Genomic DNA, 57,671 nt, shown 5'->3' on the forward strand with positions numbered 1-57,671 from the left:
TGATCGTCCCGCAGAACCTCGCCTTCCACACCAGCCTCCAAAAGCCAGTGTTGAATCAGAAATCTGCTAACATGGGAATCCCTAAAATGTCACTACAGCCTAGAGCATCGTGCGAAAAAGTGGGAACCGGTTTTTCGCTTAAAACGATGCGAAAACAAAAAACCAGAGCGCGCGACCTGCGTCGGATTGAACGCAGCGCGCTCCAGACAGGCATAAAAACTCAGACGCGAGGTCGCAAAACCGCACGACGTCATCCTGAACGTGTTTCAGGATCCATCGCGCCTCCATGCCCCGTCTGCCTTTGGCGAGACATGGATGCGGAAACACGTTCAGCATGACGATCTTAACCGATCAGGACGATTCCCGCACCACCAGTTCGGGCGCGATCTGGACCGATCCGGCGTCTTCCCCGCCGATCCGGCGGAACAGCAGGTCGACCAGATGATGCGCGCCGACCTCTATATCCTGCCGGATGGTGGTGAGCGGCGGGCGGGCGAGCCGGGCCAGCGGGATATCGTCGAAACCGATGATCGACAGGTCGCGCGGCACACGCAGCCCCTGCTGCTCGGCCGCAGCGATCAGGCTCATCGCGACCACGTCGGACGCAGCGAAAATGCCGTCGGGCCGGTTGCCCGCCCCAAACCAGTCGCGCGCGGTGGCCTCGCTCGCTTCGGGCGTCACCGGGCTGGACACCAGCGTCACCGCGTCGTGCAGCTCCGGCGGCAGGCCGGCGAGGAAGCCGGCATGACGCGCGGCAAATTCAGGCACGCCGACATCGCCGAAAAAGGCGAGCCTGCGCCGGCCGCGATCGGCCAGATGCTGCGCCGCCAACCGTCCGCCGGCGATATTGTCGGCGCCGACCGTGGCCGGGCCGTCGCCGGGCGCCTGCTCGCCCCACACCACCAGCGGCCGGTAACGGGCGGCGGCGCGCGCCAGCACCGCGCCCTGATCCGACTGGCCGATGACGATCACGCCATCGGTGCGACCGGTGCGGATGAAGGTATCGAGCCAGTCGTCCCTGTCCGGCAGCACCCGCGAAAGCAGCATGTCATAACCGCGATCCGTCAGCGCATCGGCCAGATAGCCGAGCATGGTGAGGAAGAAGGGATCGGACAATTGCTGGCCGCGCGCATGGCCCAGCGGCATCAATATGGCGACCGCACCGGTGCGCCCCAGCCGCAGATTTTGCGCCGCGACATTCAGGCGAAAGCCATGGCGATCGGCCAGCGCCTGGATGCGTTCGCGCGTCCCCCTGTTCAGCGCGCCCTTGCCGGTCAGCGCCCGCGACACGGTGGATACGGACACGCCGGCCAGACGCGCCAGATCGGCGATGCTCTTGAGCGGACCGGAACCCTGATCGTCCATCGCCGCAGACTAGGCCAAATCCGGGCTTATCACAATCTGCCGTATCAGTGGCTTCCAACCGGCTCATCCTGTCGGTCCTTGCGCCAGCCATCTTGACGCGCGCGGTCAGGTCTGTAGCTTCCTTGCACCCTATTCTCAGCCGGTTGGAGCGCACCTATGCGCATGGTCCAGTTGCTGATTGACGCGGTGCCCGATGCCGGACCGTCCTCGTCCGGCCGCCCGCCCCCACGCCTGTCGCCTGCCCGTCATTCCCTGCGGAGTGGTCGATGACAGTCATAACAGGGGGAGAGGAACATCCATGCAGATTGTCTATATCGCCATAGGGTGCGGCCTGCTGGCCTTGCTCTACGGGCTTTTCACCAGTCGCCAGGTTCTGAGCCAGCCAGCCGGCAATGACGTCATGCAGGCGATCGCGGGGGCGATTCAGGAGGGGGCGAACGCCTATCTCCGCCGCCAATATACCGCCATCGCCATCGTCGGCGTGGTCGTGGCGGTGCTGGTCGCGCTGTTTCTGGGCCTTACCTCCGCAACCGGTTTCCTGATCGGCGCGATCCTGTCGGGGGCGGCAGGGTTCATCGGCATGAACATTTCGGTGCGCGCGAACGTCCGCACCGCCGAAGCGTCGCGCGGTACCCTGCAAAGCGGCCTGACCGTCGCCTTCCGGGCGGGCGCGATCACCGGCATGCTGGTGGCGGGCCTCGCCTTGCTCGCGATCAGCCTGTTCTTCTGGTATCTGACCGGCCCCGCCGGCCATGCGCCCGACGACCGGCTGGTGATCGACAGCCTCGTCGCGCTGGCCTTCGGCGCGTCGCTCATCTCCATCTTCGCGCGATTGGGCGGCGGCATCTTTACCAAGGCGGCCGATGTCGGCGCGGATCTGGTGGGGAAGGTCGAGGCCGGCATCCCGGAGGATGACCCGCGCAACCCGGCCGTGATCGCAGACAATGTCGGCGACAATGTCGGCGATTGCGCCGGCATGGCGGCCGACCTGTTCGAAACCTATGTCGTCACCGTCGGCGCGACCATGGTGCTGACCGCCCTGCTGGTCACCGGCGTCGACAATGCGTTTCTGCTGAAACTCATGGCGCTGCCGCTGATCGTCGGCGGCGTGTGCATCATCACCTCCATCATCGGCACCTACATGGTCCGTCTGGGCGCCAGCCAGTCGATCATGGGGGCGCTCTACAAGGGATTCTGGACCACGGCGATCCTGTCCATCCCCGCCATCTATTTCGCCACCCAATATACGCTGGGCGACCTTGATGCCGTGTTCGGCGCGGACCTCGACGGGGTCGGCGGCTATACCGGCATGAACCTGTTCTGGGCGATGCTCGTGGGCCTCGCCGTCACCGGGCTGCTGGTTGTCATCACCGAATATTACACCAGCACCAATTATCGCCCGGTCCGCTCCATCGCCAAGGCGTCCGAAACCGGCCATGGCACCAACGTCATCCAAGGGCTGGCCATCAGCCTGGAATCGACCGCGCTGCCGACTTTGGTGATCGTGGTCGGCATCATCGTCGCCTACCAACTGGCGGGCCTGATGGGCATTGCCTTCGCCGCGACCGCGATGCTGGCGCTGGCCGGCATGGTGGTGGCGCTGGACGCTTACGGTCCCGTCACCGACAATGCCGGTGGCATCGCCGAAATGGCGCATCTCGACGACAGCGTCCGGGTGAAGACCGACGCGCTGGACGCGGTGGGCAACACCACCAAGGCGGTGACGAAAGGCTATGCCATCGGATCGGCGGGCCTCGCCGCGCTGGTGCTGTTCGGCACCTATACCGAGGATCTCGACTATTACGGGTCCGCGCTGGGCCTGACCCAACCGGTCGATTTCAGCCTGAAGAACCCCTATGTCATCGTCGGCCTGCTGCTGGGGGCGCTGTTGCCCTACCTGTTCGGCGCGATGGGCATGACCGCCGTGGGCCGCGCAGCGGGCGACGTGGTCAAGGATGTGCGCGACCAGTTCGCCACCAACAAGGGCATCATGGAAGGGACGTCGCGCCCCAACTATGCCCGCACGGTGGACCTCGTCACCCGCGCCGCGATCAAGGAGATGATCGTCCCCAGCCTGCTGCCGGTGCTGGCGCCGATCATCGTCTATTTCGCTATCGCGGCGGTGGCGGGCCGCGACAATGGCTTCGCCGCGCTGGGCGCGCTGCTGCTGGGCGTCATCGTGTCCGGCCTGTTCGTTGCTTTGTCGATGACGTCGGGCGGCGGCGCGTGGGACAATGCCAAGAAATATATCGAAGACGGCCATCATGGCGGCAAGGGCAGCGAAGCCCATAAGGCGGCCGTGACCGGCGACACCGTCGGCGATCCGTACAAGGACACCGCCGGCCCGGCGGTCAACCCGATGATCAAGATCACCAACATCGTCGCGCTGCTGCTGCTGGCCGCGCTGGCGCATGGCGGCTGATCCACATCAAGACGGAGGAGAGGCCCGCCTCTCCTCCTCTCATGACAGGCGCGGCCTGCCGCAAGACAGGCAGCCCGCGCCTGTTTTTAACGCTTTCTTCAGGGCAGCAGCGCAGTCTGCCACGGTGGTCGGCCGATAAGGGGGCGGGCCGCACCGCAGCTTATGTCCCGCCATGCCCCTATCGGCATGGCCCATTCGAGCAGCGGATGTCCTGATGATGCACGCGATTGTGAACGACGAACCCGGCCGTATCGCCGCCCTGCGCCGCTACCAGATTCTCGACACCCCGTCCGAAGGCGCGTTCGACAAGGTCACCGACCTCATCCGCACCCTGTTCGGCGTGCCCATGTCCGCCGTGTCGCTGATCGACACCGATCGCCAGTGGTTCAAGTCGCTCGCCGGCCTCGATGCGACGCAGACGCCCCGCAGCGAAGCCTTTTGCGACCATGCCATCCGCCAGGACGAGCCGCTGATCATCACCGATGCGCGGGACGATCCGCGCTTTGCCGACAATCCGCTGGTCACTGGCGATCCCGGCATCCGCAGCTATGCCGGCGTGCCGCTGCGCACGCCCGACGGCTATAATATCGGGTCGCTCTGCGCCATCGACACCCGCGCCCGCGACTTCGCGCCCGAACAGATCGAGATATTGAAGAGCCTGGCCCCGATCGTGGTCGAACAGATGGAATTGCGCCTGCTGGCCGAGCGCGACCATCTGAGCGGAGCGATGACCCGCCGCGCCTTCGTCGCCGCACTGGACAAGGCGATCGCGCTCCATATCCGGCACCGGCGTCCCGCCGCGCTGCTGATGCTGGACATCGACCATTTCAAGCGGATCAACGACACTTATGGCCATCCGGTCGGCGACCGGGTGATCGAGGCGGTGGCGAAACGCTGCGTCGAACTGTCCCGCCCCAGCGATTCGCTCGGCCGGATCGGCGGAGAGGAATTTGCGCTGTTGCTGCCCGAAACCAGTGAAGCGGACGCACTGGCCGCCGCGCGCCGTTTCTGCACGGCGATCGGGGAGATGCGGATCCCCAACGACCCGCCGCTGCGCGTCACCGCCAGTTTCGGCGTAGCCGCGATCGGCGCCGGCCGTCTGTCCAGCCAGGACTGGCTGTCGGCCGCCGATGCCGCCCTGTACGAAGCCAAGCGCGGTGGCCGCAACCGGGCGGTGCTGGCGCTGCTGACGGCCGAGTGCGCCGCCTGACCAGACATCGCGGCGCAGTTCCGGAAACACGGTGCGCGGGCGTCCGGCAAAGGCGCCACTGCGCGCATCGAAGGTTGCCAGCGCATGGCTTTGGTCGAAGATATTCTCGATCCGCAGTATCGCTGCGACGCAACCCGGATTTCGGCTGAACCTTTCGGCGAAGACTGGAATGGTTCCGTCATGTTCGACGGCTATGCCGAGACAGACCGAGTCCAGCCATGATGAAACGCCGACAGGGCAATGATTGTCATCAAATAGAAATATAAGTGACGCTTGCATGTCATATGTTGGTCATATTGGCGCGGCGACCCGTTGTTGGGAGAGGAAGTGTCGTGCGCTCCATTTGCCTGTGCCTGTCGTCCGTTGCCGCCCTGCCCCTGCTATGGGCCGTGCCCCCCGCCCATGCCAGCGAGGATGAACAACTGTGGACCACGGCCAGCGCCACGGTGAAGCTGGACGATCACTGGCGCCTGTCGCAAGAGATCGTCGCGCGCTTCAGCGACGATCGCAAGGGCCTGTATGAAGTCGAATCCAACACGCTGGTCGGCTACAAGCTGTCCAAGGCGGTGACGGTCTGGGCTGGCTACACCCATGACCCGCAATATGCCGGCGGCGACTTCACCGTTATGGAGCATCGCGCCCGCCAGCAGGTGACGTTCGACAATATCGCGAAGATCGGCCGCATATCGATCAGCGCCCGCGTGCGCATGGAAGAGCGCTGGCGTGAGGGCGTGGACGGCACCGCCTGGCGTCTGCGCCCCTATGTGAAGCTGGTCATGCCCTTCCGTGAGGGCGGAAAGACCGCGCTGGTGCTGAGCCATGAGAGCTTCTTCGACCTCAACAAGACCAATTTCCAGCGGGTGCAGGGTGAGGAGCGTATGCGCAACCTGATCGCCATCACCACGCCGGTGGCGAAGAATGTGAATGCGGAAATCGGCTATCTCCACCAGCATGGATTCCGCCCGGATGCCGACGACAGCAACGACAATGTCGCCTCCTTCTCGCTGAGCTTCAGTTTCTGATCCATAGAATCTCCAATGCCAACGAGTCTCCGCTTTGAGATAGCCCTTTGATCCCCCAGCCTTTTCCTGTCTCGTCGGGGGAGGGAAGGGATGCGTCTGAGCTGGCCGGAAATTCGTGCGAACGCCGCTCATTTTTCGGAGGAGTGGCGCGACCAGGGCTATGAAAAGGGGCAGACCCAAAGCTTCTACGACGAATTCTTCGCCATTTTCGGCGTCCCCCGCAAACAGGTGGCGTCTTACGAACATCGGGTGAAGGCGCTCGATCCGCGCCGGACCGGCGGCTTCATCGACCTGTTCTGGCCCGGCATGCTGATCGTCGAGCAAAAGAGCATCGGCCGCAATCTCGACCGCGCCATGATGCAGGCGCTGGACTATCATGACTGGCTGCCCGAACCGCAGCGGCCCCGCCACATGATGGTGTGCGATTTCCAGCGGTTCGAATTGCTCGATCTGGAAACGCGGCAGCATTGGCACTTTCCGCTGCCCGACCTCAAACGCCATGTCGAAGCGTTCGATTTCATCCTGGGCGCAAAACCGCGCCTGCTGCGCAACCAGTCGCCGGTCAATCGCAAGGCCAGCGAACGGATGGGCCGGCTGCACAATGCGCTCGCCGCGCACGGCTATGTCGGCGCGGATCTGGAACGGCTGCTGGTCCGCCTGCTCTTCATCCTGTTCGCCGACGACACCGGCATTTTCGAGCGACGCGAACAATTTCTCCTCTTCTTGGAAACCCGGACCAGCGCCGATGGCCGCGACCTTGGCCGATGGCTGATCGAATTGTTCGAAACACTCGATACCCCGCCTGATCGCCGGCAGAGCGGGCTGGACGCCGACCTCGCCGAATTTCCCTATATCAACGGCGCGCTCTTTTCCGGCCGCATCGCCACGCCCGTGTTCGACCGGGACATGCGCCAGATGCTGATCGACGCCAGCATCTTCGACTGGGGCGAGGTATCGCCGGCCATTTTCGGATCGCTGTTCGAAAGCGTGATCGACAAGGTGACACGCCGCAAGCAAGGCGCGCATTACACGCCCGAAGAGGCGATATTGAAGGTGATCGGCCCGCTGTTCCTGGATAATCTGCGCGCCGAGTTCGATCACGCCTGCGCGTTGCGATCCGGCCGGGATGCGGCGCTGCGGCGCTTGCAGGAGAAAATGGCCGGCCTCACCTTCCTCGATCCCGCCTGCGGCGCGGGCAATTTCCTGGTCGTCGCCTATCGCGAGTTGCGCGAGCTGGAGCGGGAGATCATCCGCGAACGGCTGATCGCGGACGGCCCCGTGCAACAGGTGTTGGACGTCGCCGACCTGACCCGGCTGAATGTCGATCGCTTCCACGGCATCGAGATCGACGAATTTCCCAGCCAGATCGCGCAGGTCGCGCTGTGGATGACCGACCATATCGCCAACACCCGGCTGGGCGAGGATTTCGGCCGCCCCTATGCCCGCATCCCGCTCGTCACCGCGCCCAATATTCGCCATGGCGACGCGCTGGAGATGGACTGGGCGGACCTGCTGCCGCCGGGCGCATGCAGCTATGTCTTCGGCAATCCGCCCTTCATCGGCGCCAAATATCAGACGGACGTGCAGCGTACGCAGTTGCGCCGCATCGCCGCCCTGCCCGGATCGGGCGGGACGCTCGACTATGTCACTGGCTGGTTCGTGAAGGCCGCCCGCTTCGCCGCAACCGGCAGCGCCCATATCGCCTTCGTCGCGACCAACAGCATCGTACAGGGCGAACAGGTGGCGCAACTGTGGCCGCTGCTGTTCCGCGAAGGCGTGGAGATCGCCTTCGCCCACCGCCCCTTCGTCTGGCCCGGCCGGGCGGCGGTACATTGCGTGATCGTCGGCCTTGCCCCGCAGGCCAGCGCGCCGAGGGAAAGGCGCCTGTTCAGCTATGCCGATGCGAAGGGCGAGCCGGTAGAAACCCGCCACGGCGCCCTGACCGCCTATCTGTTCGACGCCGGCGCGGCCGACCGCCATCTGGTGGTGCGGGAAGAAGGGCGGCCGATCAACGGCGCGCGGCGGATCGTCATCGGATCGAAGCCGATCGATGGCGGCTATCTGATCTTCAACGATGCGGAACGCGCAACCTTGACAGCAGCGGAACCGGACGCCGGCCGATTCCTGCATCCCTATATTGGCGCGCAGGAATATCTAAATGGTGGCGATCGCTGGATATTGGCTCTGCACGACGCATCACCGGCCGATATCCGCAAGCTGCCCCAGGTCCGTCAACGGTTGAGAGATGTCGCCGCCTATCGCCGTGGCGAAATCGCCCCGCGCGGAAAGGCGGCCGACAGGATCAAAACGCCCGGCCTGTCATCGTTGGCGCTGGCCGCAACGCCTGCCGCTTTCCATGTCACCGTCATTCCCAATGCCCCCTTCCTTGCCATTCCAGAGGTGAGTTCGGAACGGCGCGATTATATTCCCATCGGCTGGCTGGAGCCGCCGGTCATTCCTTCCAACAAGCTGCGCCTGCTTCCCAACGCCACGCTTTGGGACTTCGCTCTGCTCACCAGCCGGATGCACATGGCATGGACCATCCATGTCGGCGGGCGAATGAAGAGCGATTATCAATATGGCATCGGCCTCAACTATAATTGCTTCCCTTGGCCTGACGCCTCCCCGGCCCAGCGCGATCAAATGGAAGCCCTTGCACAAGCCATCCTCGACGCCCGCGCGCTTCCGAAAAATGCCGGCTCCACTCTCGCCGACCTCTATGATCCCGACACCATGCCGATCGAACTGCGCCGCGCGCATCGCGATCTCGATCAGGCGGTGGACCGGCTCTATCGCCGCGCGTCCTTCCCGTCCGATCGGGCGCGGGTGGAGCATCTCTTCACCCTCTACCAGCAACTGGCCGGGCGTTGATGCCGCGCTGTCCTACAGAGCGCGGTATATGCCAATATCCCCGGAACAGCGCCCGACAATGGCACGCAAGCCTATGTCCGAAATAGGAATTTATATGACAGGATATGCGGGAAATGTGCGAAGTTAAGCCCCTGCTTGCCGCCTCCTCCGGCCGGGCCTATAGCCCGCGCCATGACCGCCGAACCCTATGCCAAGCAGCTCGCCGCGCTGGAGTCGCGCGGGCGGTTGCGCCGCCTGATCCCCCGCGCCGGCCGCGATTTCGCTTCCAACGACTATCTCGGTCTGGCCGGTGATCCGATCATCGCGCAGGCCGTCGCCGACGCGATCGGACGTGGCGTGCCGGTGGGGTCGGGGGGATCGCGCCTGCTGCGCGGCAATGCGCCGGAACATGAAGGGCTGGAGGCGAAAGCCGCCGATTTCTTCCGCACCCAGTCCGCCCTGTTCGTCGCCAATGGCTTCGTCGGCAATCTGGCGCTGTTTTCCACCCTGCCCCAGCGCGGCGACCTGATCGTCGCGGACGAACTGATCCATGCCAGCGCCCATGACGGCATCCGCATGGGCAAGGCGCAGGCCGTCTTCGCCCGCCATAATGACGTGCAGAGCTTCGCCGACCTGATCGCCGCCTGGCGCAAGGAGGGCGGCACCGGGCGCATATGGATCGCGGTCGAGACGCTCTATTCGATGGATGGCGACATGGCGCCACTGTCCGACCTTGCCAAGCTGGCGGCTACCCATGGCGGCATGCTGCTGCTGGACGAAGCGCATGGCACCGGCGTCTTCGGGCCGGGCGGGCGCGGCCTGTCCGCCGGGCTGGATGGCCTGCACAATGTCATCACGCTGCACACCTGTGGCAAGGCGATGGGGACGGAAGGCGCGCTGATCTGTGGCCCGCGCATCCATGTCGACTATCTCATCAACCGTGCCCGCGCCTTCATCTTCTCGACCGCGCCCTCGCCGTTGATGGCGGTGGCGGCATCGGCCGCGCTGGACCGGATCGAACAGGCGAGCGACCTGCGCGATCGGCTGAAAACCTTGCGGCAGGATGCCGCCGAAGCCATCTGCGCGCCGCTCGGCCTGCCTGCGCCGCGCAGCCAGATCGTGCCGGTGATATTGGGCGACGATGTGCGCACCATGGCCGTGGCGGTGGCCTTGCAGGAAGCCGGCTTCGACGTGCGCGGCATCCGCCCGCCCACCGTGCCCGCCGGGACCAGCCGGCTGCGCATATCGCTGACCCTGAATGTCGGGCGCAATGATGTCGCCGCGCTGGGCGACGTGCTGCGCAAGGCCATGAAATGAGCGTGTTGATCGTCACCGGCACCGACACCGGTATCGGCAAGACCGTCTTCGCCGCTGGCCTGGCCGGTGCGCTCGGCGCTCATTATTGGAAGCCGATCCAGGCCGGTGTCGATCCCGAAGGCGACAAGGAAACGGTCGCCGCCCTGTCTGGCCTGCCCGCCGCCCGCATCCTGCCCGAAGCCTTTCGCCTGACCACCCCCGCCTCCCCCCATCTCGCCGCGCGGATCGACGGTGTCGCCATTACCCTTGACCAGCTAAGCCTGCCGCAGGTGGACGGGCCGCTGGTGGTGGAGGGGGCAGGCGGCGTGCTGGTGCCGATTTCCGAAACGCTGCTGATGGCAGACCTGTTCGCCCATTGGGGCCAGCCGGTGATCCTGTGCGCCCGCACGGGCCTTGGCACCATCAACCACAGCCTGCTCAGCATAGAGGCGCTGCGGTCGCGCGGCGCGCAGGTGGCGGGCATCGCCTTCATCGGCGATCCGCATGAAGAGAATGAGCGGATCATTCCCCAACTGGCGGGCGTGCCATCGCTCGGCCGGTTGCCATATCTGGACCGGCTCGATCCGGCATCGCTGGCAGCGGCGTTTGCAGCGACCATCCGACTACCCTAATATTTCAACGGTCGACAATTTTCGACCAACGACATGGACAAGCTTGTTGCACGGGCGTTCAAGTCCCGGTCATGCCGGGCCTGCAAACGCGCGCCCATCTGTCACAAGCAAGGGATGCTTTGATGAAAACCCTCCTTCTGGGCGCTGCCGCCACCGCGCTGGCGCTGGCCGCCACCATGGCGCAAGCCGATCAGCCCGCCACCCCCGCCCCGGTATCCGCCGATCCAGCGACCGCGACCGCCGCCAAGCCGACCTATGGCAGCTATGGCTTCGACGCGACCGGCATGGACAATTCGGTCAAGCCCGGCGACGATTTCTACGACTATGCCAACGGCACCTGGGCGAAGAACACGCCGATCCCGGCCGACAAGTCCAATTATGGCGCGTTCAACACGCTGGACGACCTGTCGCGGGAACGCACCAAGGGCATATTGGAAGCCGCCAAAACCGACCCCAACAGCAAGATCGGCATGGCTTATGCCAGCTATCTGGACGGCGCCACCGTCGAGAAGCAGGGCCTGACCCCGATCAAGCCCTGGCTGGACGAGATCAAGGCGATCAAGGATGCGAACGGCTATGCGCTGGTCGCCGCCAAGGCCGCCCGCGCCGGCGTCGAAGGGCCGTTCCGCTTCTATGTCGGACAGGACGACAAAGACCCCGAAACCTATATCCTTTCGATGAGCCAGAGCGGTCTGGGCCTGCCCGACCGTGACTATTATCTGGACCAGGACGCCAAGATGGCGGCGATCCGCACCGCCTATGTCGCGCATCTGGAACAGATGCTGACCCTGGCCGGGCAAAGCGATGCCAAGGCGCGCGCCGCCGCGCTGATGGCGTTCGAAACGGCCATCGCCAAGGTCCACTGGACCCAGGTCGACAGCCGCGACGCCGACAAGACCTATAACAAGATGACGCTGGCCGATTTGCAGAAGGCCGCGCCGGGCTTCGACTTCGCCGCCTTCTACAAGGCGAACGGCCTGACCCCGGCCAGCCTGCTGGTCGCCCAGCCCAGCGCCATCACCGGCGAGGCCGCGCTGATCGCCAAGGCGCCTGTTCAGGTGCTGAAGGACGCGCTGCTGCTGCGCAGCCTGCATGGCTTTGCCGACAAGCTGCCGGAGAATATCGCGAACGCCGATTTCGCTTTCTACGGCACCACTTTGTCGGGCACGCCGGAACGTGAGGCGCGTTGGAAGCGGGGGGTGGATTTCCTGAAGGAATCGCTCGGCGAAGAAGTGGGCAAGGCCTATGTCGCGCAATATTTCCCGCCCGAAACCAAGGCGGCGATGGACGTGCTGGTCAAGAATGTGCTCGCCGCGATGGGCCGCCGCATCGACGCGCTGCCGTGGATGAGCGACACCGCCAAGGCCCGCGCGCACAAGAAGCTGGCCGCCTTCACCCCCAAGATCGGCTATCCCGACAAGTGGCGCGACTATGCCGGGCTGACGATCAAGGGCGGCGACCTGTTCGGCAATGCGCTGCGGTCCAACCAGTTCGAGTTCGACTATAATATCGGGAAGCTGGGCAAACCCATCTATCGCTGGGAATGGGGCATGACCCCTATGGAGATCAACGCCTACGCCAATTTCGGCATGGTGGAGATCGTCTTCCCCGCCGCGATCCTGCAACCGCCCTTCTTCGATCCCAAGGCGGACCCGGCGGTCAATTATGGCGGCATCGGCGCGGTGATCGGCCATGAACTCAGCCATCATTTCGACGATCAGGGCGCGAAATATGATGAGACGGGCAAGCTCAACCAGTGGTGGACCGATCAGGACGTCGCCAATTTCAAGGCGCTGACCGGCAAGCTCGGCGCACAGTACGACGCCTACGAACCCTTCCCCGGCGCGCATGTGAAGGGCGCCTTCACCATGGGTGAGAATATCGGCGACCTTGGTGGCCTGGCCGTGGCGCTCGACGCCTATCATGCCTCGCTGGGTGGCAAGCCCGCGCCGGTGATCGACGGCATGACCGGCGACCAGCGCTTCTTCCTGGGCTGGGCACAGGTGTGGCGGCGTAATTATCGCGAGGCCAATTTGCGCCAGCGCCTTGTCACCGATCCGCATGCGCCGTCGCAATATCGCACCGACATCGTGCGCAATTTCGACGCCTGGTATGACGCCTTCAAGCCCGCACCGGGCGGGAAGATCTACCTCGCGCCCAAGGATCGCGTGAAAATCTGGTAAGCGATGGACGGCAGCCCAACCTCCCTTACGAGATCGGGCTGCCGTTATGCCGCAACCGCGAACAGGCGGTGCGATCAGTTGATCCGCAGGCGGGACAAGCCGTTTTAGCGAGTCTCGCCATCGCTCGAATCGCACGATTCGGCGTTCGCCGCTTTCTCACCCGGAACGATTTTCGCAGTTTGGCCGTCTGTTCATCAGAATATCGGTCAAGAGGAGAAGAAAATTGACGGGTCTGAAAACCACCGCCCTGCTGAAAACGGGTCTTGCGTCGATCGCCTTGTTCGCCGCTTATCCCGCGCTCGCACAGGATGCCGCTGCACCGGCGACGCCGGCCCCAGCGACGTCCGAGGCGCCCGCTGCCCCTGCAGCCGGTGCCAGCAACTTCAGCGATACCGACATCAAGGCTTTCGCCGCCGCTGCGGTCGAAGTGACCAAGATCCAGTCGGATGCGTCGATCGCGGCCGCCGACAAGCAGCCCAAGATGCTCGCCGCGCTGCAGGCATCGGGTATGCCGCCTGAAAAGTTCAACCAGATCGGACAGGCAGCAGCCGCCGATCCGGCGCTCCAGCAGCGCATTCAGGCCGCCGCGCCGCCGGCCCCTGCTGCGCCGGCCGCCCCTGCGGCGCCCGCTGACCCGGCCCAGCCGAGCCAGCCGCCGCAGTAAGGCCGCGGTAAGACAGAATATGGGGAGGGCCGGTTGCAAACCGGCCCTTTTCCATGGGGTGCACAGCGTGCCCCCACACATGATCGGGTTGATTGTTCCCGACACCAGCAAAAATATCGGGCGTGACGGACGCATTTCGCTCCGTTTATCCTGCCGCGATGCAGCAACAAGCTCTTTCCATTGCGCTGATCGGCATATTGGGCATCGGTGCCCAGTGGATCGCCTGGCGGACCGGCTGGCCCGCCATCGCGCTGATGCTGGCGGCGGGCGTCATCGGTGGCCCCGTGCTGGGCCTGATCCATCCCCATGCCGTGTTCGGCGACCTGTTGGAACCGATGGTGTCGGTCGCGGTCGCCCTGATCCTGTTCGAAGGCGGCCTCAGCCTCAATTTCCGGGAATTGCGCAAGACCGACGGGGCCGTCACCCGCCTCGTTCTGGTCGGCCCGCCTATTGGCTGGGCGCTGGGATCGCTGGCCCTTTACTATATCGCCGGTCTGGTCTGGCCGGTCGCCATCCTGTTCGCCGGCATATTGATCGTCACAGGTCCGACCGTCGTGCTGCCGCTGCTACGCCAGTCCAACGTCGCCGCCCGTCCCCGCGCCATCCTGAAATGGGAAGCGATCGTCAACGATCCGACCGGGGCGTTGTTGGGCGTCGTCACCTATGAATATCTGCGGCGATCCGGCGAGGGCGGCACTTTGGCGTCGGTCATCCTGTCGCTGCTGGCCGCCGCCGCCGTCGCCGGGCTGATCGGCTGGATCGCGGCGCGCATCATCGGCTGGCTGTTCCCGCGCGGACACATACCCGAATATCTGAAAGCCCCGGTGCTGCTGGTCGCGGTCATCAGCGTGTTCGTGGGGTCGAACATGATCCAGCAGGAAACCGGCCTGCTGGCGGTTACGGTGATGGGCATCGCGCTGGCCAATATGCGGCTCGATTCCCTGCGCGACATCCAGCCATTCAAGGAGAATGTGACCGTTCTCCTCATTTCCGGCATATTCGTGATCCTGTCCGCGTCGCTCGACCTCAATGTCCTGCGGCAGTTCGAATGGCGGTTCCTGGGCTTCCTGCTGGCGCTGCTGTTCGTGGTGCGCCCGGCGACCGTGCTGCTCAGCCTCGCTTTCTCAAAAGTGCCCTGGAACGAGCGATTGCTGGTCGCCTGGATAGCCCCGCGCGGCATCGTGGCGGTCGCCATTTCCGGCCTGTTCGCGCTGCGGCTCGATCGCCTCGGCTATAGCGACGGGTCGATCCTCGTCACGCTGTCCTTTGCCGTGGTGGTGGCGACCATCCTTTTCCACGGCTTTTCGATCAAGCCGGTGGCGCGGCTGCTGAAAGTGACCGGCGCGTCGGAGCGCGGTCTGCTGATCGTGGGGGCCACGCCGTTCAGCCTCAACATGGCCGCGCAGTTGCGCCAGTTGGCGGTGCCGGTGACCATCGCCGACAACAGCTGGCAGCGGCTGGCCCCTGCCCGGCATCAGGGCATCCCCACCTATCATGGCGAGATCCTGTCCGAAGCGACCGAGGAACGGCTGGACCTGACCCAGTTTCAGGTACTGGCCGCGACCACCGACAACGAAGCCTATAATGCGCTGGTCTGCAACGAGTTCGCGCCGGAGATCGGCCGCGACAATGTGCATCAGTTGGGCGATGCCAGCGATGATGACGATCCGCGCACCCTGCCCGAATCCCTGCGCGGCCGCGCCCTCTTCGCGTCGGGCCATGGCGTCGAGGACATCATGCAGCGCGAGGAACAGGGCTGGGCTTTCCGCAAGACGCGGATCAGCGAGCAGTTCGATTATGACGCCGCGCGCGCAGCGCTGCCGGAAGATGGCGACATGCTGCTGCTGTTGCGCAAGAATGGCGCGCTGCGTTTCTTCACCCATGCGTCGCGGCCGATGCCCCAGCCCGGCGACACGATATTATCCTATGTCCCGCCAACCCTGAAAAGGCCGAAAGGAGAGGAAGAATGACAAGATTTGCCCCGGCCGCCATCATCCTGAGCGCCGCGCTCGCCGCCTGCCAGCCGCCGACGGACGGCAGCTCCGCCGATGCGGCCAACGCAGCGGACAATGGCGCCAATATCATGGCCGCCAACGCCGCCGATAATGGAGCGGAACCGCAACGCTCCATCCTGCGCCCCGAAGTGGTGCCCGAAGCGGAAACGCCGACGATCGAAGCGGCCGATGCGGTGATCGGTTTCGGCGCATCGCCCATGGCGCTCGACGATGATGCCAGGGCCGCGCTCGACACGCTGCTCGCTACCCCGGCGATGCAGGCGAACGGGCCGATCGCCCTGCGGGGCCACAGCGATTCGCGCGGCAATGACGGCGACAATATCGTCGCGTCGCGTATCCGGGCGGAAAAGATACGCGACTATCTGGTCGCCAAGGGCGTGGACAAGGCGCGGATCAGCATCGTCGCGCTGGGCGAAGCGCGACCCGTAGCGCCCAATGCGACGGAGGACGGAAAGGACGATCCCGAAGGCCGGGCGAAGAACCGCCGGGTCGAGGTGCATGTGGCGCTACCCACCGTGATGGTGCCGCCGCCCGTCGTCGCCAATCAGGCCGAACCGGCCAGGGCAGAAGGCGGGTCAAAGCCGTAGAAATTGCGCGCGGCTGGCCCTAAAGCCCCGTCATGACCTCTCCCGTCTGGCACCCCTTCACCCAGCATGGCCTCAACGAGCCGATCCCGCATGTCGTGCGGGCGCAGGGCGCGATGCTGCATCTGGCCGACGGCAGCACGCTGATCGACGCGATTTCAAGCTGGTGGGTGACGACGCACGGCCATTGCCATCCCCGCATCGCTGCCGCCATCGCGCATCAGGCGGGCCAGCTCGACCAACTGATCTTCGCCGCCTACACCCACGAACCGGCCGAGGCGGTCGCGCGCGGCCTGATCGCCATCGCCCCCCGCGCCGAAGGTCAGCCCGAACTCGCCCATGTCTTCTATTCCGACAGCGGATCGACCGCGGTGGAAGTCGCGCTGAAAATGGCGCTGGGCTACTGGCATAATCTGGCGCTGGATGGCCTCACCGACGCCCGCAGCCGCATACTCGTCCTCGAACATAGCTATCATGGCGACACGATCGGCGCGATGTCGATCGGGGAGCGCGGCGTCTATAATGCCGCCTGGCAGCCCTTGCTGTTCGACGTCGGCACCATTCCCTTCCCCGCATCGGGGCAGGAACGGGCCAGTCTCGACGCGCTGGAGACCGCCTGCGCCGCCAAGCCCGCCGCCTTCATCGTCGAGCCGCTGCTGCTGGGTGCCGGGGGCATGCTGCTCTATTCGCCGGATGTGCTCCGCGAGATGGCCGCGATCTGCCGCCGGCACGGCGTGCTGTTCATCGCGGACGAGGTGATGACCGGATGGGGCCGCACCGGCACGCTCTTCGCCTGCGAACAGGCCAGCATCGTGCCGGACATCCTGGCCGTGGCGAAGGGGATCACCGGCGGCGCGATCCCGCTGGCGGCGACGCTGGCGATTGCGCCGATCTTCGACGCGCATCTCTCCACCGATCGCGCGCGGCTTTTCTACCATTCGTCCAGCTATACCGCGAACGCCATCGCCTGCGCCGCCGCCGCCGCTAACCTCGCCATCTGGCGGGAAGAGGATGTGCTGGGCCGCATCGCGCGACTCGCCGACGGCATAGCGACCCGGCTCGCCCGGCTCGCCACCCACCCCGCCTTCGCCAATGCGCGACAACTGGGCACGATCGCCGCGATCGACCTTGTCATCGCCGACGCCGGCTACCTGTCGGACCTTGCCCCCCGGCTGCGCGCCTTCTTCCTGGAACGCGGCCTCTTGCTAAGGCCGCTGGGCAACACCATCTACCTCATGCCGCCTTATTGCCTGGACGCCGATCAGCTCGATCGGCTCTTCGCGGCCCTCGCCGAAGCCGGCGATATATTTGGCGTGCAACCCTGACTTTCATTTTCTGCATTTTGGCGCTATGGCGGCGCGATTTTGCGAATTCGGGATAATAATGGCTAAAGAAGAACTGCTTGAAATGCGCGGACAGGTTGTGGAGCTTCTCCCCAACGCCATGTTCCGTGTCCGGCTTGAAAATGACCACGAAATTCTCGGCCACACCGCCGGCAAGATGCGCAAGAACCGCATCCGCGTGCTGGTGGGTGACGAAGTGCTTGTCGAGCTGACCCCCTACGACCTGACCAAGGGTCGGATCACCTACCGCTTCAAATAAGTCGCAAGACTGATGCGGCTTATTCTAGCTTCCGCTTCCCCCAGACGGCGCGACCTTCTGGGCCAGATCGGTGTCGTCCCCGATGCGGTGGACCCTGCGGATATCGACGAAACGCCCCGGAAGGGCGAACTGCCCGCCGTCTATGCCGCGCGCGTGTCGGCCGAAAAGGGCGTAGCGGTGGCCGTGCGCCACCCCGGCGCGCTGATCCTGTCCGGCGACACGGTGGTCGCAGTCGGCCGGCGCATTCTGCCCAAGACGGAAAGCGAGGGAGAGGCGCGTACCTGCCTCACTTTGTTGTCCGGGCGTCGGCATCAGGTGCTGAGCGCCATCACGCTGATCAACGGCGAGGGGCGGGCGTGGCATCGCCTGTCGACCAATATCGTCATCTTCAAACGGCTGGAGCCGGCAGAGATCGACGCCTATATCGCCAGTGACGAATGGCGCGGCAAGGCAGGCGGCTATGCGATACAGGGGCGCGCCGCCGGCCTCATCCGCACGATACAGGGCAGCCATAGCGCGATCATGGGCCTGCCGCTTTACGAAACCCGCACGCTGCTCAAGGCGGCGGGCTATCCGATCGATTAGGAACGAACATGGCCGAATGGCTCTATGAAGAAGGCATTGGCGAGGCCCGCGCCGCGCTGATCGAAAAGGGCAAGCTGGTCGAGGCGCTGATCGAGCGCGACGGCGATGCGGTTCGTCCGGGCGCCGTCGCGCAGGGGCGGCTGGTCGCCACCCTCATTCCCAAGAAGCGCGGCGTCGTGCGGCTGATTTCGGGCGAGGAAGTGCTGCTGGAGCCGATCCCGCCTCGGCTGTCCGAAGGGGCCAATGTGCTGGTCGAGATCATCCGCGAGGCGATCGCCGAGGAAGGCCGTCCCAAGCGCGCCAAGGGCCGCATGCCCCAGCCCGGATCGAAGCCCCATGCCGGCCCCAGCCTGTTGCAGCGCATCCGTGCCACCGGCACGCCCGTCATCCCCTGCCCCGCGCATGAGGAAGACCGGCTGGAAGCGCATGGCTGGAGCGAGTTGATGGACGAGGCGGTCAGTGGCGAAGTCGGCGCCGAAGACGCTGCGCTGCGCCTGTTCCTGACGCCGGCCATGGTGCTGATCGACGTCGACGGCTCGCTGCCACCTGCCCAGCTCGGCCCCAAGGGCGCGAAGCTGGCGGCGCAGGCAGTGCGGCGCATGGGCCTGTCCGGTTCGATCGGTATCGACCTGCCGACGATGAACAACAAGGACGAGCGGATGATCGCCGCCGCCCAGGTCGACAAATTCCTCCCGCTGCCGTTCGAGCGTACGGCCGTGAACGGCTTCGGCTTCCTTCAGATCATTCGCCGTCGCGAGCGGGCGAACCTGATGGAATTGCTGCGTGAAGACCCGGTGCTGACCGCTGCGTTGGCGATGCTGCGCCGGGCGGAACGCCATGGCCAGGGCGGCGGCGCGACCATCACCGCCGCGCCCGCGATCATCGACCTGTTGCACAAGCGGGCCGACTGGATCGAAATGCTGGCCAAGCGGCGTGGAGGCGCAATCACCCTGAAGGCGGACGCTATGCTCGACCTGCCGGGCGGCCATGTCGCCTAAGCCTGCCGCCTGCCCCGTCTGCGGCCAGCCGGCACAGGCCGCGACGCGCCCCTTTTGCAGCCCCGCCTGCCGCGATCGCGACCTGCTGCAATGGCTGGGCGAAGGCTATCGCGTGCCTGGCCCAGCCGCCGATAGCGACCTGCAAAAAAACGGCAATTATGGGCTGGACAGCGAGCCGGATTGACGCTTATAGGCACGCCTCCATCCGGCGGACGCCTCCGCCGTCGACCCGATGCCCGGGTAGCTCAGTTGGTAGAGCATGCGATTGAAAATCGCAGTGTCGGCGGTTCGAATCCGTCCCCGGGCACCACGTCTCCCATTATTGACCCTCATCCGCACCACGCGGTTCACGGCTTGCTTACCATTATCTGCTAATGGCAGCGGTCATGAACATGGTCGAACCACGCGCGCCTTCCCCCTGCCCCAAATCCGCCGTCAGCCACGGTGTCGGCATCGCCGGGCTTGTCGGCCTTGGTCTGTGGACGCTGGTTGCGCGCCATTATGGCATGAACGGTCCCAATGCGGGGCTGGCCGCCGTCGTCGCCTGCGGGCTGCCGATGGTGCTGTGGTCGCTGATCGTCGACAAGGTGCATCGCAACGCATCCACCGGGATCGACTGGCGCAGCCCTGCCCGCACGGTGCGCGACGTGCTGGATATCAGCATCGTCAAGATTGCCGGCCTGTGGGCGACATGGCTCGCCATCGCCATCTTCTACTGCATCGCCCGCTGGTACTGGTCGGGCAATTATCGCTTCTCCATGGACCTGTTCATGGCGGCCGCGCCCTGGCTGCTGGCATTGTCCATCCCCTATGTGATCTGGATCGACCGGCGGCTGGTGGAGCCGAAGGATGCCTCCTACAGCTTTGGCCAGTGGGTCATCGGCGGCGTCGCGGGGCAGGCGGATATGGTGCAGGTCGCCCATCACGCCCGCGCCTGGGCGGTGAAGGGCTTCTTCCTCGCCTTCATGGTGTCGATCGTGCCGGGCAATTTCGCCAGCGTGGTGGAATGGCGGATCGAGGACGCCTTCGCCCATCCGGTTGCGCTGGCCGGTTTCCTGATCGCCGTCATGTTCATGATCGACGTCTGCCTGGCGACGGTCGGCTATATCCTGACCTTCAAGCCGCTGGATTCCCATATCCGCACCGCCAACCCCTATCTCGGCGGCTGGCTCGCGGCGCTGATCTGCTACCCGCCCTTCGTCCTGATGGGTGGCGGCGGGCCGCTCGACTATCACGCCGGCGGCGCGGAATGGGATTATTGGACGCAAAACATGCCGGCGCTGCAATGGCTGATGGGCGGCTGGCTGGTTTTGCTCACTGGCGTCTACGCCTGGGCGACGGTGGCGTTCGGCCTGCGCTTTTCCAACCTGACCCATCGCGGCATATTGACCCACGGCCCCTATCGCTGGACCCGCCACCCGGCCTATCTGGCCAAGAATCTGTTCTGGTGGTTTTCGGCGCTGCCGTTCCTGGCGGTGTCGGGCAGCCTGACCGACATGGTCCGCAACTGCGCGATGCTGGCACTGACCAACGCGGTCTATTACTGGCGCGCCAAGACGGAGGAGCAGCATCTGTCGGCCGATCCCGACTATCGCGCCTATAGCGACTGGATGGAGCGCAACGCCCCCGTGCCGCGCTTCTTCGCCTGGGTGACGGGGAAGAAGCGCGAAACGATGACCGCCATGGCGCAGCCGGCGGAGTAAAATACCCCCTCCCCCTCTTCGCCTTGCGCCTTTCGACATTTGAAGGAGACATGTGGCTCTTTCAAACAGGACGAATGGAGGTTGCCGGTCAGAAACTCTCTTCCTCGTAGACCTTGCTCAGGTCGCCCTGCCATTCGCCATGATAGCGTTCGAGCAGGCGTTCGGCATTGGTCTTGCCGCTGGCGACCACTTCGTCGAGGAAGGACAGATAGCCCGTCTCATTGTCGCCCGCGCCATTCAGGCGCCCCCGCGCGGCCAGACCCGAACGGGCGATATCGACCACCTGCCCCGCAATGTCGCGCAGCTTGCGCCCGCCACCGATCGGCGCATCCAGACCCAGCTTCGGCACGGAATCGCGCAGCGTCTGCCGTTCCTCCATGCTCCAGTCCTTGACCACATCCCACGCCGCGTCCAGCGCGCCCTGATCGTAGAGCAGACCGACCCACAAGGCCGGCAGCGCACAGATGCGGTTCCACGGGCCACCATCGGCCCCGCGCATTTCCAGAAAACTCTTCATCCGCACTTCGGGGAAGGCAGTGGAGAGGTGATCCTCCCAATCCTTCTCGGTCGGCTTCTCGCCCGGCAGCACCGCCAGCTTCCCGTCGAGGAAATCGCGGAAGCTATGGCCCGCCGCGTCGATATATTTGCCGTCGCGGTAGACGAAATACATCGACACATCGAGCGCATAGTCGGCATAGCGTTCGTAGCCGAAGCCATCCTCGAACACGAAGGGCAGCATGCCGGTGCGGCCCGGATCGGTATCCGACCAGATATGGCTGCGATAGGAGAGAAAGCCGTTTGGCTTGCCTTCGGTAAAGGGTGAATTGGCGAACAGCGCGGTCGCGAGCGGTTGCAGCGCAAGGCTCACGCGGAACTTCTGCGCCATGTCCGCCTCGCTGCCATAGTCGAGGTTGGTCTGGATCGTGCAGGTGCGTAGCATCATGTCGAGGCCCATCGACCCCACGCGCGGCATGTGGCGCAGCATGATCTCGTACCGGCCCTTGGGCATGATCGGCAATTGCGCGCGAGTCTTGTCCGGCCACATGCCAAGTCCCAGAAAGCCCAGGCCCAGCATGTCGCCGACATATTTCACCTGCTCCAGATGGCGGCCGGTTTCGGCGCAGGTCTGGTGGAGGTTGTCGAGCGGCGCACCACTGAGTTCCAACTGGCCGGCAGGCTCCAGACTGATCGTGCCGTCGGTGCCGGACAGGGCGATGATATTCTCGCCCTCGAACACCGGGTTCCAGCCATAGCGGGTCAGGCCGATCAGCAAGGTATGGATGCCGCCCATCTCCTCATAGGAAGGGGCGTGATGATCCTTGCGGTTATAGACGAATTTCTCGTGCTCGGTCCCGATCCGCCAGCGCTCCTTGGGCTTTTCGCCGTTGGAAAAGGCCGCGATCAGCTGGTCGCGATTCTCGATGACGGGATCATGATTCCCTGAGTCTGTTCTGGTGCTCATGCCCCGCCCTTACTGCTTCCCCTAAGCGCGTCAAACAAGAGCGCGCGGCTGACAGATAAGTCGCGCCTATGCTTCGCGCAATAACATAGCGAAACGAAACTATTTCCAGTCGCCATTGATCGTCATCCAGGCCGATGTCGCGGCGATGGCCGCCGTCTCCGCGCGCAGGATGCGCGGGCCGAGCGATACCGGCACCGCGCCGGGCGTTGCGCGAATCGCTTCCCGCTCGACAGGATCGAATCCCCCCTCCGGCCCGACCAGAAAGGCGGCGGGGCCGGGATGCGTCCGCAACGTTTCTTCCAATGGCGCGCCCCCCGTCTCGTCCGCGAAGAACAGATGCCGGCCGGGCGTCCAGCCTTTCAGCAGCGCGTCCAGCTTCACCATCTCGCCCAGTTCCGGCAGCGCGGTCCGCCCGCACTGCTCCGCTGCCTCGACCAGATGGGCATGCAACCGATCCAGGTTCAACTTGTCCACCACCGCGCGCCGGGTCAGCACCGGCTGAAGCCGCGCCACGCCCAGTTCGCATGCCTTTTCCGCGATCAGGTCGATCCGCCCCTTCTTGATCGGCGCGCAGCACAGCCAGAAATCGGGCACATGCTCCGGCGGCCTGGTCTGCTGAACGCATTCCAGCACCAGGTCGCGCTTGCGGATATCCCGCGCGCGCGCTGCCCATTCGCCCGACCGGCCATCGAACAGCAGCACGATATCGTCGGGCTTCACCCGCATGACGCTGATGAGGTAATGGGCCGGATTGCCGTCGACCGGCACCACCACGCCTTCGCCCAACTGGGTTTCGACATGCAGGCGCGGCGCGCTTTGCGGGGGCCAGGCGGGGGTAGCGGTCACATGCGTCTCTTGTCTTGCCGGATAGATGTTCTTCCCTAAAGAGAAGCATGGCCCTTCGACAAGCGTTAGGGCGGACGGAGTCGCAGTTGAATCAGACCATCGTTCCCGACAGCGAAGCGCGCGGCCTGCTCGCCCGCCTGCCGGATATGCCCCGCACGCTGGCGCAACTGGCGCGATTCGACCGGCCGATCGGCTGGTGGCTGCTGTTCTGGCCCGGCGCATGGTCCGTGGCGCTGGCCGGTGGCGGCTTTGCCCGCTGGCCGCTGATCGGCTGGCTGTTGCTGGGCAGCATCGCCATGCGGGGCGCGGGCTGCGTGTTCAACGATATCGTCGATCGCGATCTCGACCGGAAGGTCGCCCGTACCGCCGCCCGGCCGCTGGCCAGCGGGGCGATGTCGGTCAAGGTCGCCTGGGCCTGGCTCCTCGCATTGTGCCTGATCGGCCTGATCGTCCTGCTGCAACTCACTTTTTATGCGCAGGTCGTGGCGCTCGGCAGTCTGGTGCTGGTCGCCGCCTATCCCTTCATGAAGCGGATCACCGGCTGGCCGCAGGTCTGGCTCGGCCTCGTCTTTTCCTGGGCCGCGCTGGTCGGCTGGAGCGAGGTGGCGGGCGCGCTGACCCTGCCCGGCCTGCTGCTTTATGCCGGCAGCATCTTCTGGGTGGTGGGCTATGACACCATCTATGCGTTGCAGGACCGGGAAGATGACGCGCTGATCGGCATCGGGTCCAGCGCGCTGTCGATGGGCCGCCATGTGCGGGGCGGCGTGACATTATGTTACGCGCTGGCTCTGGCCTTGTGGGGCGGCGCGATCTGGCAGATACGGCCGCAGGGGCTGGCGCTGGCCGCCCTGCTGCCCATGGCCGTCCACCTGATGTGGCAGACGGGCACGTTGAAGGAAGATGGAGTCGATCCCCTGCGTAAATTCCGGTCCAACCGCTTTTCCGGTTTGCTGATGTTCCTGGGCTGCCTGGTCGTGGGGAGTGCATCGCTATGACCCCGCAACCGGGTACGGATTGCTGGCGCATCGCCCGCGCCGAAAAGGCCAGCGTCATCATCGACGCCGACAATTATTTCCGCATCGCCCGCGACGCGATGATGAAGGCCAGGCGTCGAATCATGCTGATCGGCTGGGATTTCGATCCCGCCATCAGCCTGATTCGCGAGGATGAGGCGAAGGACGGCGCGCCCGTCGTCATCGGCGATTTCATCACCTGGCTGGTGGAGCGGAACCCGGAACTGGAAATCTTCCTGCTGCGCTGGGACGTCGGCGCGATCAAGTCGATGGCCAAACCCTCCCACCTCGTCACCACATTGCGCTGGATGGCGCATTCCCGCATCACCGTGAAGCTGGATGGCCATCATCCGCCTGCCGCGTCCCATCATCAGAAAATCGTGGTGATCGACGATTGCTTCGCCTTTTGCGGCGGCATCGACATGACCGGCGACCGCTGGGACACGCGCCATCATCGCGATGAGGAACCGGGCCGGCTGCATCCCGACGGATCGCCCTATGGCCCCTGGCATGACGCCACCACCGCGCTGGCCGGCCCCATCGCTGCGGCGCTGGGCGAACATGCGCGTAACCGTTGGGCCGGCGCTGGCGGCGATCCGCTGGAACCGGTCGAAGGTGTCTCGGATTGCTGGCCCGAAAAGCTGCCGGTGCAGTTTGAGGGCGTGGACATCGCTATCGCCCGGTCCGCGCCGAAAATGGACGATCAGGAAGAACTGATCGAGATCGAGCAGCTCTACCTGAATCAGATCGCGGCGGCGAAACGGCATATCTATGCCGAAAGCCAATATTTCGCCTCCCGCCGCATTGCCGAAGCGATCGCCAAGCGCCTCAGCGAAGCGGACGGGCCGGAGATCGTCATCGTCAATCCGGAACAGGCCGATGGCTGGCTGGAACAGCAGGCGATGGATACGGCGCGCGCGCGCCTCTACGAAACGCTGAAAAGCCGCGATCCTCATGGCCGTTTCCGCATCTACCACCCCTTCACCAGTCGCGGCGTGCCCATCTACGTCCACGCCAAGATCCTGATCGTGGACGACCGGCTGATCCGCGTCGGCTCTTCCAACATGAACAACCGCTCGATGCGGCTGGACACCGAATGTGACGTGTCGATCGACACCGCGCTGCCGGGCAATGACGGGCGGCAGGCGACGATCCTGAAGATCCGCGACGACCTGATCGCCGAACATCTCGACCTGCCGGCCGAGCGGGTGTCGGCGGTCATCGCCGAGCGTGGCCTGATGGCCGGACTTGAGGAACTGCGCCAGAAACCCGGCCGGACGCTGCGCCCCTATGTGACGCCGGACCTGAACGACGTGCAGCAATGGATCGCCGACCATGAAATACTGGACCCCGAAGGCCCGGAGGAAATGTTCGAGCCGGTCAGCGAACGCGGCCTGTTCCGCCGGATGAAGGGTTGGTTCGGGCGGGGATGATAAAGCTGTCCTATCGGATAGGCCCTGCCTCATAATGGCCCACGGCACTTTCCGATAGGATCACCGCAGCGTAATTTAATGTCGAAATCTGCGGGAAAAGTGCGAAGTTAAGCGAATATCCGTCTTCGCTTCTGCAAACATGATGAGGACTAATCCAGCTTCCTCACCCGGCTGATATGGGCGCCGTTGACCAGCCACAGCCATTTGTCAGTCGTGGCGACGGCGACAGGCTTGCGCATCCATAATGACATATAGGCATGAATTTCAGTGGGGCGGGGATCGAGCAAATGGGTGATGAACATCATCTTTGCCTGCTCCTGTCTGGGGGCCTGAAAGCAGGTTTTCATGAAAGCCCGGCTGGACAGGATCTTGCCGTCCTTGTCCACTTCCAGCCTGTAATGGCCGCCGAACGGATAGCGATCGGTCGTGACCTGAGGTGTCAAAAGATAGACGCTGATCGGGCCATTTTCCTGATCGGGTGGCAGGACGACCGGATTGAACGGCCTGTCGGAGCAAGGCGCAAGAACGGAGGCCTGCGCCAGAGCGGCCTCCTTTGCCGCGACCAGACGCAAGGCGAGGGGTGACAGCGGTTCGCGTTGCTGCGGCGTGTACCAGGATTGGCCGGTGACTGTCGCGCCCTGCGCATCCATTCTCGCCAGCGCAAAGAAGGCGTCATCGGCTTTGCCATAATAGATGACGGACAGGCCGTCACCCTTCGGCTCGATCACCCATCCCTGAGCACCGTTGCGGGCCAGTTCGTCCAGTCGCGCACCGATCGCGTCCGTCGAGTGCCATGCGGCCTGATCATAATCGAAAATACGCGATCCCAGCGCGCCAATGCGGGCTAGATCGTCCTCCTCCTCCCCCACCACGGGCAACGAAGGCGTCGTGGCAGATCCACCAGCGGAACTCAGAAACGCGCCGGTCAGGCCGATCATCATGCGCACCAGAAGAGCATGCCTTGTCAAACTGTCCCCCGTTTCTATTCCGCCGCCAGCAGCGCCTCGGCGCTTTGCAGGTTCACTGATACCAGCCGGCTGACGCCGCGCTCCACCATGGTCACGCCGAACAGCCGGTGCATGCGCGCCATGCTGACGGCATTATGGGTGACGATCAGGTAGCGGGTGTTGGTCTGCGCCACCATCGCGTCCAGCAAGTCGCAGAAACGCTCGACATTGGCGTCGTCCAGCGGCGCGTCGACCTCGTCCAGCACGCAGATCGGCGCGGGATTGGTCAGGAACAGACCAAAGATCAGCGCGACGGCGGTCAACGCCTGCTCGCCGCCCGACAACAGGGTCAGGGCCGCCAGCTTCTTGCCAGGCGGCTGCGCCATGATCTCCAGCCCCGCCTCCAGCGGATCGTCGCTGTCGATCAGTTCCAGATGCGCCTGACCGCCATTGAACAGCGTCGTGAAGAGCCGCCGGAAATGCCCGTCCACCGCCTCGAACGCAGCCAGCAGCCTTTGCCGCCCCTCGCGATTGAGGCTGCCGATCGACCCGCGCAACTGGTTGATCGCCTGGGTCAGTTCCGCGCTTTCACCCCGGCTGGTGGCCTGCGTCGCCTCCAGTTCCTCCAGTTCCTGCGCCGCGACCAGATTGACCGGGCCGATCCGCTCACGCTCGGCATGGAAACGGTCATGATCGGCCAGTTCGGTCTGGGCCAGCCGCACATCGGCGCTGGCAAAGCCCAGTTTCTCCGGCAGCACCGGCGGCGGGCATTCGAACCGCTCGCCCGACAGGCGGTTGGTTTCGATCCGCCGCTCGTCTGCCGCCTCGGCGCGGGCCACGGCGGTCGCGCGGGCTTCGCGCGCGGCGGCCAGCGCCTCGCCGGCCTGCGCGGCGCGTCCTTCGGCGCTGCGCACAATCGCTTCCGCTTCCAGTTCGGCCCGACGCGCCTGATCCGCCGCGTCGGCAAGGGCTGTGCCCCTGTCGCCCAGGTCGGTGATGGCCTGCGCCAACGTCTCCGGCCGGGTGGCGATCTGGTCCCGTTCGCCGACAATCTCCTCGGCCCGCGCGACCATCGCGGCGATGCGCTTGGCCGCCTCGCCAGCGCGGGCACGCCAGCCCTTCACCTCTGCGTCAGCCGCCGCCTGGCGCTCCCGGTCGCTCGACAGCGCACGATCGGCCAGCGCCTGTTCGGCTTGCAACTGGCTGACGGCCCCCCGCGCCTTCTCGCTCGCCTGCGACAGTGTCGCGACCAGATTGCGGGTTTCCGCGCCATCGGGCACGGTGGCACGGTTCGCCTCCGCCTTCTCATGCTCGCCCTGCGCGCCATCGCGATCGCGCCGCGCCTCGGCCAGCCGTTCCTCGATACCCTCGCGCCGCCCCGCCAGCCGTTCCAGCGCCGTCGTCGCCTCGTCGGCAGCGCGCAGCGCGCAGCGCAACCTCTGGTCCGCCTGCGACAGGGCGGTGCGCCCCGCCGCCAGCGCCTGCGCGGCGGCCTGTTCGCGCGCCTTCGCCTCATCCTGCGTAGTCGCAGCCTGCTCGACCTCGGCCTGCATGGCCGGACGGGCCGCGGCAATGGCGTCCAGCCGGTTGAGCCGGATCAGTCGCTCGGCCGCCGCAGCCCCGCCTTCTGCCGCGACATAGCCGTCCCAGCGGCGCAACTGCCCGTCCCGCGTGACCAGCCGTTGCCCGACGTCCAGCGCCTGCCCTTCGTCCCTGTCCACCACGGCGATCTGCGCCAGACGGCGAGCCAGTTCGGCCGGCGCGGTGACATGCGCCGCCAGCGGCGTCGCGCCAACGGGCAAGGCCGGATCGCCGGGCAGCGGATCGGCCCCGGCCCAGCGCCGCTTGCCCTCCGGCCCGACCGGCGCCTCCAGATCGTCGCCCAATGCTGCCGCCAGCGCTCGCTCATAGCCCGGCGCCGCCTTCAGCCGGTCGAGCGCCCGCGCCTTGCCGGCGCTACCGCTGTCGACCGCCCGCCGCAGCGCAGCGCCCTCGCTGTCCAATGCAGCCAGCCCTGCCCGCGCCGATGCCAGCGCAGCCTCCGCTCCGGCTCGCGCATCGGCCGCAGACTGGCGATCTGCGTCGGCCGACTGGATGGCGTTTTCGGCAGCATCACGTTCGGCCTTCGCCTTGTCCTGATCGGCCAGCGCAGCCGCCCGCTGCGCCTCCAGCGGCACGGCATCAGGCAGCGCCTCGACCTCGGCGGACAGCCGCACCACTTCTCGCTCGGCCCGATCGAACCGTGCGCGCGCGGCCACCAGCGCCGCCTCCGCCACGCGCAATTCCGCCTGCTCGGCCGCCTGCTTTGCCATCGCCTTCGCCAGATCCAGTTCGGTGTCGCGCGCCGAATCCTCGGCAGCCGCGATCCGCGTGGCGAAAGCCGGGCGCAATGTCTCCGTCTCCGCCACCCGCCCCTTCAGCGTCGCAATCTCCGCTGTCAGCCGGGCGATCGCGTCCGCCGCATCATTGGCCAGCGTCCCTTCGCGCGCGCGATCCTCCTCCAGCCTGGACGCCTGCTGCGTCAGGTCGGCCAGACGACGGACGACCGACTCCCGCTCGGTGCGCAGCGCGGCCAGCCGGTGCCCCGCCTCATTGGCGGCATCCCGTGCGCGCTGCGCCTCGGCGCGCCGCTCGGCCAGTGTCGCGACGGCGGCCTGCGCATGGGCGGCGGCCGCCATCTGCCCCCCCTGCGCGGCCGACACGGCCGCGTCCGCCTGCTTCGCCTCGGCCCGCGCCGCCTCCGCACTGGCATTGGCCTCGCGCCAGCGGGCGAACAGCACGCGCCCTTCGGCAACCCTAATCTGGTCCGACAGGCGGATATAGCGTTCCGCCGCCTTCGCCTGTCGCCGCAGCGCGTTGGCGCGCGCATCCATATCCAGCAATATCTCGTCCAGCCGCGCCAGATTGGCCTCGGCCGCGCGCAATTTCTGCTCGGCATCCTTGCGCCGGACATGGAGGCCGGCAATCCCCGCCGCTTCCTCCAGCATGGCGCGGCGCTCCTGCGGTCGCGCGGCGATGACGGCGGCGATGCGCCCCTGGCTGACCAGCGCCGGGCTATGCGGGCCAGTCGCCGCATCGGCGAAGACCAGCGACACGTCCTTGGCCCGGACATCCTTGCCATTGGCGCGGTAGGCGCTGCCCGCCCCGCGCTCGATCCGGCGCGTGACCTCCAGTTCGCCGTCCGCGCCGACATCGACGGCGGTAAACAGTTCGCCCTGTTCCTGGATGGTGAGCAGCGACACTTCGGCAAAGTCGCGCTGCGGCCGCGTGGCGGTGCCCGCGAAGATGACATCCTCCATGCCGCCGCCGCGCATGGATTTGGCGCTGGATTCGCCCATGACCCACCGGATCGCTTCCAGCAGGTTGGACTTGCCGCAGCCATTGGGGCCGACGATGCCGGTCAGCCCCGGCTCGATCCGCAACTCCGTCGCATCGACGAAGCTCTTGAAGCCGGAAAGCTTGAGCCGCTTTATCTGCATGACGAAAAGCCGGGGCAGCCTGCCACCCCGGTTCCGCTATGCGTATGCGCGCCTGTCAGCCCCCTCTGACGCAATCAGAGTCCCGCTTCCTTGAGCTTGGGCGAAAGCGCGGACCAGCTGGCGACATTGTCCAGCAATACGCCGTTGATCAGGAAGCTGGGCGTGCCCTGAATCTGATATTCGGTGTTGGCCTTCTCGACATTCTTGGCCAGCTTCTCGGCAACGGCGGTGTCGGCCAGGCAGATTTTCGCCTGATCGGCGGAAATGCCGCGCTGCTGCGCATATTCGACCAGACCCGCAATCTGCGCGATCGCGCCGGGGCGCTGCGCCGCGGGCAGCTTGTCGACGCCCTGGAAGGCGGCCTCATTGCCCTGCACCTTCTCGAACATCGCCGACTGGTTGGCGAAGAACTGCTCCGACAGCGGGTAGAAGATGTCCTTGCCGCCACAACGGGCGAGCAGCGCGGTGGTCAGGTCGATCGGATCGCGCAGATAGGTGCGGAACTCGAAGCTCATCTTGCCGGTGTCGACGATCTTCTTGATCTCCTCCGACGCTTCGGCTGAGAAATCCTTGCAATGGCTGCATGTGTAGGAGCCATATTCGATCAGCTTCACCTTCGCCGACGGGTTGCCCATCACGAAATAGCCGTCCGGCGTTTCCGCAATCGTCTCCGACCAGCTAGTCCCGGCGGGCGCTGCGACGGCGGCGACCGGATCGCCGCTGGGCTTGGCGGCTTCCTCATTCTTGCCACAGGCGGCAAGGGTGAGGCTAAGGGCGACAAGGGCTATACCGGAAAAGGCTTTCACGACGGGCAAGGCTCCGAATTCAGACAGGATGGAAGCGGTTTAGATCAGCGCGCGGCGGGGGGCAATGCGGCCTGAAGGATCGCCCAGGTCGATCCCTCCACCTTCGTGCCGTTGACGACGAAACCGGGCGTGCCACCGATCTTCGCCTTGTTCCACGCATCGTCGGTCATGGCCAATATCTGCTTCATCGACGCCGGATTGGCGACACAGGCGTCCAGTTGCGCATTGGTGAAGCCCCGCTTGTTCATCAGCGCATAAAGGCCGGTCTTCTGCCCGATGTCCCGCATGGCGGCGGTCTGGTCGGCCGGCTTGTCGGTGCCGCCATCATAGGCCTCGATCTGCGGCATCCATGCACTCTGGTTGGCGAACAGCGCCTCATGATTGCCCATGAAGCGGGCCGGGCCGCCACAACGGGCCAGCAGTGCGGCGGTCAGGTCATATTTGTCGCGCACCGCATTGCGTATCTCGACGCTGACCTTGCCGCCCTTCACATAGCCGGTCTTGAGCGGCGCGCTCGCCTCGCCCACGAAATGGGCGCAATGCGAACAGGTATAGCTCACATATTCGACCAGCTTGGTCGGAGCGGCAGGATTGCCCATCAGATGGCCGCCGATCGGCGACAGCACGACCCGGCTCACCCAATTGGCGGCAGGTGCGGCGACCAAGGCGGCGGGAACGGCAAGCAGGGCAAGCGGCAGGAGCAGTTTCTTCATGAGGCGCGTCCGTAGCGAGACTCCGCTGAACCGGAGCCGAATAGGGGTCATGTGCGGCGATTGGACGGATGTGCCATCCGATCCGCCAGCGCTCTAGTTAATTTTCGGCAATCCGTTGCTGTTGGCAAGACCCTGCGCCAGCGATTCGAGCACCGCCCGCAATTCCGGGTCGCCAATGTCGCGCAGCGAATCGCCCAGCTCGACCGGAATGGGTTTGAGGTTCCGGGGCGGCGGGCGGCGCTCGGCCCGCATCGGCGTGACCTCACCCTGCCGCATCGCCACCTTGGCGACGGCGGCATAGCCAAAGAAGCGGTTCACCCGCTCGACGATGTCGGGCAGCATATGCTGGATCATCGGCGCGTGGCCGCTCATCACCGTCAGTTGCAACGTGCCGCCCGCCTTCTGCCCCACCGGGAAGCGGATCGATTCGGGCATGGAAATCTCGGCATAATGGCTGCCGACAATCTCTGCCCAGCGCGTGACGATGCTGGACTGGACGAAACCGAACTTGCGGAAAGCGGCGCGGCCGATATCCGGCATCAGGTCGGCGATCGCGCGCGGCGCGCCAGTACGCGGACGTTCCGCCGGCGCCTTGGCACGACTCTTATATTTAGGGGGGGCCGGGCGTTCCGTCATGGCGCACTTAATGGCATAGGGCCGGCATGCGCGTCGAGGGTAGAGACAGAAAAATCGCGGGCGACCTGCTCGCCCATTATGATGTGCATGCCCGGCGCCTGCCCTGGCGCGCGCCGCCCGGCAGCAACGCCGCCGATCCCTATCGCGTCTGGCTGTCGGAAGTCATGCTGCAACAGACGACGGTGGCCGCCGTCGGCCCCTATTTCGCGAAATTCACTGACCGCTGGCCCACGGTGCAGGATCTGGCCGCCGCGCAGGACGCCGACCTGATGGCCGCCTGGGCCGGCCTTGGCTATTATGCCCGCGCCCGCAACCTGCTCGCCTGCGCGCGGGCGGTGGCGCACGATCATGGCGGGCTCTTCCCCGATACGGAGGAGGGACTGCGCGCGCTGCCCGGCGTGGGCGCCTATACGGCTGCCGCCGTCGCCGCCATCGCCTTTGGCCGGCGCGCGGTGGTGGTGGACGCCAATGTCGAGCGGGTGGTCGCCCGTCTCTTCGCCATCGCCACGCCCCTGCCCGCCGCCCGGCCGGCGATTCGCGAAGCCTGCGATCATATCACCCCGGATGCCCGTGCCGGCGACTTTGCGCAGGCGATGATGGATCTGGGCGCGACCATCTGCACCGCCCGCAATCCCGCCTGCGGCCTCTGCCCGATCCGCGACGATTGCGACGCGGTGCTGACCGCCGATCCCGCCGCTTATCCCGTCAAGCCGCCCAGGAAGGCGCGCCCGCATCGCACCGGCCATGGCTGGTGGATCGAGAGGGACGGCCATGTCTGGCTGATCCGTCGCCCGGACAAGGGGTTGCTGGGCGGCATGCGCGCGCTGCCCAGTTCCGACTGGAGCGACGCGCCGGAGTTCACCCCGCCGCTCCCGGCGCACTGGACCAGCATTGATGCGCCGGTAGCGCATGTCTTCACCCATTTCTCACTGGCGCTGTGCGTCCACCATACCCATGTGGGGGCGGATGTGACGCCGCCGGGAGCGGGCGAATGGTGGCCGGTCGACCGGATCGGGGAGGCAGGATTGCCGACATTGTTCGCCCGCGCGGCCGAAGCGGTGAGGAAGGAAAGGCAGACGCATGCACGGAACTGACCCGACAGCAAAGACCATGCCGGGCTTTGTCGGCAGCCGGCTGGACCGCGTGGACCCTATCCGCACCAACCCCGCCCGGCTTGCCGAAACATTCGCCGATCCCGCCGCTCGCCTGCTGGTGCTGGACGGGCTGGACCCGGTGGAGGTGGATGGCCATCTGTTGCTGGAACCGCTCGCCTCCGATGCGCGAGTGGAGGATCATGTCCTGCTCGGCGTCGATCCCGCCGCCCGGCCGATCTTCACCCGGCTGGTCGCCGATCTTGGCCCGGCCCTCACCCCCACGCCGCGCAGCCGCGCCATCGTCGGCCTCGTCCCGGCCGATGAGGTCGCGCTCTACGGCGCGGCGCGCAGCCTCGTCCACTGGCATGCCCGGCATCGCCATTGCTCGGTCTGCGGCGCAACCACTCGCCCGGCGAAGGCCGGTTGGTCGCGCCAATGCGAAGCCGACGCCTGTGCCGCCGAACATTTCCCCCGCACCGATCCGGTCGTCATCATGCTGGCTGAACATCGCGGGCGCATCCTGCTCGGCCGCCAGCATGCCTGGCCGCCCGGTCGCTATTCGGCGCTGGCCGGCTTTGTCGAGCCGGGCGAAACCATCGAGGAAGCGGTCGCCCGCGAATTGTTCGAGGAATCGGGGATACGCGTCCATGATGTCCGCTATGTGATGAGCCAGCCCTGGCCCTTCCCTTCCTCGCTGATGATCGCCTGCATCGGCCAGGCGCAGGATGATGCGCTGACTCTCGATGAAACCGAGATCGAGGACGCCTTCTGGTGCGATGCCGATCAGGTCCGCGCCGCGCTGGCGGGCGATCCCGACGCGCCCTTCATTGCCCCGCCGCAGATGGCCGTCGCCTGGCACCTGCTCGATCACTGGCTGGCCGCCGTTGCCCCTTTGTCGGCAAGCGCGTAAGGCCGACCGCAACCATCCCTATATTCGAGGACGATTTCCCCTCCATGCTCAGCCTAGACGAAGCCCAGTCGCGCGCGCAGGATCTGGTCAGCGCCGCGCGCAAGGCCGGGGCGGACGCCGCCGACGCCATCTATGCCTGCAACGCATCGACCAACGTGTCGGTGCGGCTCGGCGCGCTGGAGGATGTCGAACGGTCGGAGGGCGAGGAGATCGGCCTGCGCGTCTTCATCGGCCAGCGCTCCGCCAGCATTTCTGCCTCGGACATGAACCCCTCGACGCTCGCCACCCTGGTCGATCGCTGCATCGCCATGGCCCGCGAAGCGCCCGAAGATCCCTATGCCGGCCTCGCGCCGGAAGACCGGTTGCTCAAGAAGCGCCTGCCCGCGCTCGACCTGACCGACGATGCCGAGCCTGAACCCGCCGCCCTGCGCGAACGCGCACTGATCGCGGAGGAAGCCGCGCGCAGCGTACCGGGCATCACCAACAGCGAAGGCGGCGGCGCATCCAATGGCCGCAGCCAGGTGGCGCTCGCCACCAGCCATGGCTTTGCCGGCGCCTATGCCGGGACCAGCCATGCGACCTGGGCCAGTGTGCTGGCCGGCGCCGGCGCCGACATGCAGCGCGACTATGCCAGCCACAGCGTCCGCCATCTGGAGGATCTGGACGATGCCGAAGCTGTCGGCATCCGCGCGGGCCAGCGGGCGGTCGCGCGGCTCAATCCGGTGAAAGTCGAAAGCGGTGTCATGCCGGTCATCTTCGATCCGCGCATTGGCTCCAGCCTGCTCGGCCATCTGATCGGCGGCATGGTCGGCCCGGCGATCGCGCGCCGGTCCAGCTTCCTGCTGGATTCGCTTGGGCAGGCGCTGTTCGATTCGGCCATCACCATCATCGACGATCCGCTCCTGCCGCGCGGCATGCGCTCGCGCCCGTTCGACGGCGAAGGGCTGCCGGTGGACCGGCGCGCGCTGATCGACCGGGGCGTGCTGACCGGCTGGCTGATGGACAGCGCCTCGGCCCGCCAGCTCGGCCTTGAACCCACCGGCCATGCCAGCCGGGGCGGCAGCGGCGCGCCCGGCGCCAGCATCACCAACGTCCATATGGAGGCCGGCACCATTTCGCCCGGCGACCTGATGGCGGACGTGAAGCGGGGCCTTTATGTCACCGAACTGATCGGCATGGGCGTGAACGGCGTCACCGGCGATTACAGCCGAGGCGCGGCGGGCTTCCTGATCGAAAATGGTGCGGTCGCCCATGCCGTGTCGGAAATCACCATCGCCAGCAATCTGAAGGACATGTTCCGCGCCCTGACGCCGGCCAGCGACCTCAGTTTCCGCTATGCCATGAACGTGCCGACGCTGCGCGTGGACGGGATGACCGTTGCCGGGGGCTGACGCCTCCCTGCGCGCGATCGTGTCCGCCGTGGCGGATGCGGCCGATCATGCGCTGACCCTCTGGGCCAATGGCGAGACGCGCGTGCGCCAGTGGGAGAAGGTGCCCGGCCATCCGGTGTGCGAAGCCGACCTGTCGGTCGACGCCATGCTGCGCGAACGGCTGTCGGCGATCGACCCGCAGGCCGGCTGGCTGTCGGAGGAGACAGCCGACACCGTGCATCGCCTGGGCGTGCCGCGCGTCTGGGTGGTCGATCCGATCGACGGCACCCGCGACTATCTGCGCGGGCGGCGTGGCTGGGCCGTGTCGGTGGCGCTGGTCGATCAGGGCGCGGTGACGCTCGGCATATTGGCCGCGCCCGCCCGCAACGAACTCTGGGTGGCGCAACGGGGCAAGGGCGCGACCCGCAATGGCATGGCGCTTCGTGCCGGATCGCGACAGACCCTGCCCGGCGCGCGCGTCCCCGCCGAACAGCTCCCGCGCATCGACCGCGATCTGGTGACGGTGGAAAAGCCCAACAGCATCGCGCTGCGCATGGCGATGGTCGCCGCGGACGAGGCCGATCTGGTCGCCACCGTCCGCTGGGGCAATGAATGGGATGTCGCCGCCGCTGCGCTGATCGTGCAGGAAGCGGGCGGCACCGTGACCGACGCGCTGGGCGATCCCCTGCTCTTCAACCGCCCCCAGCCGACCGCCTTCGGCCTGCTCTGCGCCGCGCCCGGCATCCACGCCGCTGCGGTGAAGCGCCTCACGCCGCGCGCACGCGAAATATTGGGCCAGCCACCGGCATAGCGGATCAGCCGGCGCCCGGAGGCAATAGTCTATCAATTTTTGAAAACTGGAGCGGGCGAAGGGATTCGAACCCTCGACCCCAACCTTGGCAAGGTTGTGCTCTACCCCTGAGCTACGCCCGCTCGGGCGGCCGAAAAGTTGCCTTTTCAGCATGTGTGGCCAACTGGCAGAAAATCTGGAGCGGGCGAAGGGATTCGAACCCTCGACCCCAACCTTGGCAAGGTTGTGCTCTACCCCTGAGCTACGCCCGCTCTTGGCGGCCGGGAGAGTGTGTCCCTCTCGGCGGGTGGCGGCCAACTAGCAAGGCTTTCCCCAATCGGCAAGGGGAAGAATGGCAGAAAAATGAAATCCTCGTTTCCAGTCGTAAAAACTCAAGCCTTTCTGCGGTTTAGCGCAACATGGAAAATGCCCGCAGGGGCGACATTTGGCCAGCGTCCAGCGAATCGTCGCGCAAAAGCGCGGCTTGGCGCAGCGCGTCCATCTGCTAATCTGCAACCGTCAGCGTCGCGGCGGGATCATTTGACGCCGCCCTTCGTACTGATCACAAGCCTACCGGCCAGAATAGCGGGCCAAACCAGCAGGGAAGTGCAACCATGTCGTCCGATCACCTGACACGCCGCGGCCTGTTGCAGGGCAGCGCCGTCCTCGCCGCCGCAGCCCCGACGCTGTCGGCCAATGCCACGACACCCAGGACCATCGGAGCCAATGCCATGATGCCCGTCGAACTGACCGTCAACGGCCGCGAGGTGCATCTGCAACTCGATCCGCGCACCAGCCTGCTCGATGCGCTGCGCGAACATCTGCACCTGACCGGCACCAAGAAGGGCTGCGACCATGGCCAGTGCGGCGCCTGCACCGTGATCGTGGAAGGGCGGCGGATCAATAGCTGCCTGACGCTGGCGGTGATGCACGATAGCGAGGCGGTCACCACGATCGAGGGGCTTGGCACGCCCGACAAGCTGCACCCGATGCAAAAGGCCTTCATTGTCCATGACGGCTATCAATGCGGCTATTGCACGCCGGGCCAGATATGCTCGGCCGTCTCGGTTCTGGAGGAAATCAAGGCCGGCATTCCCAGCCATGTGACCGACGATCTGGATGAGGTCGCGATCAGCGAGGCCGAACTGCGCGAGCGGATGAGCGGCAATATCTGCCGCTGCGCCGCCTATCCCAACATCGTCGCCGCGATGCGCGACGTCGCCGGGGAGGCAAAGGCATGAGGCCCTTCACCTACGAACGCGCCACCAGCGTCGCGGCTGCGGCCAAGGCGGCGGCCTCGGTCCAGGGCGCGCGCTTCATCGCGGGCGGCACCAACCTGCTCGACCTGATGAAGCTTCAGATCGAAACGCCGACCCATCTGGTCGACGTCAATCATCTGGGCCTCGACCGGATCGAGAAGACCGACGATGGCGGGCTGCGCATCGGCGCGCTGGTGCGCAATACCGACCTTGCCGCCGACAAGGCCGTCCGTCGCGACTATGCGGTGCTCAGCCGCGCGCTGCTGGCCGGCGCATCGGGCCAGTTGCGCAACAAGGCGACGACCGGCGGCAACCTGTTGCAACGCACCCGCTGCCCCTATTTCTACGACACGCGGATGCCGTGCAACAAGCGCCAGCCCGGCAGCGGCTGCGGCGCGATGCAGGGCATGAGCCGCAGCCTCGCCATATTGGGCGTCAGCGACGCCTGCATCGCCCAGCATCCCAGCGACATGGCCGTCGCCATGCGGCTGCTGGATGCGCAGGTCGACACGATGGGCGCGGACGGCGTCGCCCGGTCAATCCCGATCGCCGACTTCCATTTGCTGCCCGGCGACACCCCGCATCGGGAAACCGCGCTGAAGGCCGGCGAGATCATCACCTCGGTCACCCTGCCCAAGCCCATCGGCGGCACCCATGTCTATCGCAAGGTCCGCGACCGCGCCTCCTACGCCTTCGCTTTGGTGTCGGTGGCGGCGGTGTTCGGCAAGGACGGCAGCGCCCGCTTCGCCTTCGGCGGCATCGGCGCAAAGCCCTGGCGCACGCCAGAGGCCGACGCCGCCGCGAAACAGGGCGCCAAGGCGGTGGCAGAGGCCGCGCTGACCGGCGCCCGCACCACCCATCATAACGACTTCAAGACGCTGCTGGTCGAACGGACGCTGACGTCCATCTACCGCCAGCGGGAGACACGGGCATGAAGTTCGATACGCCAGCCGGCCCCAACCCGATCGACCGTGGCCGGGTCATCGGCATTCCCCATGACCGCATCGACGGCCCGGCCAAGGTCACAGGCAGCGCCCCCTATGCCTATGAACGGCACGATGCCGCGCCCAATGCCGCCTATGGCTGGATGGTCGGATCGGCCATTGCCAAGGGGCGCATCGCCGCCATGGACCTCCGCGCAGCAGAGGCTGCGCCAGGCGTACTGGGCATCGTCACCCACGCCAATGCCGGCAAGCTGGGCAAGGGTAGCATGAACACCGCGCCTTTGCTGGGCGGGCCACAGATCGACCATTATGAGCAGGCGGTCGCCCTCGTCATCGCCGACACGTTCGAAAATGCGCGCGACGCGGCGAAGCTGGTGCGGATCGACTATGCGGCGGCAGACGGCAAATTCGACCTAGCGGCCGATCAGGCGAAGGGCGTCAAACCGGACGGCGGTGATCCCGACACGGCAGCCGGCGATTTCGAGGCCGGCTTCGCGAAAGCTGCGGTCAAGGTCGACCAGCGCTACACCACCCCCGACCAAAGCCATGCGATGATGGAGCCGCACGCCACCACCGCCGCCTGGAATGGCGACAAGCTGACGCTGTGGACCTCCAACCAGATGATCGCCTGGGGCGTGGGTGAAGTCGCCAAGACGTTGGGCATTCCCAAGGATAATGTCCGCCTCGTCTCCCCCTATATCGGGGGCGGTTTCGGTTCGAAGCTGTTCCTGCGCGCCGACGCGCTGCTCGCGGCCCTCGGCGCGAAACAGGTCGGCCGCCCGGTCAAGGTCGCCCTCGCCCGGCACCAGATTCCCAACAACACCACCCACCGTCCCGCGACCATCCAGCGCATCCGCATCGGCGCGGACAAGGATGGCGTGATCGACGCCATCGGCCATGAGGTCTGGTCGGGCGATCTGCCTGGCGGCGGGCCGGAGACGGCGGCGATGCAGACCCGGCTTCTCTATCGCGGTCCGAACCGCATGACCGCGCACCGGCTGGTCACGCTGAACCTGCCCGAAGGCAACGCCATGCGCGCGCCGGGTGAGGCCGTGGGCCTGCTCGCGCTGGAAGTAGCGATGGACGAACTGGCCGAAGCCTGCGGCGTCGATCCTGTAGAGTTACGCATCCGCAACGATGTCCAATATGATCCCGAAGCCGGACCCCAGCGCCCCTTTTCCAGCCGCAAGCTGGTGGAATGTCTGCGCGCCGGCGCGGACCATTTCGGCTGGGCCAAGCGCAATCCGAAACCGGGGCAGGTGCGCGACGGCCGCTGGCTGGTCGGCATGGGCGTGGCGGCGGCGTTCCGCAACAATCTGGTGCAGAAATCCGGCGCGCGCATCGGCGTGGATGCCAAGGGCCGCGTCATCGTCGAAACCGACATGACCGATATAGGCACTGGCACCTATACCATCGTGGCGCAGACCGCGGCGGAAATGCTGGGCGTACCGCTTGATCAGGTGACGGTGCGTCTGGGCGACAGCCGCTTCCCGGTATCGGCCGGCTCCGGCGGGCAATGGGGTGCGAACAGCAGCACGGCGGGCGTCTATGCCGCCGCCATGGCACTCCGCGCGAAACTGGCTGAACAGGCTGGCTATCCTGCCGATCAGGCACTGTTCGAGGACGGCCTGGTCAAGCTGGACAACAAATCGCAGACGCTGGCATCGCTGGCCGGCCGCGACGGCCTCTGGGCCGAAGACAGCATGGACTATGGCGATCTCGACAAACGCTATGCGCAGGCGACCTTCGGCGCGCATTTCTGCGAGGTCGGGGTCGATATCGACACCGCCGAAGTGCGCGTCCGCCGCATGGCCGGCGCCTTCGCCGCCGGGCGCATCCTCAACCCCAAATCGGCGCGCAGCCAGGTGATCGGCGCGATGACGATGGGCGTGGGCGCGGCACTGATGGAGGCGCTGGACGTCGACACGCGCTTCGGTTTCTTCGTCAATCACGACATGGCCGAATATATGGTGCCGGTCCATGCCGACATTCCGCAGCAGGACGTGCTCTTCGTCGACGAACTGGACGACAAAAGCTCACCCATGAAGGCAAAGGGCGTGGGCGAACTGGGCATATGCGGCGCGGGAGCGGCAGTGGCCAACGCGATCTACAACGCCACCGGCCTTCGCTTGCGGGATTATCCGCTGACGATCGACAAGCTGTTGAAAGCACAGGCGGCATAGGAGACTCTCGACCCAAGGTATAATGGAGCGTCGCCCCCCGCCTCCCTGGCCTCCCCGCCAAAGGCGAACGGGTAGGGGATAGACATGCGGATTTTGGCGACGCTTCTTGCGGGCAGCGCGATTGCGCTCACTGCCGGGGCGGCATGGGCGCAGGACCCCGGTGAGGGGGGCGATGGAGACTATGGCACGCGCCAGCCGATCATCGTCACAGCGCCCGGCGGCGCGGTCGATATCGACGATGCGCTCACCCTGACCGCCGCCGATATCAACCGCACCGGCAGCCCCGATATCCTCGCTGCCCTCACCCGCAATTTCGCCGGCGTCACGTTGCAGGATGCGCAGAACAATCCCTGGCAAACCAATCTCGTCTATCGTGGCTTCAGGGCCAGTCGCAGGGCATCGCCGTCTATCTGGACGGCGCGCGTTTCAACCAGCCCTTCGGCGATACGGTCCAGTTCGACCTGTTGCCGCAAGCCGCGATCCGCGGCGTCGCCCTGCTCGACAAGAGCGCCGTTTACGGCCTCAATGCGCTGGGCGGCGCACTGATGCTGGAAACGAAGACGGGGCTAAGCGATCCGGGGCTGGAGGCCAGCCTCTCCTATGGCCGCTTCGGCATGACGGAAGCCAACGTGGCCGGCGGCACCACATGGGGCGACTGGAGCGCGTTCGGCACCTTCCAATATAAGCATGACGATGGCTGGCGCGATCATTCGCCCTCCACCCTCTATAATGGCTATGCCGATCTGGGCTTCGACACGGCGACCGGCGGTCTGCATCTGAAAGTCGTCGGCGCCGACACCGACCTCACCGGCAATGGCGTGTCCCCGGTCGAACTGCTGGCGGCCGACCGCCGCGCCGTCTTCACCTGGCCCGACAACAGCCGCAGCCGCTATGGCCGGGTCAGCCTCCACCCATGGGTCGCCCTGTCCGACACCACCCGGATCGAAGGCACCCTCTATGCCCAGAAACTGACGTTGCGCACCGTCAATGGCGACGCCGCCGATATCGAAGGCCGCGAGAATGACGACGATGCCGGTTTCGTCTGCCTCGAAACCGTTGCGCGGATGATGGAGACGAGGAACAGGCCGTCCTGACCAACGCCAATGGCGACCCCATTGCCGACTCGCTGGACGGCGAAGGCTATGGCGTGCTGAACCGGAGTCGCACCGCCACGCGGGCGATGGGCGCGCTGGTGCAAATGATCGACAAACGCATGCTGGGCGCGGGCGAGACTATTTTCGCACTGGGCATTAGCTAGGATACCAGCCGCACCCGCTTCGACGCCTCGACGGAACTGGGCGCGCTGACCGAAGACCGCAGCGTCGATGGCCTTGGCTCCATCATCGTGCAGAACGATAATGCGATCGCGCCGGTGGGCCTCATCGCCCACACCGACTATTGGGGCATCTTCGCGCAGGATCGCCTGCCGATCACATCGCGTTTCTCCGCCGAAATCGCCCTGCGCTACAATATCGCCCGCGTCGTCATGCAGGATCAGATCGGCACTGCCTTGAACGGCCGCTGCCGTTTCGAGCGGCTGGCCCGGCACAGCATCGCCGATGGCGGGCATGTCCAGGCGCTGGCCGATGGCCGCTGGGTCCAGATCAACGAGTTGCGCAACAGCGAGGGCGGGATCGTCGGCATCTATACCGACATTACCGAGGTGAAGGCGGAAGATCCCGCAACCGTGCGCTGGAACTGGCGCAGCGCAATCTGGTGTTGCAATCGACGCTGGATAATCTGTCGGAAGGCGTGTGCCTGCTCGACCCACAGAGCCGCATCGCCGCCTGGAACGAGGCGTTGCAGCATTTGCTGGGCCTACCCGATGACTGGATGCAGGAAAGCGCGAGCCATGCCGCACTGCTTGACTGGTGCCGGCGACCATATGGGCATGGCCGGTCGGGGCTGCCTCGACCTGCTGCAACCGCTGAACGCCGCCCGGCTCTTCGTCGCGGCGCTGGGCGACCGGCGGCTGGCGCTGCCCACCCGCGCGCTGGTCAACCAGACATCGACCGCACTCGATTCGGTCGAGGATCTGCTGGAAGCGCTGCTGGAGATCAGCGACTTCCGGCTGGATACTTTGCTGGGAACGTTGCGCGTCGAATTTGCGCCTGTAGCACGGGCAGCAGGACTGGCGCTGGACATGGCGAGCGAGCCGCTCTGGGTTCGATCCGAAATAAGGCTGGCGCGCCGCATCCTCCAGAATTTCCTGTCCAACGCCCTGCGCTACACCCAGCAGGGATCGGTCCGCGTCGTCTGCGCCGGGACGATCCGCGTCAGCGTGACCGACACCGGCAGCGGCATTCCCGCCGACAAGCAGGCGCTGGTGTTCGAAGAATTCCGTCGGTTCGACACCCGTACCAGCGGCAAGGGGCTCGGTCTGGCCATCGTCAAGCGGGCCAGCGACATGCTGGGCCACAGGGTGATGCTGGACTCCGCGCCGGGACGCGGATCGACCTTCGCGATCGAATTGCCTGTGGGTGAGCCGGTGGCCGATCCGGACAGCGACCCCGCCAGCGTCGGCCGCGATCGCAGCATGCGCGGCCTGAATGTGCTGGTGATCGACAATGAACGCGCCGTCCAGACCGGCATGCGGACGCTGCTGGGCGGCTGGGTGCGCGGTGCAGACGGCTGGCGGCTTCACCGAGACGACCGGCCTGTTCGCGCCGGGGGATACGCCCGACATCATCCTGATCGACTATCATCTCAACGATGGCGAGACGGGTGACATGACGCTCGACCAGGTCCAGGCGCATTTCATGCTCCCCGCGCCGGCCGTGATGATCTCTGCCGACCGTGGCAAGGCGTTGAAGGCCCGCCTCGGCGCCGATGGCATCCCGCTGCTCAACAAACCGGTGAAGCCGGCGCAGTTGCGCGCATTGTTACGCACGATGCTGAAATAGCGCCTGCCCACCGCTCCACCGCTGGACCTGCATCGCGCACGCGCTACTAGGGTCGGATATAGCTGGAAGCGGGGGCCGCATGCATCCTATGCAATTGTTCGAACTGGTGATCGCGATGCTGCTGGCGATCATCCTTCTCCATTATGCCGCGCATAAAATGGGCCTGCCGCCTGCCGTCGCGCTGCTGACAGGGGGGGCGCTCTTCGCCTTCGTGCCGGGCCTGCCGGTCCTTTCGCTCGACCCCGAACTGGTGCTGGTGATCTTCCTGCCACCACTGCTGATGGACGGCGCATGGTTCATCGCCCTGCGCCACCTGCATCGCCACATGCTGGGCATCATCGCGCTGGCGGTGGGCGCAGTGGTCTTCACTACGGCCGTCATTGCGCTGGTCGCGCATCTGCTGGTCCCCGGCCTGCCCTGGGCCGCCTGCGCCGCACTAGGTGCAATCGTCTCGCCGCCCGATGCCGTTTCGGCCCGCGCCGTGCTGCAACATGTGCGCCTGCCCCGCCGACTCTCCATCCTGCTGGAGGGCGAAAGCCTGTTCAACGATGCGAGCGGCCTCGTCCTTTTCCGCTTCGCCATCGCGGCCGGCGTCACCGGTGCCTTCAGCCTGGTCGAGGCCGTGGAGAGCTTCCTGCTGCTGGCGATCGGTGGCGCGGCGATCGGGGCAGCGGTCGGGGCTGCTTGGGTCAGGCTGACGCCGCGCCTGGACGACAAATATCTGATGATCGCCTCGTCGCTGCTGGCGCCCTGGGCATCCTACCTGCTGGCGGAAACGGTCCATGTATCGGGGGTGATCGCCACCGTGACCACCGGCCTCATCTGCGGCTGGTACCAGCATGTCGTCTTTTCCGCGACGGTGCGGATGAACGGCACGGCCTTCTGGGCGGTGATGATCTTCCTGATGGAGGCCTTCGTCTTCCTGCTGATCGGCTCCTCGCTGCGCGGGGTGATCGACCGGGTCGGCGGCTTCGAACTGGTGCTGGCGCAGATGACCGTCCCGGTTCTGGCGATCCTGCTGGCGCTGACGCTGGCGCGCTTCGCCTGGGTCTTCGGATCGGATGGCGTCATCCGGCTGTTGCGGGCCGTCGGTATACGCCGCTACACGCCGATCGGCGCGCGATCCGCCGTGGTGCTCGGCTGGGCCGGCATGCGCGGCGTGGTGACGCTGGCGGTTGCTTTGAGCGTTCCAGAGGGCTTTCCCGGTCGCGATTTCATTCTGGTCGCCGCCTTCGCCGTCATCATCGGGACCGTATTGATCCAGGGAACGACGCTCGGCGCCGTCATCCGACTGTTGCGACTGGAGGAACCGGCGAGCGACCGCGCGCGCCTCAGCATGAGCGAAGCGGAAGCCGCCATGGCACAGGCTCAACTGCGCATGGTAGAGACCCATGCCCATGGGACGGACGGCGCGCTGCTGCATCCGCGCCTGCTGGAACGCTATCAGCGCCATGCGACCCTGTCGGCCAACTATGCCGGGCAGGAAGAGGAACATGCCCATATCCTGCACGCCCATTTCGATCTGGTGCTGAAGGCTGTCGCTGCCGGCCGGATCGAATTGCTGCGCCTGCACCGGATCGGCGACATCGACGAGCATGTCTTGCAGGAACTGGAGCGCGATCTAGATCTGGAGGAGATGAGCGCCTTGGCAGCCAAGGCCTGAAACGCCTATACGCCGGCGGGCGGCGCATCGAACAGAGTTTCGACCGTGGTCAGTCGGCGCCGAAATGCACCCGGTTCGCCTTGATGACCGCCTGCGTCCGGCTCAATACGCCCAGCTTTTGCAGGATGGCCGAGACATGCGCCTTGATCGTGGTCATCGACACATTGAGGTCGTGCGCGATCTGCTTGTTGAGGCGACCATTGACCAGATGGCCCAGCACCGTCTTCTGCTGCGGCGTCAGGCTGTCGATCCGCCGGGCGATGTCATCCTCCTCGGCGGAGGGCGCAGCGCCCTCCCCCATGGTTTCGGGCAGGTAGATTTCGCCCGAAACGACCCGGTGCAAGGCGTCGACGATCGCGCTGCGTTTCAATGACTTGGGGATGAAGCCCGCCGCGCCGGCGGCCAGCGCCTCCTGCACGATCGAACGGTCGAACGCGCCCGACACCATCACGACCGGCAGGATCGGAAAACGATCGCACAGCAACTTCAGGCCATCAAGGCGGCGGACGTCGGGAATGTTGAGGTCGAGCAGGATCAGGTCGAAATTATCCTGTTTTTCCAGCGTGGCAACGGCCTCATCCAGGCTGACGGCTTCGAAAATCCCGATATTGTCGAAACCGATCGCGATCACGCTGCGCAAGCCGTCGCGGACGAGGGGGTGATCTTCGATGATCAGCACCCGCTCCATGATTGCTTCCCCGCCCATATAATGCCCCATATCTGTGGGCGAGCGCGTCTGGCATGTCGCGATCGGCGCTGACGGCGCCCATGCCTCTGCCGCCAATGGCCTTTCGGACAATGTCTCCGTGATCGACCTGGCCAGGGCGGAAGTGGCCGGGACGATCGCAGTCGGCGCAGCGCCGTGGGGCATCGTAGTCGCCACCTGATCCGCACCCTGTCCGAAGGGATGAGAACCTAAGTCCAATTTCTCGGCTCCCCCTTTCCGCCGCACACTCTGCTCCAGCCGGAGGCAAGCCGGCGGAATACAGGGAGGATGATATGAAGGGGACGTTGCACCTGATGAGCGCGGCTGGAGCGCTGAGGCTCGCCGCCACCGCAGCACCGGCCATGGCCGGCACCACCGCGGACCTGCTGAAGCGGCTGCATGAAAAGAGCATCCTGACCGACGACGAATATCAGGAACTGGCGAGGGGACAAAGCGCCGGGGCCACGCGGACGACCGCTGCCCCTGCTCCGGCGGCGACGTGACGCTGAAATTCTCCGGCTCGGTCAACGGCTTCTACGTCCGTGACAATGGCGATACGCCCAGCGCGACCACGATGGTGACGGGCGGAGTAGCGACGGTGGGCAGCAACAACTCGGCCATCCGCGACGGCCTGCTCCCCGGTTTCCTGAAGGTGGAAGCCTTGACCAGTCTGGACGGCTGGGATGTGAGGGCGCATTTCGGCATGTATCCGGGTATCAACTCGGTCAGCTATGTCGGTGGCGGTGCCAACAGCGGCTGCAATCCCCGCGCGCTCCAGACCGCTGGCATCGACTTCCGCCAAACCTACCTGACATTCGGCCGTGCCGGCTTCAGTGATGTCAAGATCGGCCGCGACATCGGCCTGTTCCAGTCGGAATCGATCCTGAACGACATCACCCTGCTGTCGTCGGGCACGCCGGCGGGCAATGTCGCGCCATCCAACACGACGCTGGGCCGGATCGGCACCGGCTATATATACACCGACTTCCAGCCGCAGATAACCTATACGACGCCCAGCTTTGGTGGCTTCACCGCCAGCGTCGGCATTTTCAAGCCACTGTCCTCGCTCACCGGCCCGGCAGAATCGAACAAGCAGCCAAGGTTTCCAGGCCAAGTTGGTCTATGATAGCAAGTTTGGCGACGTGGCCAACTGCCTGTGGGCGTCGGACATTTCGCAGAAGCATGATGTCATCGCCGGACCGGACTATACCGGCTGGGACGCCGGCGCCAAGGTCACATTCGGGCCGGTCGCTTTGGTCGGCCATCCGGCCTGGGTACGACCGCGCTCAACCTGTTCGACACCGATGGCCTGGGCGACAAGCGCGACAGCCATGGCTTTTACCTTTAGGGCCTCGCGACCTTCGGCAAATTCTCGGTCGGCGGCAGCTATGGCGAGAGTAATCTCGACTATGCCAATGCCGTCGACGCACTGGCCAACCCCACGCTGGTCGACAAGAACAGCAGTTGGGTCTGGCAGGTCCGCTATGGCCTCAATAGCTGGGTGACGCTGCTGGGCGAATGTGTCCCGAAGGCGCATAACGGCAACAAGGCGACGTCGGACGCGATCGCGGCGGGCGCCATCCTCTTCTTCCGACCGAAGGAACAATGTCACGGGGCGGGGGCTGCATCCTAATAGGGTGCGGACCCTTTCCATTTGCAAAAGGCACGGAAAATAAGGACAGGGGCGTCGAGGGGATCGCCATGAAACATATCCTATTGCCCGCCATCCTGCTGATCGTCCCGACCGCCGCCCTGGCGCAGGCGCCCGACGAAGCCGCGGCGGATCCGTCCACCATCATCGTCACGGGCGAAGGGCTGGCCCTCCCGCCGGGAACCCCGGCCTATGGTGCGGTGGTGATCGACCGGCAACGACTGCTCGACAGCGCGTCGGGCCGCATCGAAAGCGTGCTGGGCGATGTCGCCGGGTTCCAGCAGTTCCGCCGGTCCGACAGCCGCTCCTCCAACCCGTCGAATCAGGGCGCGACATTGCGGGCGTTGGGCGGCAATGCGTCCAGCCGAACCCTGATGCTGCTGGACGGCGTGCCGATCGCCGATCCCTTCTTCGGCTATATTCCCTTCAGCGCGCTGGCCCCGGAGCGCCTGTCGGTGGTGCGGGTGACGCGCGGCGGCGGCAGCGGCGCCTTTGGCTCCGGTGCGGTCGCCGGCACGATCGAAATGGCCAGTGCGACACGCGACCAACTGCCGGATTTCTCGGCCAGCGCCTTCTACGGCAGCCGTGACGCCACCGAACTGTCTGCCGGCCTGACTCAGGATCTGGGCGGCGGCTATGTTTCACTGTCGGGTCGCTGGGATAGGGGCGATGGTTTCCAGACCACGCCCAAGGACCAGCGCGTAGCCGCCACCGTACCGGCCGCCTATGACGGCTGGTCGACCAACTTGCGGGCCGTGGCGCCGATTTCCGCCACATCGGAACTGCAATTCCGTGCCACCCTGTTCGAGGATAACCGCACCCTGCGCTTCGCCGGCGCGGACAGCATGAGCCAGGGGCAGGATGCCAGCATCCGCTACATCAGTCGCGGGGCGTGGCAGGTCGATGCGCTGGCCTATGTTCAGGCGCGCAACTTCTCCAACATCGTGATCTCCTCCTCCAGTTTTCGCAAATCACTGGATCAGCGCAACACGCCGTCCACCGGCATCGGTGGCAAGGTCGAGATTCGGCCGCCAGTGGGCGAGGCGCATCTGTTGCGACTGGGCGTCGATACGCGATTCGCGACCGGCGACATGTATGAGGATGCCTATAACGCCAATATCGCCGCCAACCCGCGCACCTTCCTGCGCCATGCCGGTGGCGACCAGTGGACCACCGGCGTCTTTGTCGAAGATGACTGGACGCTGGGACGCCTCATCCTGACCGGCGGGGCGCGGGCGGATCGCTGGTCGATCAGCAATGGTTTCTATCATCAGGTCAGCGCCATGACCGGAGCGGCGACAGGCAGCGATTATGCCGATCGTTCCGAGTGGGAATTTTCCGGCCGGGTCGGCGCGCTTTACCATGCCAGCGATGCCCTCGCCCTGCGCGCCTCGGCCTATAGCGGTTTCCGCCTGCCGACGCTGAACGAACTCTATCGCCCCTTCGTCGTCTTCCCGATCACGACGCAGGCCAATGCCGCGCTGACTCCCGAAAAGCTGAAGGGCGCGGAAGCCGGGATCGATCTGACCCCGGCCAAAGGCATCACCCTGTCGGCCACAGCCTTCTACAACCGGCTGGATGACGCCATCGCCAATGTGACGGTCGCCACCAACACGCGCCAGCGCGAGAATGTCGACCGCATCGTTGCTAAGGGCATCGAACTGACCGCCGCTGCCACGCTGGGCGATTTCAACCTTTCGGCCTCTTACGCCTATAGCCACAGCCGCGTCCATGCGCCCGGCGCTGCCTTCGACGGCTTCATGCCCGCGCAGACCCCCCGCCATGCCGCCAGTGCCACGATCGCGTACAGCCCGGAGCACGGCCCATCACTCTCGACCACGCTGCGCTATGTCGCAAAACAATATGAGGATGACCTGCAAAGCGACGTCCTGCCAGACGCCCTGACGCTGGACGCCATCGCCCGCCTGCCGGTCGGCCATGGCATCAGCCTGGTGGCGCGCGGCGAAAATCTGTTCGATGAAACGGTCGTCACTCGCAATGCCGGCGGGTCGATGGACCTGGGCACGCCCCGCACCTGGTGGATCGGCGTCAGCTTTGGAGGCTGACGCCATTCTGACGATTCTGCTTCTGGCCGTCCTGCTACCAGCGAATCTGATCGCCTTCACCCTGTTCAGCATGGACAGGCGGCACGCCCGCATGGGTCTGCGCCGCCTGTCCGAACGCAGTCTGCTGCTGTGGGCGCTGGCGGGCGGGACGCCCGGTGCTTTTCTGGGTCGCCATGTCTTTCGCCACAAGACGCGCAAACAGCCCTTCACGGCACTGCTTTGGCTGATCGCGGTGGTACAAGCGATGATGATCGCCATATCGGCGATGATTTGATTTCAGATTGTCTGGGAAGAAATGGTGCTGCCGGTGAGGATTGAACTCACGACCTCAGCCTTACCAAGACGATGCCTAGCCTACGCCAACCTACCTAATTTTACCACAACATGCTATTTTATCGGCATAATATTTTTCAAAAGTTCGCCAGCTTGCTCTGGATGGCGCTGCATTTCTCTCTCCTTTGCTGACATTCTGCTGACAATGGCAATGTTCTGCGTTATTGTCAGCAAATCCACATGGAGGCACCGCATGTCTAAGCTAACCAAGACCAAGGTCGACGCTCTGACTCCACCTGCGAAAGGTCAAAAATATCTTTGGGATGCCGAGCTGCGCGGCTTCGGGGTGAGGACATTGCCATCGGGTCTTAAAGCCTTCGTACTACAATATAGGAATCTTGACGGTCAGAGTCGAAGGATCGTGCTCGGTCGATATGGCGTGCTAACGGTCGAGCAGGCACGCTCCGAAGCACGCATCAGGCTTGGGGAAATCGCAAAAGGTGGCGACCCGGTGGTTGAGCGAAGCAACGCGCGCGCTGCTCCTACAGTCAGCGAAATTTGTGATTGGTACCTTCAAGAGGCGGAAAGTGGTCGGCTATTAGGTAGTCGGCGGCGACCGATAAAATCGTCGACACTTCGGATGGATCGAAGCCGGATCGAGAGGCATATAAAACCGCTCATCGGAAACAAGAAGGTCCGATCAATCACCGCTCCCGCAATCGCTGAAATGCAAGCCGACATCGCATCTGGAAAGTCAGCGTCATCGAAAGGTCAAGGCAAGGGACGCGATACGATCGGTGGCGCCGGAGCTGCCTCGCGGTCAATCTCCACCTTACATTCCATATTTGAACACGCGGTCAGACTGGGTAAGGTAGATGCAAATCCTGCAAGGGGCGTACGTCGGATCGGTTCGAAGCAACGTACGCGAAGGCTCAGCGTGACTGAATTGGCAGCGTTTGGAAATGCCATCACAACCGCAGCAGATCAGGGTGACAACCCTACCGGCCTTGCAGCGGTGGTTTTTATTCTGACGACTGGCTTTCGCTTGATGGAAGCCCAAGCCTTACAAAAGCAATGGCTCGATCGCGATCGAGGTTGCATTGTGTTTCCCGATACAAAGAGCGATGGGCAAATCAGGGTTATAGGCAAGAGCGCGCTGCGTCTTCTGGCAAAGCAGCCGGACTTAGTTGCCTCTCCGTACTTCTTTCCCTCTGATCGAACAAAGAGCCACTACAAGCAGGTGCCAGATCTCGTTGCCCGTCTATGTCACATCGCCCGCTTGGAAGGCGTTACGACCCACGTTTTTCGCCATACGTATGCGAGTGTTGCAGCCGATCTCGGATATTCGGAACTGACGATTGCTGCCCTGCTGGGCCATGGAAAGCGTGGTGTGACCCAGGGATACATCCATGTCGACGACCTTCTCCAATCCGCTGCAGATGCAACTTCAGAAAAAATCCGCCAACTGCTCTCACCCCATACTACTTGAGGGCGGGTACTGCCGCAGGATCATGCAAATGTTATCGATCGACATCCAGAAACGGGGAGCTGTGTGAAATGCCCCTCCCACATGTAACGGCGAAGGCATATCATCAAAAACATTGGCTTAGATTTTATCTTTTCGACGGATCAAAGCATGCCATTCCACGCCGTCATTCTTTCCATTTATCCAGAGTGGAATGAGCGTCTGCGTCGGAACGTTCAAACGAGAAGTAAGCAGCATGGCTCGGCTTCCATAGCCTATCCTTAACTCCGCAGCGGCGGCCAGCATGTAGATCCATCGTCCTCTGTCACAAGCGACCGTTCGAGCCTCCGTTGCGTCTGCGGCGGGTAGCCATAGCTGCGTATGAATGCACAACGCATGCGTTCCGGGTCGGAGAAGCCAACCGCTCGTGCGACAACGGAAATCGGCTCATGACCATCGCGTAGCCTCAAGCGAGCAGCTTCGCAACGCAGGCGCTCGATAGCCCTTGCTGGCGTTTCCCCCGTCTCCTTTCTGAATAGCCGCCCGAACTGTCGTACACTCAGGCACGCTGCATCAGCGAGCCGCTCGATCGACAATGGGTCTGAAAGATGGTCCCGGGCAAATGTCAGAGCCTTGCGGATGCGGTCAGTCTGCGGCTCCATCTGTGAAATTGCAGCATATTGTGACTGTCCGCCCGGCCTCCGGTGATAGACAACCAGTTCGCGAGAAACCGCTTTCGCGAGTTCCGGGCCATGATCGAGTTCGATGCGGGCGAGCATCAGGTCGATGCCAGCCGTCATGCCGGCGGACGTCCAGATCGGACCATCGTTTATGAAGATCCGGTCTGCATCCACTTTCACGAGCGGATATCGCTCCTGCAAGGCTTGCGCGAACTGCCAGTGGGTCGTTGCCCGCCTGTTGTCCAGAAGGCCTGCTGCAGCCAACAGAAAGGCACCCGTGCAGATGCTGGCGACGCTTACGGCAGCCCCTGCCGTTTGCTGAATAGCCGTCACATTGCCCAACTCTAGCATCGGATCGATCCTCCCCCCTACGACGACCACCGTGTCAGCGATCACGGATGTCGCAGCGTGTGTCGTGAGTTGGGTGGCTACGTGCCCCAGGACTGCGCCCCCACCTTTTGAGATCAACTCGATCCGGTAGCTCTCATAATCCAGCAATCGGTTGGCGGCCTCCAAGGCGGCCATCGGCCCGGCGAGGTCAAGCAGCTGATATCCTTCGCAGAGATAGAAGGCCATCAATGTAGACATAGGATCCTCCGCAAACCGACAATGAAATGCCCTGCGCGTGTATCTTGGCTCACGAGATTACCAAAGCAAGCCATGTGGCCGAAATCGAGGGATCATTGCCCTATAGCCAATCGACGCTCCGCGCTAGGTTGGCGCCATCACAGCGAATTTCTCCTGCCGTGGAACAGCTCAATGAAGATCACGTCCTATGATGGTATGCTCGCCGCTCTCGCACCGGAAAGCGTCCGGCCATTTCATGTCGGCATTCTTATCGGCCCCGGGTTCGTGCCCATGGATATAATCGGCGTGCAGACCGTGCTCGCGATGATGCCAGGATCACAAATCCATTTCATCTGGAAGACCCATGACGTGGTCGAGGGCTTTCGATCCTGGCCTACCGTCCCGACAGCAACGTTCGACACCTGCCCTGAACTCGATGTTTTTGCGGTCGGCATGAATCCACCCGAAGTTCAGAATGATCCAGCAGTAATTGCGTTTACCAGGCAAGCCGCTGGGCAAGCGCGCTATGTGATCGGCGTCTGCAATGGTGTCGCACTACTGGGGGCAGCGGGACTCATCGAGGGGCGTACGGTGGCAAGCAATTTTGCTGCGGAGGAACTGCTCCTAAAGCTTGGTGCAGGAAAGATACTGTCATCGGGGTCCGGTGCAGCGGTGGACGGAAGTTTATATACAGCTGGCCCCGGTATCGGCAGCTTCGAAGTAGCATTGCTGGTTGCGGCTGACGCCTTCGGGCGCGAAGCGGGTGAACTGGCCGAGTTTGCAATCGAGTATGATCCACATCCGCCATTCCGGACCGGAACCGTCGCGACCGCCACGCCACAGATGATGCAGGCCGCCAGAGATATGATCGGCCCAATCATCGCTCAATATCACCACTGAGCTGGTTCAGGCATCCAGCAGAATCGTTCCGTCATTGCCTTTACAAAACCTCATGGAAATTTTGTCATGCGTAGCGTCATACTACCGATCCTGGTCGGCTTCGTTGTAACCTTCTCGGTGCATGCTTGACGATGTCGCACGCCCCACTCCTTCCGCTTGATGGTTCAGCGGTTCAGGACGTAGAGCCTGAAGATGCACGCTATTCGTCATCTTTGCGACTTCTACACTGGATTCGCGCCATCCTGGTCCTTGGGATGCTGAGTGCGGGCTGGTTGATGACCCGTCTTGAGGATGTGGTGCCATCCAAATACGGCACCATCTACCCACTCCACAAATCATTCGGCCTCCTGTTGCTCGGCCTGGTCGTGATCCAGATCATTATCAGGTTACGGACAAGACTACCGAAATCTTCCGAAATTCTTGCGCCTTGGGAAAAGCACCTCGCGAAGCTAACCCACGCTACGATATACCTACTGCTCGTGGCTGTACCTTTGATGGGCTACGCCATGTCAAGCAGCTACAGCCATAGCGACGGGATCACACTGTTCGGTCTTCCCGTTGCAGAACTTCTGCCAAAGAATGATACGCGCTTTGCCATGTTCCAATGGCTTCATCGGACAATGGCCTACGGGTTACTGGCCCTAATGGCTCTGCATGTGGCCGGCGTTGTGAAGCACCGCTATTTCGACAAGCGCCCGGGAAGCGATGTTCTTAGACGCATGCTCTAGGCCCACGCGGCGCGGCGCTATGGCGATGCGGGCCAGATGCTCCTTGAGCGCGCCGACAAAGACTCATTGTTCATTCCGGCAGCTAGGCCGATTCTAGCTAGAAAGAACATCGTATGCCCTACATCATCCATGGCGCAACTGGCGCGCAAGGCGCGCCGCTTCAAGCTTTGATGCTAGCAGCGAACCGCAACGCGCTCGCTGCGGTGCGCGATCCGGCCAAAAGGAATGGCAGGCCAGCGATCAAGGTGACCCATGACTCCGTAGAGTCTCTCATCGCTGTCGCGGCGCAGACGGAGTCTTCGTGCACCTTCCGCAAGCGGCCGAACATATCCGCCTTCAACAGGCAAACAATATTGCGGACGCAATCGCAGCGGCCAAGCCTAAGCGCGTCGTCATCTCGACCAGCGGAGTGATCGTCGACCAACCTGAAAGCGCATTGCAGGCATCAGGGGACAGCGCCATAGGAACGCTGTTGCGCCGCGTCTGCGAGAGTGGGGTTTCCCATGCCGTGATTGCGCCACGGCTCTATCTGGAAAATCTGCTTTTGCCGACTGTGCTAGCATTTGTGCTTTCCGCTGGGATGTTGCCTTATCCTGTTCGCGATGATTTCCCTGCATCCTGGAGTTCACATTTGATGTGGCCGTCGTGGCTGATCGGCTCCTGACCGATCACACAGTCACTGGCATTATCGGCGTTGGCCAATTGCCCGGCCTGATGGGGCCGGAACTGGCGTCGGCCTTTTCGGAGTATCTGGGCCGCAATGTCCGGTTCAAGGCGCTTGCGCCCGAAAAATTCCGTATTTTTCTTGAACCGTTGATCGGGCCAGCCGCCGCGAACGTGGCAGGCTTCTACGAAGCTCTTTCTCATGCCACACACAATGTCATCGCCTCGAACACCAGCGCGCAACGCCGACTGGGCCTGGTGCCGCAGACGGTCCGCCAATGGTTGACATACATGAGCGTATAATCGGTCGAAGGATCGTTCAACTAGGCGGACAGGAGGTCGGCGGCGGAAACCACCTTAGCATAGGCAACGGCGAGCGCGGCCATGAACGCCGCGTGGACTTGGGCGGCGGGCACCTCGACGTCGTCGATGGACAGGGTGCGCGTGGCGCAGGCATCGCCAACGACGGTGACAACATAACCGAAATCGAATGCCGCGCGCGCAGTCGCATCGATGCACATGTGGCTCATCGCGCCGACGATCACGACTTCTTCCACGCCCGCTTCGTCAAGCAAAGCCTGCAATCCGGTGTCGCGGAAGCTGTTGGGATAGTATTTGGTCAGCGTCGTTTCGCCCTCTACCGGCGCGACGGCAGCGATGATCTCCGCACCTCTCGTACCCAGGGCGAACGGGGCGTCTTGGGCTCCCAGCGCCTCATGGCGAATATGCACGACCAGCCCCTGTTTTTTGCGGGTAGCGGTCAATATCCGCTTCGCATTCGCTACGGCCTGATCCAGATTTTCCAGCGGCAGCTTGCCGTCGGCGTCATATTCATTTTGCAGATCGATTACGATCAAGGCGCGCTTGGCCATGACATTGCTCCTGGTTGCGTATCATCTCTTTTGATCCGCCGGATGCACCCTATGTCAGTGGCGATAACGACAAAGACCGGGTTGATAATGACATGGCAGAGATCGCCATCTTGGCATATCCTGGCGCACAGCAAGCTGCCGTGCTTGGCATGACCGACTTGCTATTAGCCGCTGATCGCATTGCTGCTAGAACACCGGATCGAGCGCCCGCGGTTGTCGTTAGCCACTGGGCGGCCGTGGATGCAAAAGGTCCGCTGGAGCGCGTCTACGCTTCAGCGGCGTGCCGCACCAATCCATCCCTCTGCATCCTGCCGCCTGCATTGGAAGGGCCGCGCGATGAGGCAGATCCGGTCATCACGGGCTGGCTACAAGATCGCAATGCCGATGGCGCCGTGCTGGCTTCGGTCTGCTAAGGGGCATTCTTGCTGGGTGCGACAGGCCTGTTGGATGGACGAACCGTCACGACCCACTGGACCTATGAAGATCGTTTTCGCAGCAGCTTCCCCCGAACGCATGTCGATACCGACCGGATCGTCATCGACGACGGCGACATCATCACGGTCGGCGGCGTCATGGCCTGGACCGATCTATGCCTTATAATCACCGCGCGGTTCATTACGCATGGCGCGATGATGGATGTGGCGCGCGGCTTTCTCATCGATCCACCCGGCCGCGATCAAAGCTATTATAGCGGTTTCAGTCCCCATACTGGACACAAGGACGAGGCAATATTGAAAGTGCAGACGTTTCTGCAAGACAGCGCCGGGAAAATCGTCGATATTTCAACGCTTGCGGCCAAGGCGGGCCTGGAAGCCCGCACGTTTCTGCGGCGCTTCCAAAAGGCGACCGGGCATAGCACGACCGAATATTGGCAACGCCTGCGCATAGCTAATGCCAAGGCGAAGCTGCGGGACACGGGACTGGCCATAGACCAGATCGGCTGGGACGTCGGCTACACCGATCCCAGCGCCTTCCGCAAAGTCTTCCATCGGATCGTCGGCCTGTCCCCCTCCGACTATCGACGCCGTTTCGCGGCGGGGGACAGGACGTCCGACTGAAAAGGACAGTTTTACTTTATCAGGCCCGGATATTCCATGAACAGCGCGACATTCCGCGCGGCTTTTGGGCCATAGGTCTTGTTGATGTCGGCCAGCGCGATGTCCAAAGCGCGCGTCGCCTGATGCGCTTCGAGCGGCGCTAGGGTGCGATCGACCTTCGTCGGGCCACCTTCGACGAGATCGGGCAGGAGGACGAGGCCGTGGGCCAACCGCAGGGGGGCCTTGCTCGCCGCGACGGCATAGGCCATCGTGTTCCCAGTCCGGCTGTAGGATTCCGCCGTCAGAGCCAGCGCGATCTCGTCGTCGCCCGCCTTGACCGGAATACCGAGCGTGACCTGCGGCGTTGGATTGCGACCGGGTCCGGGCATGTCCACATTGCCTGGGTCGGATTGGAAGGCGTCGCTATTGTGCTTGGAACTCCAGTCGCCAATGCCGACATCGCGGGCTACTTCCGCAGCCT

Annotated in this window: 49 protein-coding genes, 3 tRNA genes and 5 pseudogenes (1 of these 57 running past the window's edge); 43 read left to right on the forward strand and 14 right to left on the reverse strand. The window is 64.6% G+C overall.

Annotated features, from left to right (window positions below):
* Positions 1 to 338: pseudogene (locus tag ASE85_RS23725) on the forward strand (hypothetical protein); the annotation flags it as partial.
* 13 nt (positions 339 to 351) lie between these two features.
* On the opposite strand, the gene ASE85_RS06630 reads toward ASE85_RS23725, so the two are convergent.
* On the reverse strand, positions 352 to 1,365 hold the full coding sequence (locus tag ASE85_RS06630) for a LacI family DNA-binding transcriptional regulator (RefSeq protein WP_056685582.1): 1,014 nt from the start codon (positions 1,363 to 1,365) through the stop codon (positions 352 to 354).
* A gap of 298 nt (positions 1,366 to 1,663) precedes the next feature.
* On the opposite strand from ASE85_RS06630, the gene ASE85_RS06635 reads away from it, so the two are divergent.
* The 18 genes from ASE85_RS06635 (at position 1,664) to ASE85_RS06715 (ending at position 21,131) form a co-directional block, all read left to right on the forward strand.
* Positions 1,664 to 3,787, forward strand: coding sequence for a sodium-translocating pyrophosphatase (locus ASE85_RS06635; protein ID WP_056685585.1), 2,124 nt, complete (start codon positions 1,664 to 1,666; stop codon positions 3,785 to 3,787).
* Between the two features lie 214 nt (positions 3,788 to 4,001).
* Positions 4,002 to 4,997, forward strand: coding sequence for a GGDEF domain-containing protein (locus tag ASE85_RS06640; protein ID WP_056685589.1), 996 nt, complete (start codon positions 4,002 to 4,004; stop codon positions 4,995 to 4,997).
* Positions 4,998 to 5,081: 84 nt separating this feature from the next.
* Entirely contained in the window at positions 5,082 to 5,219 is a 138-nt protein-coding gene (locus ASE85_RS22880; RefSeq protein WP_156358232.1) for a hypothetical protein, read from the forward strand.
* A 110-nt stretch (positions 5,220 to 5,329) separates the two neighbouring features.
* Positions 5,330 to 6,019: a DUF2490 domain-containing protein gene (locus ASE85_RS06645; protein WP_056685592.1), complete on the forward strand. Its 690-nt coding sequence runs from the start codon at positions 5,330 to 5,332 to the stop codon at positions 6,017 to 6,019.
* Positions 6,020 to 6,109: 90 nt separating this feature from the next.
* Entirely contained in the window at positions 6,110 to 8,890 is a 2,781-nt protein-coding gene (locus tag ASE85_RS06650; RefSeq protein WP_056685594.1) for a DNA methyltransferase, read from the forward strand.
* A 171-nt stretch (positions 8,891 to 9,061) separates the two neighbouring features.
* A complete protein-coding gene (locus ASE85_RS06655; protein WP_056685597.1) occupies positions 9,062 to 10,186 on the forward strand; it encodes an 8-amino-7-oxononanoate synthase in 1,125 nt (374 codons plus the stop codon).
* Complete coding sequence (gene bioD, locus ASE85_RS06660; protein ID WP_056685600.1) at positions 10,183 to 10,797, forward strand: dethiobiotin synthase; 615 nt, start codon at positions 10,183 to 10,185, stop codon at positions 10,795 to 10,797. Before ASE85_RS06655 ends, bioD begins: the two co-directional genes overlap by 4 nt.
* A 122-nt stretch (positions 10,798 to 10,919) precedes the next feature.
* Positions 10,920 to 12,980: a M13 family metallopeptidase gene (locus ASE85_RS06665; RefSeq protein WP_056685882.1), complete on the forward strand. Its 2,061-nt coding sequence runs from the start codon at positions 10,920 to 10,922 to the stop codon at positions 12,978 to 12,980.
* Between the two features lie 223 nt (positions 12,981 to 13,203).
* A complete protein-coding gene (locus tag ASE85_RS06670) occupies positions 13,204 to 13,644 on the forward strand; it encodes a DUF4168 domain-containing protein (protein WP_056685603.1) in 441 nt (146 codons plus the stop codon).
* Positions 13,645 to 13,802: 158 nt separating this feature from the next.
* Positions 13,803 to 15,614 carry a cation:proton antiporter gene (locus tag ASE85_RS06675; RefSeq protein ID WP_056685606.1) on the forward strand — a complete coding sequence of 604 codons (1,812 nt, stop codon included), beginning with the start codon at positions 13,803 to 13,805 and terminating at the stop codon, positions 15,612 to 15,614.
* Entirely contained in the window at positions 15,611 to 16,246 is a 636-nt protein-coding gene (locus tag ASE85_RS06680; protein ID WP_056685609.1) for an OmpA family protein, read from the forward strand. Before ASE85_RS06675 ends, ASE85_RS06680 begins: the two co-directional genes overlap by 4 nt.
* A gap of 32 nt (positions 16,247 to 16,278) precedes the next feature.
* Positions 16,279 to 17,568 carry an adenosylmethionine--8-amino-7-oxononanoate transaminase gene (locus ASE85_RS06685; protein WP_056685612.1) on the forward strand — a complete coding sequence of 430 codons (1,290 nt, stop codon included), beginning with the start codon at positions 16,279 to 16,281 and terminating at the stop codon, positions 17,566 to 17,568.
* A 58-nt stretch (positions 17,569 to 17,626) separates the two neighbouring features.
* Positions 17,627 to 17,845, forward strand: coding sequence for a translation initiation factor IF-1 (infA, locus tag ASE85_RS06690; protein ID WP_003049127.1), 219 nt, complete (start codon positions 17,627 to 17,629; stop codon positions 17,843 to 17,845).
* 12 nt (positions 17,846 to 17,857) lie between these two features.
* Positions 17,858 to 18,430, forward strand: coding sequence for a Maf family protein (locus ASE85_RS06695; protein WP_056685615.1), 573 nt, complete (start codon positions 17,858 to 17,860; stop codon positions 18,428 to 18,430).
* Between the two features lie 8 nt (positions 18,431 to 18,438).
* Positions 18,439 to 19,428, forward strand: a complete 990-nt coding sequence (locus tag ASE85_RS06700; RefSeq protein ID WP_056685618.1) for a hypothetical protein — start codon at positions 18,439 to 18,441, stop codon at positions 19,426 to 19,428.
* Positions 19,418 to 19,612: a DNA gyrase inhibitor YacG gene (locus ASE85_RS06705; protein WP_056685621.1), complete on the forward strand. Its 195-nt coding sequence runs from the start codon at positions 19,418 to 19,420 to the stop codon at positions 19,610 to 19,612. Before ASE85_RS06700 ends, ASE85_RS06705 begins: the two co-directional genes overlap by 11 nt.
* A gap of 50 nt (positions 19,613 to 19,662) precedes the next feature.
* A tRNA-Phe gene (locus tag ASE85_RS06710) sits at positions 19,663 to 19,738 on the forward strand.
* 82 nt (positions 19,739 to 19,820) lie between these two features.
* A complete protein-coding gene (locus ASE85_RS06715) occupies positions 19,821 to 21,131 on the forward strand; it encodes a methyltransferase family protein (protein WP_056685885.1) in 1,311 nt (436 codons plus the stop codon).
* Between the two features lie 88 nt (positions 21,132 to 21,219).
* Here the strand turns inward: ASE85_RS06715 and ASE85_RS06720 are convergent, their stop codons facing one another.
* On the reverse strand, positions 21,220 to 22,593 hold the full coding sequence (locus tag ASE85_RS06720) for a glutamate--cysteine ligase (protein ID WP_056685624.1): 1,374 nt from the start codon (positions 22,591 to 22,593) through the stop codon (positions 21,220 to 21,222).
* A 99-nt stretch (positions 22,594 to 22,692) separates the two neighbouring features.
* On the reverse strand, positions 22,693 to 23,439 hold the full coding sequence (locus tag ASE85_RS06725; RefSeq protein WP_056685627.1) for a 16S rRNA (uracil(1498)-N(3))-methyltransferase: 747 nt from the start codon (positions 23,437 to 23,439) through the stop codon (positions 22,693 to 22,695).
* An 86-nt stretch (positions 23,440 to 23,525) separates the two neighbouring features.
* On the opposite strand from ASE85_RS06725, the gene ubiA reads away from it, so the two are divergent.
* Positions 23,526 to 24,434: a 4-hydroxybenzoate octaprenyltransferase gene (ubiA, locus tag ASE85_RS06730; RefSeq protein ID WP_056685630.1), complete on the forward strand. Its 909-nt coding sequence runs from the start codon at positions 23,526 to 23,528 to the stop codon at positions 24,432 to 24,434.
* Positions 24,431 to 25,885, forward strand: a complete 1,455-nt coding sequence (locus ASE85_RS06735) for a phospholipase D-like domain-containing protein (protein ID WP_056685633.1) — start codon at positions 24,431 to 24,433, stop codon at positions 25,883 to 25,885. The genes ubiA and ASE85_RS06735 overlap by 4 nt, the downstream gene beginning before the upstream one ends.
* A gap of 149 nt (positions 25,886 to 26,034) precedes the next feature.
* Here the strand turns inward: ASE85_RS06735 and ASE85_RS06740 are convergent, their stop codons facing one another.
* The 5 genes from ASE85_RS06740 to ASE85_RS06760 form a co-directional block, all read right to left on the reverse strand.
* Positions 26,035 to 26,853 carry a hypothetical protein gene (locus tag ASE85_RS06740; protein WP_156358233.1) on the reverse strand — a complete coding sequence of 273 codons (819 nt, stop codon included), beginning with the start codon at positions 26,851 to 26,853 and terminating at the stop codon, positions 26,035 to 26,037.
* Between the two features lie 14 nt (positions 26,854 to 26,867).
* Positions 26,868 to 30,311, reverse strand: coding sequence for a chromosome segregation SMC family protein (locus ASE85_RS06745; RefSeq protein WP_056685639.1), 3,444 nt, complete (start codon positions 30,309 to 30,311; stop codon positions 26,868 to 26,870).
* Between the two features lie 74 nt (positions 30,312 to 30,385).
* Positions 30,386 to 31,117 carry a DsbA family protein gene (locus tag ASE85_RS06750; RefSeq protein ID WP_056685888.1) on the reverse strand — a complete coding sequence of 244 codons (732 nt, stop codon included), beginning with the start codon at positions 31,115 to 31,117 and terminating at the stop codon, positions 30,386 to 30,388.
* 44 nt (positions 31,118 to 31,161) lie between these two features.
* Positions 31,162 to 31,830, reverse strand: a complete 669-nt coding sequence (locus ASE85_RS06755) for a thioredoxin domain-containing protein (protein ID WP_056685642.1) — start codon at positions 31,828 to 31,830, stop codon at positions 31,162 to 31,164.
* Between the two features lie 93 nt (positions 31,831 to 31,923).
* On the reverse strand, positions 31,924 to 32,466 hold the full coding sequence (locus tag ASE85_RS06760) for a DUF721 domain-containing protein (RefSeq protein ID WP_056685646.1): 543 nt from the start codon (positions 32,464 to 32,466) through the stop codon (positions 31,924 to 31,926).
* Between the two features lie 26 nt (positions 32,467 to 32,492).
* Here ASE85_RS06760 and ASE85_RS06765 point away from each other — a divergent pair, with 26 nt between their 5' ends.
* From ASE85_RS06765 to ASE85_RS06780, 4 genes are read left to right on the forward strand one after another with little or no spacing between them, the layout of a single operon-like run.
* A complete protein-coding gene (locus ASE85_RS06765) occupies positions 32,493 to 33,560 on the forward strand; it encodes an A/G-specific adenine glycosylase (protein WP_056685649.1) in 1,068 nt (355 codons plus the stop codon).
* Complete coding sequence (gene nudC, locus ASE85_RS06770; protein WP_056685652.1) at positions 33,547 to 34,470, forward strand: NAD(+) diphosphatase; 924 nt, start codon at positions 33,547 to 33,549, stop codon at positions 34,468 to 34,470. The genes ASE85_RS06765 and nudC overlap by 14 nt, the downstream gene beginning before the upstream one ends.
* Positions 34,471 to 34,514: 44 nt before the next feature.
* Positions 34,515 to 35,861: a TldD/PmbA family protein gene (locus ASE85_RS06775; protein WP_056685655.1), complete on the forward strand. Its 1,347-nt coding sequence runs from the start codon at positions 34,515 to 34,517 to the stop codon at positions 35,859 to 35,861.
* Complete coding sequence (locus ASE85_RS06780) at positions 35,848 to 36,651, forward strand: inositol monophosphatase family protein (RefSeq protein ID WP_056685658.1); 804 nt, start codon at positions 35,848 to 35,850, stop codon at positions 36,649 to 36,651. The genes ASE85_RS06775 and ASE85_RS06780 overlap by 14 nt, the downstream gene beginning before the upstream one ends.
* A 47-nt stretch (positions 36,652 to 36,698) precedes the next feature.
* Here the strand turns inward: ASE85_RS06780 and ASE85_RS06785 are convergent.
* Together ASE85_RS06785 and ASE85_RS06790 are read right to left on the reverse strand one after the other, a co-directional pair.
* Positions 36,699 to 36,773 (reverse strand) — tRNA-Gly (locus tag ASE85_RS06785).
* A 54-nt stretch (positions 36,774 to 36,827) separates the two neighbouring features.
* A tRNA-Gly gene (locus ASE85_RS06790) sits at positions 36,828 to 36,902 on the reverse strand.
* A 342-nt stretch (positions 36,903 to 37,244) separates the two neighbouring features.
* Here ASE85_RS06790 and paoA point away from each other — a divergent pair.
* The 7 genes and pseudogenes from paoA (at position 37,245) to ASE85_RS06820 (ending at position 45,582) form a co-directional block, all read left to right on the forward strand.
* Entirely contained in the window at positions 37,245 to 37,871 is a 627-nt protein-coding gene (gene paoA, locus ASE85_RS06795) for an aldehyde dehydrogenase iron-sulfur subunit PaoA (RefSeq protein ID WP_056685661.1), read from the forward strand.
* Complete coding sequence (locus tag ASE85_RS06800) at positions 37,868 to 38,824, forward strand: FAD binding domain-containing protein (RefSeq protein WP_056685664.1); 957 nt, start codon at positions 37,868 to 37,870, stop codon at positions 38,822 to 38,824. Before paoA ends, ASE85_RS06800 begins: the two co-directional genes overlap by 4 nt.
* A complete protein-coding gene (gene paoC / locus ASE85_RS06805) occupies positions 38,821 to 41,016 on the forward strand; it encodes an aldehyde oxidoreductase molybdenum-binding subunit PaoC (RefSeq protein ID WP_056685667.1) in 2,196 nt (731 codons plus the stop codon). Before ASE85_RS06800 ends, paoC begins: the two co-directional genes overlap by 4 nt.
* Before the next feature lie 84 nt (positions 41,017 to 41,100).
* Positions 41,101 to 42,556 (forward strand): annotated as a pseudogene (locus tag ASE85_RS24355) (TonB-dependent receptor plug domain-containing protein); the annotation flags it as partial.
* Positions 42,548 to 43,498 (forward strand): annotated as a pseudogene (locus ASE85_RS24285) (ATP-binding protein); the annotation flags it as partial. The pseudogenes ASE85_RS24355 and ASE85_RS24285, both read left to right, overlap by 9 nt.
* A gap of 247 nt (positions 43,499 to 43,745) precedes the next feature.
* Positions 43,746 to 43,919 carry a hypothetical protein gene (locus tag ASE85_RS24360; RefSeq protein WP_235523321.1) on the forward strand — a complete coding sequence of 58 codons (174 nt, stop codon included), beginning with the start codon at positions 43,746 to 43,748 and terminating at the stop codon, positions 43,917 to 43,919.
* 79 nt (positions 43,920 to 43,998) lie between these two features.
* Positions 43,999 to 45,582 carry a Na+/H+ antiporter gene (locus ASE85_RS06820; RefSeq protein WP_056685672.1) on the forward strand — a complete coding sequence of 528 codons (1,584 nt, stop codon included), beginning with the start codon at positions 43,999 to 44,001 and terminating at the stop codon, positions 45,580 to 45,582.
* A gap of 49 nt (positions 45,583 to 45,631) precedes the next feature.
* Here the strand turns inward: ASE85_RS06820 and ASE85_RS06825 are convergent, their stop codons facing one another.
* A complete protein-coding gene (locus ASE85_RS06825; RefSeq protein ID WP_235523323.1) occupies positions 45,632 to 46,300 on the reverse strand; it encodes a response regulator in 669 nt (222 codons plus the stop codon).
* Between ASE85_RS06825 and ASE85_RS22285 the strand changes: the two are divergent.
* The 5 genes and pseudogenes from ASE85_RS22285 to ASE85_RS22290 all read left to right on the forward strand — a co-directional run.
* Positions 46,299 to 46,469, forward strand: a pseudogene (locus tag ASE85_RS22285) (hypothetical protein); the annotation flags it as partial. The gene ASE85_RS06825 and the pseudogene ASE85_RS22285 overlap by 2 nt on opposite strands.
* Before the next feature lie 112 nt (positions 46,470 to 46,581).
* Positions 46,582 to 47,921: pseudogene (locus ASE85_RS06830) on the forward strand (porin).
* A gap of 68 nt (positions 47,922 to 47,989) precedes the next feature.
* A complete protein-coding gene (locus ASE85_RS06835) occupies positions 47,990 to 50,005 on the forward strand; it encodes a TonB-dependent receptor plug domain-containing protein (protein ID WP_056685675.1) in 2,016 nt (671 codons plus the stop codon).
* Positions 49,995 to 50,279 (forward strand): DUF1294 domain-containing protein, encoded by a 285-nt coding sequence (locus ASE85_RS06840; protein WP_235523325.1) that lies wholly within the window; start codon positions 49,995 to 49,997, stop codon positions 50,277 to 50,279. Before ASE85_RS06835 ends, ASE85_RS06840 begins: the two co-directional genes overlap by 11 nt.
* Positions 50,280 to 50,531: 252 nt before the next feature.
* The gene (locus ASE85_RS22290; RefSeq protein ID WP_082462693.1) at positions 50,532 to 51,767 is read left to right on the forward strand and encodes a tyrosine-type recombinase/integrase; all 1,236 of its coding nucleotides are present in this window, start codon (positions 50,532 to 50,534) and stop codon (positions 51,765 to 51,767) included.
* A 257-nt stretch (positions 51,768 to 52,024) separates the two neighbouring features.
* Here the strand turns inward: ASE85_RS22290 and ASE85_RS06850 are convergent, their stop codons facing one another.
* Positions 52,025 to 53,011, reverse strand: a complete 987-nt coding sequence (locus ASE85_RS06850; protein ID WP_056685678.1) for a GlxA family transcriptional regulator — start codon at positions 53,009 to 53,011, stop codon at positions 52,025 to 52,027.
* A 171-nt stretch (positions 53,012 to 53,182) separates the two neighbouring features.
* Between ASE85_RS06850 and ASE85_RS06855 the strand changes: the two genes are divergently transcribed.
* The 4 genes from ASE85_RS06855 (at position 53,183) to ASE85_RS23470 (ending at position 55,584) form a co-directional block, all read left to right on the forward strand.
* Complete coding sequence (locus ASE85_RS06855; protein ID WP_056685681.1) at positions 53,183 to 53,890, forward strand: DJ-1/PfpI family protein; 708 nt, start codon at positions 53,183 to 53,185, stop codon at positions 53,888 to 53,890.
* 131 nt (positions 53,891 to 54,021) lie between these two features.
* Positions 54,022 to 54,618 carry a cytochrome b gene (locus ASE85_RS06860; protein ID WP_082462694.1) on the forward strand — a complete coding sequence of 199 codons (597 nt, stop codon included), beginning with the start codon at positions 54,022 to 54,024 and terminating at the stop codon, positions 54,616 to 54,618.
* 301 nt (positions 54,619 to 54,919) lie between these two features.
* The gene (locus ASE85_RS23465) at positions 54,920 to 55,282 is read left to right on the forward strand and encodes a hypothetical protein (protein ID WP_200928315.1); all 363 of its coding nucleotides are present in this window, start codon (positions 54,920 to 54,922) and stop codon (positions 55,280 to 55,282) included.
* Positions 55,255 to 55,584 (forward strand): hypothetical protein, encoded by a 330-nt coding sequence (locus ASE85_RS23470; protein ID WP_200928316.1) that lies wholly within the window; start codon positions 55,255 to 55,257, stop codon positions 55,582 to 55,584. The genes ASE85_RS23465 and ASE85_RS23470 overlap by 28 nt, the downstream gene beginning before the upstream one ends.
* A 20-nt stretch (positions 55,585 to 55,604) precedes the next feature.
* On the opposite strand, the gene ASE85_RS06870 is transcribed toward ASE85_RS23470, so the two are convergent.
* Entirely contained in the window at positions 55,605 to 56,153 is a 549-nt protein-coding gene (locus tag ASE85_RS06870; RefSeq protein ID WP_056685687.1) for a cysteine hydrolase family protein, read from the reverse strand.
* Between the two features lie 14 nt (positions 56,154 to 56,167).
* On the opposite strand from ASE85_RS06870, the gene ASE85_RS23750 reads away from it, so the two are divergent.
* The gene (locus ASE85_RS23750; RefSeq protein ID WP_235523327.1) at positions 56,168 to 56,566 is read left to right on the forward strand and encodes a hypothetical protein; all 399 of its coding nucleotides are present in this window, start codon (positions 56,168 to 56,170) and stop codon (positions 56,564 to 56,566) included.
* 9 nt (positions 56,567 to 56,575) lie between these two features.
* Positions 56,576 to 57,211: a GlxA family transcriptional regulator gene (locus tag ASE85_RS06875; RefSeq protein WP_235523330.1), complete on the forward strand. Its 636-nt coding sequence runs from the start codon at positions 56,576 to 56,578 to the stop codon at positions 57,209 to 57,211.
* An 11-nt stretch (positions 57,212 to 57,222) separates the two neighbouring features.
* On the opposite strand, the gene ASE85_RS06880 is transcribed toward ASE85_RS06875, so the two are convergent.
* Positions 57,223 to 57,671 carry the final stretch of a DJ-1/PfpI family protein gene (locus ASE85_RS06880; protein ID WP_056685690.1) on the reverse strand. Its footprint extends 589 nt past the window's final position, so only the last 449 of its 1,038 coding nucleotides appear in the window; its start codon lies off the right edge, out of view — the gene reads right to left on this strand; the stop codon is at positions 57,223 to 57,225.

The organism is Sphingobium sp. Leaf26, assembly GCF_001421665.1.
GTDB lineage: Bacteria > Pseudomonadota > Alphaproteobacteria > Sphingomonadales > Sphingomonadaceae > Sphingobium.

Bases quoted from the DNA above. Each gene is read 5' to 3' on its own strand.
- ASE85_RS06630 (WP_056685582.1), bottom strand. From the start codon at position 1,365: ATGGACGATCAGGGTTCCGGTCCGCTCAAGAGCATCGCCGATCTGGCG.
- ASE85_RS06635 (WP_056685585.1), top strand. From the start codon at position 1,664: ATGCAGATTGTCTATATCGCCATAGGGTGCGGCCTGCTGGCCTTGCTC.
- ASE85_RS06640 (WP_056685589.1), top strand. From the start codon at position 4,002: ATGATGCACGCGATTGTGAACGACGAACCCGGCCGTATCGCCGCCCTG.
- ASE85_RS22880 (WP_156358232.1), top strand. From the start codon at position 5,082: ATGGCTTTGGTCGAAGATATTCTCGATCCGCAGTATCGCTGCGACGCA.
- ASE85_RS06650 (WP_056685594.1), top strand. From the start codon at position 6,110: ATGCGTCTGAGCTGGCCGGAAATTCGTGCGAACGCCGCTCATTTTTCG.
- ASE85_RS06655 (WP_056685597.1), top strand. From the start codon at position 9,062: ATGACCGCCGAACCCTATGCCAAGCAGCTCGCCGCGCTGGAGTCGCGC.
- bioD (WP_056685600.1), top strand. From the start codon at position 10,183: ATGAGCGTGTTGATCGTCACCGGCACCGACACCGGTATCGGCAAGACC.
- ASE85_RS06665 (WP_056685882.1), top strand. From the start codon at position 10,920: ATGAAAACCCTCCTTCTGGGCGCTGCCGCCACCGCGCTGGCGCTGGCC.
- ASE85_RS06675 (WP_056685606.1), top strand. From the start codon at position 13,803: ATGCAGCAACAAGCTCTTTCCATTGCGCTGATCGGCATATTGGGCATC.
- ASE85_RS06680 (WP_056685609.1), top strand. From the start codon at position 15,611: ATGACAAGATTTGCCCCGGCCGCCATCATCCTGAGCGCCGCGCTCGCC.
- ASE85_RS06685 (WP_056685612.1), top strand. From the start codon at position 16,279: ATGACCTCTCCCGTCTGGCACCCCTTCACCCAGCATGGCCTCAACGAG.
- infA (WP_003049127.1), top strand. From the start codon at position 17,627: ATGGCTAAAGAAGAACTGCTTGAAATGCGCGGACAGGTTGTGGAGCTT.
- ASE85_RS06695 (WP_056685615.1), top strand. From the start codon at position 17,858: ATGCGGCTTATTCTAGCTTCCGCTTCCCCCAGACGGCGCGACCTTCTG.
- ASE85_RS06700 (WP_056685618.1), top strand. From the start codon at position 18,439: ATGGCCGAATGGCTCTATGAAGAAGGCATTGGCGAGGCCCGCGCCGCG.
- ASE85_RS06705 (WP_056685621.1), top strand. From the start codon at position 19,418: ATGTCGCCTAAGCCTGCCGCCTGCCCCGTCTGCGGCCAGCCGGCACAG.
- ASE85_RS06715 (WP_056685885.1), top strand. From the start codon at position 19,821: ATGGTCGAACCACGCGCGCCTTCCCCCTGCCCCAAATCCGCCGTCAGC.
- ASE85_RS06720 (WP_056685624.1), bottom strand. From the start codon at position 22,593: ATGAGCACCAGAACAGACTCAGGGAATCATGATCCCGTCATCGAGAAT.
- ASE85_RS06735 (WP_056685633.1), top strand. From the start codon at position 24,431: ATGACCCCGCAACCGGGTACGGATTGCTGGCGCATCGCCCGCGCCGAA.
- ASE85_RS06745 (WP_056685639.1), bottom strand. From the start codon at position 30,311: ATGCAGATAAAGCGGCTCAAGCTTTCCGGCTTCAAGAGCTTCGTCGAT.
- ASE85_RS06755 (WP_056685642.1), bottom strand. From the start codon at position 31,830: ATGAAGAAACTGCTCCTGCCGCTTGCCCTGCTTGCCGTTCCCGCCGCC.
- ASE85_RS06760 (WP_056685646.1), bottom strand. From the start codon at position 32,466: ATGACGGAACGCCCGGCCCCCCCTAAATATAAGAGTCGTGCCAAGGCG.
- ASE85_RS06765 (WP_056685649.1), top strand. From the start codon at position 32,493: ATGCGCGTCGAGGGTAGAGACAGAAAAATCGCGGGCGACCTGCTCGCC.
- nudC (WP_056685652.1), top strand. From the start codon at position 33,547: ATGCACGGAACTGACCCGACAGCAAAGACCATGCCGGGCTTTGTCGGC.
- ASE85_RS06775 (WP_056685655.1), top strand. From the start codon at position 34,515: ATGCTCAGCCTAGACGAAGCCCAGTCGCGCGCGCAGGATCTGGTCAGC.
- paoA (WP_056685661.1), top strand. From the start codon at position 37,245: ATGTCGTCCGATCACCTGACACGCCGCGGCCTGTTGCAGGGCAGCGCC.
- ASE85_RS06800 (WP_056685664.1), top strand. From the start codon at position 37,868: ATGAGGCCCTTCACCTACGAACGCGCCACCAGCGTCGCGGCTGCGGCC.
- paoC (WP_056685667.1), top strand. From the start codon at position 38,821: ATGAAGTTCGATACGCCAGCCGGCCCCAACCCGATCGACCGTGGCCGG.
- ASE85_RS24360 (WP_235523321.1), top strand. From the start codon at position 43,746: ATGACGCTCGACCAGGTCCAGGCGCATTTCATGCTCCCCGCGCCGGCC.
- ASE85_RS06820 (WP_056685672.1), top strand. From the start codon at position 43,999: ATGCATCCTATGCAATTGTTCGAACTGGTGATCGCGATGCTGCTGGCG.
- ASE85_RS06825 (WP_235523323.1), bottom strand. From the start codon at position 46,300: ATGGGGCATTATATGGGCGGGGAAGCAATCATGGAGCGGGTGCTGATC.
- ASE85_RS06835 (WP_056685675.1), top strand. From the start codon at position 47,990: ATGAAACATATCCTATTGCCCGCCATCCTGCTGATCGTCCCGACCGCC.
- ASE85_RS22290 (WP_082462693.1), top strand. From the start codon at position 50,532: ATGTCTAAGCTAACCAAGACCAAGGTCGACGCTCTGACTCCACCTGCG.
- ASE85_RS06850 (WP_056685678.1), bottom strand. From the start codon at position 53,011: ATGTCTACATTGATGGCCTTCTATCTCTGCGAAGGATATCAGCTGCTT.
- ASE85_RS06855 (WP_056685681.1), top strand. From the start codon at position 53,183: ATGAAGATCACGTCCTATGATGGTATGCTCGCCGCTCTCGCACCGGAA.
- ASE85_RS06860 (WP_082462694.1), top strand. From the start codon at position 54,022: ATGTCGCACGCCCCACTCCTTCCGCTTGATGGTTCAGCGGTTCAGGAC.
- ASE85_RS06870 (WP_056685687.1), bottom strand. From the start codon at position 56,153: ATGGCCAAGCGCGCCTTGATCGTAATCGATCTGCAAAATGAATATGAC.